This window comes from uncultured Microbulbifer sp. (assembly GCF_947498635.1).
Classification (GTDB): Bacteria; Pseudomonadota; Gammaproteobacteria; order Pseudomonadales; family Cellvibrionaceae; genus Microbulbifer; species Microbulbifer echini.
Genome location: NZ_CANMKV010000024.1, coordinates 1 through 57,275, shown reverse-complemented (window position 1 = coordinate 57,275; position 57,275 = coordinate 1). Strand labels below are relative to the sequence as shown.

Here is a 57,275-nt window from a genome sequence, read left to right as displayed (position 1 = left end):
TCTACCGAGTAGACTTGGATATTGGGTTCACGGTTACCCAGATTGTATTGGCCTGCGAGGTTTTCCCGTAGCTGCCTATAACCACTCTCGTCGTGTATGGCACTCACCACTATTTCATTTTCCTGATCGTTATCACTGATACAAAAAAGTTTCATATCCCGAATGACTTTGGGGGAGAGGAACTGCAAGATAAAGCTCTCATCCTTAAAATCGCGCATGGCAAATTGAAGTGTTTCGCGCCAGTTACTGCCGGCGATATCCGGAAACCAATGGCGGTCCTCTTCCGTTGGGTTCTCGCAGATACGCCTCAGGTCACTAAAAATGCTGAAGCCCAGAGTGTAGGGATTGATACCGTTGTAATAAGGGCTGTCGAAACTGGGTTGGTAGATCACGTTAGTGTGGCTTTGCAGAAACTCCATCATAAAGCCTTCAGTGACCCGGCGGCGTCGATAGAGCTCTGAGAGTAGGGTGTAGTGCCAGAAAGTGGCCCAGCCCTCGTTCATAACCTGTGTCTGACGCTGGGGATAAAAATACTGAGCAAGCTTGCGAACGATACGTACTAACTCTCTCTGCCAGCTCTCGAGTAAGGGGGCATTTTTCTCGATAAAGTAGAGAATATTTTCCTGAGGTTCCTCTGGGAAACGTTTTTCTATGGCCTCTTCGGTTCCCTCACCAAGCTTCGGAATGGTTCGCCAAAGGTCATTTAGTTGTCGTTGCCGGTATTCTTCACGTTCCTTTTGCTGGCGCTCCTCTTCGATAGCAGAGATGGGATAGGGGCGTTTGTAGCGGTCAACGCCGTAGTTCATCAGGGCGTGACAGGAGTCCAGTATGGCCTCGACCTCCCCAAGCCCATGGCGTTCTTCACAGCGAGAAATGTAATTCTTAGCGAAGATCAGGTAATCAATAATGCTGCCGGCATCCGTCCATGAACGAAACAGGTAATTTCCTTTGAAAAACGAATTATGTCCATAAGAGGCGTGGGCGATAACCAGTGCCTGCATCGTCATGGTATTTTCCTCCATGAGGTAGGCGATGCAGGGGTTAGAGTTGATCACTATTTCATAAGCAAGCCCCATCAGACCTCGCTGGTAATTGTTTTCAACGCTGATAAATTGCTTGCCGAAAGACCAGTGGTTATAGCCCACGGGCATGCCAACCGATGAATAGGCGTCCATCATTTGCTCGGAACTGATCACCTCAATCTGGTTGGGGTAGGTATCCAGACCAAACTCATCTGCTAGTTCACTAATGGCTCTGTCATACTCCTGGATCAGCTCAAAAGTCCACTCCGAAGTGGTGGATATGGGTTCTGCAGATTCAGGTTTTTGCGAATCGCTGCCGCTGGCAAAAGTGTCTAGCATCGAGCGGTCACCTTCTGGCTGAACAGTTGGCGGAAAACAGGATAAATGTCTTGAACGTCCACAATTTGCTCCATGGCAAAGTGACTCGGAAAAAGTGTACGCACGCTCTCGTACTCCTCCCACAGGGCTTGGTGATCTCTGGGAGTAATCTCTACGTAGGAGTAGTACTGCATATGGGGCATGATGTCGTCGATCAGGATTCTGTGACAGGTACTGGAGTCATCGTTCCAATTGTCACCATCGGAAGCCTGTGCACCGTATATGTTCCATTCACTGTCCGGGTAGCGCTCGCGCATAATCCGACGCATTAGCTTTAGAGCACTGGAAACAATCGTTCCGCCCGTTTCCCGGGAATAAAAAAACTCCTCTTCGTCCACTTCCTTGGCGCTGGTGTGATGACGAATAAAGACTACTTCTGTATATTCATAACTGCGTTGTAAGAATAGATAAAGCAGTAAAAAGAACCGTTTGGCTATATCCTTGGTGGCCTGATTCATAGAGCCGGATACGTCCATCAGGCAAAACATGACGGCGCGGGAGCGAGGTTTTGGTTGGCGGATCAATAGATTGTACTTAAGATCAAAATCATCTAGGAATGGCACTCGGCCAACACGTCTGCGCAGTTCGATAATCTCGCTTTTCAGCGCTTCTATTTTACGCTGATCACGCAGTGCCGTATCTTTTTGTTCCTCGATTTCAAGGACTTTTTCCAGTTCGCGAATTTGTTTTCTTTTGTTGCTAGTGAGGGCGATACGACGAGCATGGGCAGCTCTTAACGAACGAATGACGTTGAGGCGGCCTGGCGTACCTTCTTTACTGATACCCGCGCGAACTACCTGAAAAGACTCGTTGCCAGCGAGCCGCTGTTTGATCATATTGGGTAGTTGTAGCCCTTCAAACATGAAGTCGAGAAACTCTTCCTGAGAAATTTGGAAGACAAAGTCATCAACGCCCTCGCCACTGTCACTAGCGCCGCCGCCACTGCCATCTCCACCTTTGGGGTTTTGGCGTGGTATGCGATCACCGGCTGTGAACTCTTTATTGCCTGGCAGGATACGCTCAACATGCCCACCATCTCCATGAGAGAATAACGGTTCGCTGATATCTCGGGTGGGAATGCTGATTCGCTCGCCTTTATCCATATCCATTATGGAACGGCTGTTCATGGCGTCGCCAACGGCTTTCTTTATATGGGCCTTGTAGCGCCTTAAAAATCGCTGACGATTAACGGTACTCTTCTTTTTTCCATTCAGGCGGCGGTCGATGATGTAGCTCATAATTCTGCCTTTAGTCTGAATAAAACAATTGGGCAAAGGCCATTATGCAATCTATTCAGACGCTCTCTACAGGGCTGCTAGGGCCCCCAAGGGGAGCCCGTTAGCGATTGCGGTCTTGTGTCAGGCAAGCTGAGATGGTTCGCGAGCTTATCTGCATAAACTTCATTTACTGTGACTTTCGCACCCGCAGGTACCATTCTGACAACAGGCGAACCTGTTTCTCGGTATAGCCGCGTTCTACCATGCGGGCAACGAAGTCTGCATGCTTGCGTTTGTCGTCCGCAGAGGCCTTGGTGTTAAATGAGATTACCGGTAAGAGATCTTCCGTATTAGAGAACATTTTTTTCTCGATAACGGCACGCAGTTTTTCATAGGAGCGCCAGTCGGGGTTTTTACCCTGGTTGTTGGCGCGGGCACGTAGAACGAAATTGACAATTTCATTGCGAAAATCCTTCGGGTTGGATATTCCCGCAGGTTTTTCGGTCTTTTCCAGTTCTTCGTTCAGTGCACCACGATCAAGAATTTCCCCGGTTTCTGGGTCCCTATATTCCTGATCCTGAATCCAAAAATCGGCGTAGGTTACGTAGCGATCGAACAGATTTTGTCCGTATTCAGCATAAGATTCCAGATAGGCGGTTTGAATTTCCTTGCCGATAAATTCTACATACCTGGGCGCCAAGTACTCCTTGATAAAGCCGAGATAGTTCTCCTGTATTTCCGGTTGAAACTGCTCCTGCTCTATTTGTTGCTCTAAAACGTAGAGCAAATGAACCGGGTTGGCTGCTACTTCTGTTGCATCAAAATTGAAAACCTTGGAGAGTATTTTGAAGGAAAATCTTGTAGAGAGGCCATTCATGCCCTCATCAACACCGGCATTATCTCGATATTCCTGAATGGTTTTTGCTTTTGGATCGGTGTCCTTTAGGTTTTCTCCATCATAGATACGCATTTTTGAGTAGAGGCTGGAATTTTCCGGATTCTTAATGCGTGAAAGTACGGAAAACTGAGCCAGCATACGCAAGGTATCTGGAGCACAGGGGGATTTTGATAGGGAGCTGTTTTCCAAAAGTTTTTGATAGATTTTTATCTCTTCTAAAACCCGTACGCAATAGGGCACCTTGACGATATAGATTCGATCCAGAAACGCTTCATTATTCCGGTTGTTGCGGAACGACTGCCATTCCGACTCATTGGAGTGGGCTAGGATAGTGCCGTTAAATGGAATTGAACCCAGACCCTCGGTACTGTTGTAATTGCCTTCCTGGGTCGCTGTGAGTAGAGGGTGTAGCACCTTGATTGGCGCCTTGAACATTTCAACAAATTCCATAATTCCCTGGTTAGCGCGGCAGAGACTACCGGAAAAACTGTAAGCGTCAGGGTCGTTTTGAGGGTAATCCTCAAGTTTTCGGATATCAATTTTTCCAACCAGCGAAGAGATATCCTGGTTGTTTTCATCACCGGGTTCAGTTTTTGAGATCGCAACTTGGTCGAGAATGGATGGACGAATTTTTACCACCCTGAACTTGCTGATGTCGCCTTTAAATTCATGTAGGCGCTTAACTGCCCAGGGAGACATTATGGTGTTCACATAACGTCTGGCAATGCCGTAGTCCTCCTCAAGGATCCGTCCATCTTCATCCGGGGAGAAAAGGCTTAAAGGAGATTCAAAAACTGGAGAGCCTTTGATTGCGTATATTGGCACCTGCTCCATAAGTGCCTTGAGTCGTTCTGCAAGAGAGGATTTTCCGCCTCCTACTGGTCCTAGCAAATAGAGGATTTGTTTCTTCTCTTCTAGGCCCTGAGCAGCATGACGGAAGAAAGAGACGATTTGTTCTATGGCTTCTTCCATGCCATAGAATTCTCCGAAAGCCTTGTAACGCTTAATGACTTTATTACAGAAAATGCGTGATAAGCGGGGATCGCGGGAGGTATCTATCAGTTCCGCCTCGCCAATAGCCATGAGCATTCTCTCGGCGGGAGAGGCGTAGGCGCTGCGGTCTGTTTTGCACAGCTCCAGATACTCCTGGATGCTTAATTCTTCATCCTGGATTGACTCATATCTTTCCAGGTAGTGATTGAAAATTGTCATAATATTTACCTCCCTGTAGCCCTATGGACAGAGTCCAGCGTCCTGCTTATCGTTTGGATTCAGTGCACTGACTAGTTGTTTCAGAGACTGTACGCACTGCTCGTGCCACAGAGAGCTGTGATTGGCAGTAATACAGTCATTTCCATGTTTGAGCGTTGCCCGGCATAAAGCGCTATTGATTATCGCCGTTGCTAACCTTGTTCTACTCTGGGTGCGATCAATCGGTCCCAGCTTTTCCAGCATAGCTTTCCGTCTCACGGCGGTAAGGGAATGTCTCCCAGATAGGTTGAAAACAGCGGCAGTTTTAAGCTTTACTTGCTCCCTTTCAAATCTGTACAGAGTTATAAGGAGCCATTATGGCGATTCTAGTGACGGGTGGTGCCGGGTATATTGGTAGCCATACTTGTTTGGAGTTACTTTCGACGGGTTTTCAGCCCGTGGTGGTGGATAACCTTTCAAATAGTAGTGAAGAATCCCTGCGGCGCGTAGAGTCTATCTCTGGTGAAAAAATTCCTTTCTATAATCTCGATATATCCGATAGGCAGGGGCTTCGCCGGGTATTTACTGATCATAAGATTGAGGCTGTAATTCATTTTGCAGGTTTAAAAGCTGTTGGTGAGTCTGTCGCTCAGCCACTCCGTTATTATCAGAATAATGTCGCAGGCACCTTGATTCTTCTGGAAGTGATGAAGGAATGTGCTGTGTTTGAAATCATTTTCAGCTCATCGGCTACAGTCTATGGCGACCCTGAAACAGTGCCAATCAGGGAGGATTTCCCCACTGGTGCAACGAACCCCTATGGCGCAAGTAAGCTGATGGTTGAAGATATTCTACGGGATATCTGTGGGGCACCTGAGAACCCTTGGAAGGTGAGTTTACTGCGCTATTTCAATCCAATTGGTGCTCACGAGAGTGGCCGGATCGGAGAAGATCCTCGTGGAATACCTAATAATTTATTGCCGTATGTCGCTCAGGTTGCCGTGGGGCGCCGGCCTTTTTTACAGATTTTTGGTGATGACTATGCGACGGTGGATGGAACCGGTGTTCGGGATTACATCCATGTGGTGGATTTAGCAAGAGGCCATTTGGCTGCATTGGAGCTGTTGCGCAAGCCCTCAACGCCAGCAGGTTGCTATACCCATAATCTCGGCACAGGAACGGGAAGTTCTGTGTTAGAGGTCGTCAGTGCCTTTGAGGTAGCCAGTGGTAGGTCTGTGCCCTATAAAATTACCGCTCGTCGATCGGGAGATATCGCCGAATGCTATGCAGATCCAGCGTTGGCAGAACGAGAGCTTGGTTGGCGAGCTGAGTATAGCCTGAAGCGAATGGTTGAAGATACCTGGCGCTGGCAATCCAACAATCCGAATGGATATAGTGCTGATTAAATATTCAGGAATATAAGACTTTAGCCGATGGGGGGCTTCTCATTGGCTAATCAGTTTTTGTTGAAGGCAATTGGCTTCTCTATTTTTATAGTGGATTCACTCTTAGAGGCTACAGTCGGCACAAAAAAACTCCTCTTCACCAAGGCGCATGGCGGTTAGGTAGCCTCCCCATACACAACCCGTATCCAGGGCGAATACATTTGGGGTATCGGCTCGGCCCTCAAGAGCGGCCCAGTGCCCAAAAATGATTTTGTCTTCCTTAGTTTTTCTGTTGGGAAAGCTAAACCAGGGTTTGTACTCGCCATGAGATGCCTGGGGACCGCGTTTGGTGACAAGATCGAGTGTGCCATCTTCCTTACAAAAACGCATACGCGTGAAATAGTTGGTAATAGAGCGCAATCGTTCAATGCCAATTAAGTGATCGTTCCAGCAATGGGGTTCGTTACCATACATGCCGTAAAAGTAGGCTTTAGCCATCGCATCATCGGAAAGGGCGTGCTCGACTTCACGGGATAGTTTCTGGGCTTTAGTAATGCTCCAGATTGGGGGGATACCGGCGTGTACCATGGTATACCCCTTCTTATGAACGAGTAAGGGCAGGCTTTGAAGCCAATTTAGCAGGCGATCAGAATCTTTAGCTTTAAGAATTTTCGCCAGATCCTGCTCTTTTTCTGAGAGGTGTTTGGCACCATGTGCGAGGGCAAGGAGATGCAAATCATGGTTACCAAGGACGGCGGTAACTTGGTGTCTGTGCTCATAGAGAAAGCGCAGAGTGCCGAGGCTGTCATCACCGCGGTGTACCAAGTCTCCGGCTATCCACAGTTTGTCGCGGTCAAAGCGAAAATGGATTTTTTTCAGTAGGCGTTGCAATGGCTCTAAGCAGCCCTGTATATCGCCGATTGCATAAGTAGCCAAAACCTTATCCCCAGAAAATTCTACTTGTGGTACTTATTGTTGCCTAAGCCCTGCACAGTAATTTGTCAGCTCTACAAATTCCTGTACGCTCAGAGTTTCGGGTCGGCGGCTGGTGTCGACTGGTAGCTGCTCTAGATCAAGTGCTGGAAATAGAGGTTTTAACGCATTACGCAGTGTTTTACGGCGCTGTTGAAAGGCCACATTGACAACGCGCTCCAGTAACTTTTCATCTTCGGCGATGTAGGGAATTTGACTGTGGGGGACAAGGCGAACAATGGCAGACTCGACCTTGGGAGCGGGTCTAAACGATTGTGGGGGCACAGGGAATAGCCCTTGTACTCGGCAGTAGTACTGTACCATTACGCTTAGGCGTCCATAAGATTTAGTGCTGGGGCTGGCTCCAAGGCGGTCGACGACCTCTTTTTGCAGCATAAAGTGCATGTCCTGCACTTTGCCCTTAAAACTGAGTAAGTGGAATAAAAGAGGCGTGGAAATATTGTAGGGGAGGTTGCCAACAATGCGCAGGGCGCCGTCCGCGGCGAAGGTGCCAAAGTCAAATTTGAGTGCATCCCGCTCAATAATCTTGAACTCGGGGTAGTCCCTAAACTTAAATTCTAAAAGCGGAATCAGGTCCCGGTCGAGCTCCACTGCAGTAAGGGATGGGCAGCGTTGCAATAACAATTCTGTAATCGCCCCCTGACCAGGTCCGATCTCAACGAGCTGATCCGTCTCTTTTGGCGCAATAGAGCGCACTATTCGTTCAATAATATTTCCATCAACCAAAAAATTCTGGCCGAAACGCTTGCGAGCCTTGTGTTGGAAGAAGTTGTCCATTAAATAATCTGCAATTCTAATCGTGATTTGGGGCATACACTGAGTGCGGCTGCCTAATGGTTCTGGAGTTGCGCCAATTCAATTGCCTGGCATAGGGCTGCCTGAAGGCTACCGCAGCTGGCCTTGCCGCTGCCAGCCAGATCCAGGGCGGTGCCGTGATCTACGGAGGTGCGAATAAAAGGCAGGCCCAGGGTGATATTGACAGCATTGCCGAACCCTTTGAATTTTAACACCGGCAACCCCTGATCGTGATACATGGCTAGTACCGCATCGAAATGGGCTAACTGAGGGGGCGTAAAAAGGGTATCCGCTGGCAGAGGCCCGACCAAATGCAGTCCTCGGTCGCGCAGCCGGGCTAATGCGGGTTCAATCACTTCAATTTCTTCCCGGCCCAGGTGCCCAGTCTCTCCTGCATGGGGGTTTAGGCCACATACCCCGATGCGGGGGGAACCGATGCGGAATTGCTGACATAAGCTTCGGTGCAAAATCTCTGTGACACTCTCCAGGCGTTCGCCAGTGATTGCGGCACTAACATCTTTCAGTGGAAGGTGGGTGGTGACAAGTGCTACACGTAGATCTTCTGAGGCAAGCATCATGACAACCTGTGGCACGCCCGCTCTTTCAGCAAAAAACTCGGTATGCCCGCTAAAAGAGACGCCAGCTTCATTGATGATCCCCTTGTGTACCGGGCCGGTGACCAGGGCATCAAACTGACCATTGAGACATCCATCGGCGGCCATCTCCAATGTCTTGAGGACATAGGGGGCATTGGCGGTGCTGAGCGCTCCGGGTTGGGCACTCTGTGCCAGTGGGGACGCCCGGATATAGAGACTGCCCGGGGGCGTGGCGGATACCGGCGCGCCTTCTGAAAGCGGTAGGAGTTGCAGGGGAAGCTTTAACCTGTGTGCGGTCTGCTCCAGTAGGTTGGGGTCGGCAATAGCAATGAGTTGTGCGTGGCTACCGCGCTGGGCAATTTTCACGCTCAGCTCTGGACCAACACCGGCAGGTTCCCCGGGAGTGAGAGCAATTCTGGGTATCATAGCGGTGCCATTTTTGATGCGAATAAAAAACCGGGCACTTTGGCCCGGTTCCAGAGATCTTGAGAAGAGCTTTTATTGCGCTTCGTCTGCGCTGCCTTCTTTCTCTTCGGTCAGTTTAATTTCAACATAGGCCTGGTCGCGGATTTCCCGGCGCCAATTTTGCAGCTCTTCCTCATAGCGACGGTTACGCAAAAGGCTGGCAGCCTGGTTGCGGATATACTGATCCGTCATATCCTGTTTGCGGCGATCTTCTACCTTGAGAATATGCCAACCAAATTGACTGCGAAACGGCAGGCTGATTTCACCAATACTTGTGGTCTTCATGGCCTGGGTAAATTCCGGCACAAATTGGCCGGGCATGGACCAGCCCAGATCACCACCGGACAGCATTGAGCCGATATCTTCCGAGTTTTCCCGAGCCAGCTCAGAAAAATTATCACTGTCCATCGCCTCTTCACGCATCGCCACCAGCTTGTTGTACGCCTCGTCATCGGAGAGGATTGCTGAGGGTTTAAGGAGAATATGACGAACCTTAGTCTGTTCTACAAGCTGTTCACTAGCGCCTTTTTGTGCATGTATCTTTAGCAGGTGGAAACCGGCATCACTGCGGAAGGGTTCGCTTACATCGCCTACCTTGAGGCCGTTGAGTGCATCGGCAAATAAGGTGGGCAGTTCGACGGTTTTACGCCAGCCCAGGTCGCCGCCGGCGAGGGCATTCTGCCCGGCAGAGTTGGCGATCGCCAGGCGTCGGAAATCGGCGCCGCCGCGCACCTGTTGAGACAGGTCTTCGGCTTTCTCACGAGCTTGGGTAACTTCACTGGCTGGGGCGCTGGAGCTAATGGGGATTAGAATGTGGCCCAATTCATACTGGGGGGATTTCCAGAACTCCCCTTCTTTAGAGCGCAGGAAGTTATCGATGTCCTGATCGGTGATCTGGATACGGCGGTTGACACTGCCTTGTTCCACCCGGCGGATCATCAGCTCCTGGCGGATCTGTTGGCGGAAGCTCTTCACGGTCATGCCATCGGCGCGCAAGCGCTGACGAAACTCTTCCGGGCTGACGCTGGCGTTTTGTTGGACTCGGGCTATGGCCTGATCGAGTTCAGACTCAGAGATGGTAACGCCTGCGCGGGAAGCCATTTGCAACTGCAATCGTTCGATGATCAGTTGTTCGAGAACCTGGCGGCGCAATATATCAATCGGCGGAGCCTGAACTTGCTGGGCCTGAATTTGGCTGGCGATCGTGTTGATACGCTGGGCCAACTCACTGGCCATCACCACATCTTCATCGACCACTGCGACTACCCGGTCCAGGGTTTGTACCTGTGCTGTGACTGTACTGGCGATCAGAGCATAGGCGGCCAGAACGGATGACAGCCCCAATTTCGACATAAAATTCTGCATTATTTTCATCACGGTTTCAGCTTTTCTCTCTGATCAAAATTGGCGATTCCCTGGGTGAGCATTTGGGTGACGGTCGCACCAAACCCGGCTAGGCCTTTCAGTTGTACCTCGAGGAATATACCTTGGTCATACTCTAGGTCTTTAGCCGCTACCACCCCAGCCAAATCATTATCTAAGGTACGGCGCCATACCAGCCGCGCCCGATAGCAGCAATCGTCGTATTCGATACCTGCCAGGTATTCCAGTTCCCGATTCAAGGTGAAATCATAGGCTGCGCCAGCCATTATAGAGGTATGGATATTGAGGGGTAGTACGGCGGAGCTATTCAACTGTCGGACAGAGGAGTCATCGTCGTTGTTAATCTCATCGGGGAAAAGCGGATTGTCATTCCGCTCATAGTAATAGCTGAGGTTGAAGATACGGGCATCGTCATCAAAGTAGCGCAGGCTGAAGTTGCCGCGATTAACGCTGTGCTCCGTGTCATCGTAGACCAGCTCACTGCGGATGCGCAGGGATTGTATTGGGCGGCTCTCCAGTCGTGCGGCCAGCTCAGACCGAGGTGTTTCCTCGATTAGCTCTTCCAGCCCGATTTGAGTATCACTGGAATAAAAAACCTGCCCAATACTAGCGGAGAAAAGGTCGCGGCCACTAACGGGCTCGATAAAGCGGGTAGTCAACCCCAAAGCAATACGGTCTGCATCGTCTATCCGGTCATTACCGGTAAAGCGGCTGTTACGGAACAGCTGGTCGTAGCTGAAGGTAAACAGTGCGGTATCGTAAAGCAGGTTATTACTATCAGGGTCGATAAAGACTTCCTCTGTATCAGGGTAATTAATTTCTTCCCTACTGATATCGAAGAAATCTGCCTGTTTCGCATTACTACTCAGCAGACCGTAAAGCCGGGGCTCCAGGGTTTGGATGTATTCGTGGTTAAAGGCAAAGCTATCCCGCTCAAAGTAGAGGCCGGTATCCAGGGTGAGCTGGGCGGCGGCGGCGCTGGGTGTGTCGTTGGCACCTTCCGGCAGGAAGGTATCGCTAACCTGATAGCCCAGGTAGCGGCCAGCCAAGCCAGGCTTAAAATAGCCCCACAGCCATTCCTTGTCCCAAAAAAGTTCATAGTCCAGGCGCAGGCGATCTGCGGTTATAAAATCACTCGTCTTGGTGATGACGCTGTCCGGATCATTGGTATTTCGAATAAATTGTATCGTCTGGGTGTCCTGGTGCCGCCATACCGTGGCTTCATTTTGCAGGGCGAGTTGCCAGTCGCCCCAGCGGTAATTGCCGTCCACATCCAGGCGGGGCAGTTGGGCAAATTCATCGAAGAGGTCATTCTCTAACACTTGGTAGTCTTGGGCACGTAGAGTAACCCGCCAGTTTTCACTGGTCAGCCTACCTTGCGCCGTTTGGTTCACCTTGGTTTCCGCGTTGACCTGAAGGTTGGCCGTACTCAAATCCCGGAAATAATCCGGGTCACTGACCTTAGTGAAGTCGATATCCGTACGCCAGATACTGCCGCTGTAGCCGCCTTGCTGCTCGAGGTTAACCAGCCAGCGGTCCTCGCCCTTATAGGGCAGGACCAGATCCTGTGGGAAACCCCGATCAATGAGTTTCTGGGACAAGTCATCATTGCCCCCACGGTCATTGGGTAGATCGGCCACCCGCACTTCGGTATTGAATATGGGACTGAGATGCCGAAACTCTACTTCTAAGCCGGTGCCTCGATACTGGATATAGCGCGGCGTAATAGTTGCGTCCATCTGTGGCGCTATATTCCAGTAGTAAGGAACAGATAAGTCCCAGCCGTTTTTATCGCTATTACTCAGGGAGGGAAAGAGAAAGCCCGACATGCGCGCGTCGCCTACCGGAAAGCGAAAATAGGGGAAGTAGAGTACAGGCACATCGAGTATCTCCAGGCGCACATCGCGCGCGGTCCCCTGGCTTTCCACCTCGTCGATATTGATTTCGCCGCCGGTTAGACGCCAGAACTCCCGCCCCGGCTCACAGCGTGTATAGGTACCCTGGGTAAGCGTCAACTCACCACTGGTTTGGCGGGCGACTTGGGCTGCGTTGCCATGGATAAATGCATCGTGCACAACATAGGTGGCGTCTTCAACGGAGGCCGCTTCACTATCGGTTTGCACTTCGGCGGAGGCACCGCGGATCAACAAGTTGGGCTCGCGCAGTTCGATCGCGCCGCTCAGGTAAGCGGTATTGTTCTGGCGGTTGAGGTCCACCCGATCCGCAAACAACTGGCGATAGCCTTGGGTGATATGAACATTGCCGCTCAATTCCGCAGTGCCGTTTTCCAGTAAGCGGGACTGCTCAGCGGTGGCACGCAGCGGGGCGTCTTCAGGTGGAAGGTTTGCGTCCGGATAATTTCTGGGCGGCGCCACAAAGGCTCCAGAACAAATGGCAGGCATCCTGGCCCTTTCTTCTGGGGTTAATTCGGAGCGGGGTAACCAGTCCAAATACAAATAGGGGTTGTATTCCGGGTCGGCAACGCCCTGTTCGGCTAGAGCCCATAGGGGGTGTACGGCGATCAGGCCGAGCGCCAGAGAGTGGACTCGAGGGTTCTGAGCTATCGCCAGCGCGAGGCGACGCCACCGGGAGACTTCAAGCATCAATCGATAGGTTCCGGCTATTCTTGAGAGTTTCTTTATCGGCAGATGCGAGCGACAGCTATCCAGCCGGGGCGCGCAAAAAATTATCGCCCAATTCTACTTGAATGTAGAAGTGGTTAATAGCCGAACAGGTGGTACGGGTGTAAGTAGACGGATGTTAAAGTCGCTGTGCGTCGCCCAGGGCAGGGTTATAATGCGAACCGCTGAATGGGAAACTGTTTTAATAGAGAGCAAGCGACAGGCTGGCGAATGAATGAAGAATGTACTGTGAGTGAAGATCTCCGACAAGTGGCATTGGCCCGGTGGGTGGGGAGAGTACTTGATGACGAGTCCCCTGCAGCACTGGTCAACCTCGCCGGCGATGCGGGTTTTCGGCGGTATTTTCGTACCTCGGCTGAGCCTCGATTGATCGCTGTTGACTCCCCGCCTGAGCGCACCGATCCCGCCCGCTTTGTGGCTCTTGCTGACTACCTGCGACGCAATGGGGTTCACACGCCTATGGTAATTGCTGCCAATGCGACCGATGGCTATCTGTTGCTAGAGGATCTTGGGGATACTCAGTTGTTCAGTGTGCTGGGTAATGACAGCGTTGAAGGGCTCTATGCGGAGGTGATGAGCGAGCTTCTGAGTTTGCAGCAAATACCGAGGCAAGAGGACTTGTTGCCGACATACAGTCCCGAGCTGTTGCTTACCGAAATGCGTATTATGCCCGAATGGCTGGTGAGTAAATTGCTTGGCTATCGGCTTCAAGAGGCGGAAACCCGCATGCTGGAAGACACCTTCCAGCAGTTACTGGAGAGTGCTGCCAACCAGCCGCAGACTTTGGTACACAGGGATTATCACAGCCGAAACTTAATGATACGTGGCGGCGAACGCCCCGGAATTGTCGACTTTCAGGACGCTGTCTGGGGGCCGGTCACCTATGACCTGGTTTCACTGCTGCGGGATTGTTATATCCGCTGGCCGAGGGAGCGGGTGGAGCGCTGGGCGCTAGCTTATGCCGCCACTGCGGAAGCCGCCGGGGTGCTGGAACCTGTGGAGCCGGAGACGTTCTTAGCTTGGTTCGACTGGATGGGGCTGCAGCGCCATATTAAAGTTCTGGGTCTGTTTCCGCGCTTGGCATTGCGCGATGGTAAGCAGGGCTACCTGGGGGATTTGCCCTTGGTGATACGCTACATATTGGAAACGGCTGGGCGCTATGCAGAGCTGAAGCCATTTGCCCGCTGGTTCGAGAGCCAATTGCTCCCATTGATCGAACAGCAGCCTTGGTACAGCGACTACCGCTATGCCGGTGACCCGCCTAAAAATTGTATAGATTAATTGAATGACCGACCTCACCGAGACAGCCCCGACAACGGCCATGGTATTGGCCGCGGGCTTTGGGCGCCGAATGCGTCCACTGACCGACCAAGCTCCCAAACCTCTACTGGCCGTAGCGGGAAAACCGTTAATCGAACACGCTCTGGAGCGCCTGCAGGGCGTTGGGGTCAAGCGGGTGGTGATCAATCTGGGCTACCTGGGGCATATGATTCGGGACTACCTGGGTAGTGGCGATCGCTGGGGGCTCGATATCCATTACTCCGTTGAGCACGAAGACAGACCTCTCGAGACTGCCGGGGGAATTCTCAATGCGATGCCGCACCTAGGCGAGGCTCCTTTTCTGGTGGTCAATGGGGATGTCTGGTGCGATTTCGACCTCTCCCGCTGGGCGGCCCGCCCGTTGCCCGAGTATTGTCCTGGGCGCCTACTTATGGTGCCAAACCCTCCGCACAACCCGGAAGGGGACTTTGGTATTGAAAACGGGCTCTTGTCTGGAACCGCCAAGCCCCGCTTTACCTTTGCGGGTATCAGTTGGCTGCGCCCGCAAACCCTTGCTCATTACCCCAAGGTGCGTGAATGCTTCGGCCTTGGTGAAGTGTTCACCTTCCATGAAGACAAATTACAGGCAGAGTTATACCGGGGCGACTGGTGTGACGTGGGGACCCCCGAGCGCCTGGAAAGACTGCATCGCCGCCTAACCGCGGAAAATTGAGTTACTGAAGGAATCTAAGATGTCAGATTACAAGATTGCCCCCTCCATTCTCTCCGCCGACTTTGCGCGCCTTGGGGAAGAGGTGGACAATGTTTTGGCTGCCGGAGCCGATTGGGTGCACTTCGACGTGATGGACAACCACTATGTCCCCAACCTCACCATTGGCCCCATGGTGTGCCAGGCACTGCGCAAACACGGCGTTGAAGCGCCTATCGATGTGCACCTGATGGTGGAGCCGGTCGACGATATGATTCGTATGTTTGCCGATGCGGGCGCTACTTATATCACCTTTCACCCGGAGGCCTCGCGTCATCCAGACCGCTCCCTACAGCTGATCCGGAGCCTCGGTTGCAAGGCTGGCCTGGTCTTCAATCCGGCCACTGGACTGGATGCGGCGAAGTATGTGATGGATAAGCTGGATATGATTTTGCTGATGTCGGTCAATCCGGGCTTTGGTGGGCAGAAATTTATCCCAGGCACTTTGGAAAAGCTGCGCGAAACACGCCAGCTGATCGATGCTTCCGGTTACGATATTCGCCTGGAGATTGATGGCGGGGTGAACCGCGATAATATTGCGGAAATCGCCGCCGCAGGTGCGGATACCTTTGTGGCCGGCTCCGCTATTTTCAATGCTCCAGACTATTCTGAAGTGATTGGAGCAATGCGCCAGAGTCTCTCCCAATAAAAAACCTAGCGGGCAGCCCCTTGCCCGCTGTTTACGGGATTTGTAAACTTGTGCGCCTGCACTGAGGGAATTTCCGTGAACCACACTACCTCCACACTTAACAGCGGGCGATGGCGCCGCTGATTCACTGAGGCCAAATCGGTAGGCAATACCATTCGGCCACCTCTCCTGTGGGCGCCGCCTATACTCTGGCGCCAACTAGAAAAATACCCAATAGATCGGAGTCTCTATGACCCCAACCGAATACGCCCAACTTGTGTCTGCGGGCTATAACCGTATACCGCTGGTGCGCCGAGTACTGGCCGATATTGAAACACCTCTGTCCACTTACCTGAAGCTCGGCGAAGGCCGTTACAGCTATCTGCTCGAGTCTGTTCAGGGAGGGGAGAAATGGGGTCGCTACTCCATTATTGGACTGCCGGCGAGCACCCTGCTGCGGGTGCGTGGCAATGAGGTCACGGTGGAGCGGGCTGAAGAAATTATCGAGCGTCATACCGAACGGGACCCGTTGGCCTTTGTGGAAGCTTTCCAGCAGCGCTATCGAGTGCCGGAGCTTCCCGATTTACCGCGCTTCAATGGTGGCCTAGTCGGATATTTTGGTTATGACTGTGTGCGCTATATAGAACCGCGTCTGGCTGACAGCATGCCGCAGGACAATTTGGGGAATCCTGACATTCTCCTGATGGTCAGCGACGAGTTGGTGGTGTTTGATAACCTAGCGGGCGCGGTAATTTTTATTGTGCACGCGGACCCACAACAGCAGGATGCCTTCGCGCGGGCCCAGCGGCGCCTGGATCAGTTGGTCGAACGACTTGCGCAGCCACTGCCGGATACTGTTCCTCTGGACTTGGATGGTAACGGGATCGAGGAGAGTGCCTTTCACTCCCACTTCGGTGAAGATAATTTTAAAGCGGCGGTGGATCGGGTTAAGGACTATGTCCTCGCCGGAGATGTGATGCAGGTCGTGCCCTCCCAGCGCTTATCGGCGCCTTTTAATGCGCCCCCACTCAATTTCTATCGCGCCTTGCGTAGCCTGAACCCTTCGCCTTACATGTATTTTCTCGATCTGGGCGATCACCAGGTTGTGGGGTCAAGCCCGGAGATCCTGGTGCGCCTGGAAGAGGGTGAGATGACGGTGCGCCCACTGGCCGGCACCCGCCGCCGGGGTGCCTCTGAAGAGGAGGATAAGGCCCTGGAGGCGGAGCTTTTGGCGGACCCCAAGGAATGTGCCGAGCATCTGATGCTGATCGATTTGGGACGTAACGATGTGGGCCGCGTAGCCGCTACCGGCAGTGTGCGGGTCACCGAGCAGATGGTTGTGGAGCGCTATTCCCATGTCATGCATATCACCTCCAATGTGACCGGCCAGCTGCGGGAGGGATTCTCCGGTATGGATGCACTGCGTGCGGCGCTGCCGGCCGGCACTCTGTCTGGGGCACCAAAGATTCGCGCCATGGAGATTATCGATGAGCTGGAGCCTGAGAAGCGCGGTATCTATGGCGGTGCGGTGGGTTACCTGGCCTGGAATGGCAATATGGACACGGCTATCGCAATCCGCACCGCGGTGATCAAGGATGGTCAGCTGTTTATCCAGGCAGGCGCCGGCCTGGTGGCTGATTCCGACCCCCAGTCCGAGTGGGACGAAACCATGAATAAAGCCCGGGCACTGTTCCGCGCAGCGGGCATGGCCCTGGGCAGTCGTTGTAAAGAAGTAAAGACCGAACAAAATGAGCGAAGCTAGTATTTCTCAAAAAGTATCCCTCGCCACGCGCTGTCAGCAGATTGCCGAAACACCCCTGTTTAATCAGGTGATTATCGGCATGATTCTGCTGAATGCGCTGGCGGTGGGCCTGGAGACCTCAAACTGGGTGATGGAGCGCTTCGGCGCTCCATTGGGCGTTATAAATCAGCTGGTGCTGGCCTCTTTTATCCTTGAGGCGGCGGTAAAAATGGTCTCCCATGGCTCGCGGCCCTGGCGTTATTTTGCCAATGGCTGGAACTGCTTCGATTTCACCATTATTGCCCTGAGTTTGATACCCGCTACCGGGCCCCTGGCTACGCTCGCGCGTCTGGTGCGGGTGCTGCGGGTATTGCGCTTGGTTTCCGCCTTCCCCGAGTTGCGCACTCTGGTGGACACACTTTTGCGCAGTTTGCCCAGCATGATGCATATCGCCCTGTTGATGGGGATTATTTTTTATATCTATGGTGTGGCGGGTTACTTTCTCTTCCACGAAGTGGACCCAACCCACTGGCGCAGTTTGCCGATTGCCTTGTTGACCCTGTTCCGTATTGTGACCTTCGAAGATTGGACCGACATAATGTACACGGCCATGGACGCAATGCCCTGGGCTTGGCTGTATTTTATTAGCTTTGTGGTTATGGGCGCCTTTGTCATGATCAACCTGTTTATTGGGGTGGTGCTCAATAACCTGGAGGAGGCCAAGCTGCGCCGTATGGATGAGATGTGCCTACCGCCCAGCCAAACTGAAATCCTGCGCGAGCTGCGCTCTACTCAGACGGCCTTGGCGCGTCTGCAAAAACGTATGGAAAAAACCGGTAGTACCGATAAGGCTATGGGGGCCGAATAATGATTTTAATGATCGATAACTACGACTCCTTTACCTGGAATGTGGTGCAGTACCTGGAGGAGTTGGGTGCAGAGGTAGTAGTCAAGCGCAATGATGAGATTACCCTGGAGGAAATCGAACAGATGGCCCCAGCAAAAATTGTTATTTCGCCGGGGCCCTGTACGCCCAACGAGGCGGGGATTTCCCTGGAGGTGATCCGCCATTTTGCCGGGCGAACCCCAATCCTGGGTATCTGTCTTGGGCACCAGAGTATCGGACAGGTATTTGGCGGCCGCGTAGTGCGTGCCGGGCAGGTAATGCACGGCAAAACATCGCCTATAGTGCACAACAATCTCGGGGTGTTTCATGGTTTGTCCAACCCCTTTGAGGCGACTCGCTATCACTCCCTGGTGGTAGAAAAGGGCAGCCTGCCGGAGTGCCTGGAAGTTACCGCCTGGACGGAGACCGCCGAGGGCGAGATTGATGAAATTATGGGGCTGCGCCACCGTGAATTGGCAATAGAGGGGGTGCAGTTCCACCCTGAGTCCATTCTCACTATGCACGGTCACGATATGCTGAGGAATTTTCTCGAGTCCTGAATGTAAAGGGCAAAAAATGCGGAGGGTTTTTTTTCTTCCGTATCAATCAATAGAGCGCGGGGCAGAGGGGACACAATGAATATTCAACAGGCCATCGCCAAGCTGGTAGATGGGGAGCATCTAACCCGTGAGGAAATGCGTGAGACGGTGGGTCAAATCATGCGCGGCGAAACTCAGGAGGCGCAGATAGGGGCGCTACTGATCGCATTGCGTATTCGCGGTGAGACCGTCGAGGAGATTGTCGGTGCGGTGGAAACTATGCGCGCACTGGCCACCAAGGTGGAACTCAACCTGGACAATACCGTGGATATCGTTGGCACTGGTGGCGACGGTGCCAACCTGTTTAATGTGTCCAGCGCCAGTAGTTTTGTTGCGGCCGCAGCGGGGGCCAGGGTCGCCAAACACGGTAACCGATCGGTGTCCTCTAGCAGTGGCTCCGCCGACCTCCTTGAACGCGCCGGGGTTTATTTGGATCTGAGTCCCAAGCAAATGGCGCGCTGTGTGGAAACTATCGGCATCGGCTTTATGTTTGCTCCGAGTTTTCACAGTGCGGTTCGCCACGTGGGACCGGCGCGTAAAGCACTTGGGCTTCGCACTATTTTTAATCTGCTTGGTCCCATGACTAACCCCGCCGGGGTAAAACACAAAGTCATTGGCGTTTATGAGAAGCGCTACTGCCGCCTGTTGGCGGAGGTTTTGCAGCGTCTTGGCTCCGAACACGTGTTGGTTTTGCACAGTGATGATGGCCTCGATGAGGCTAGTATCGCCGCAGATACTTTCGCGGTGGAATTGAAAGATGGCGTTATCAGTGAATTTGTCCTGCGCCCCGAAGACTTTGGTCTGCAGAGGCGTGAGCTGGCTGGCCTGATTGTATCGGGAGCTGCAGAGTCTCTGTCACTCATCCGCGATGCGCTGGGTAAACGCGAGACCGAGGCCGGACAAAAAGCCGCCGATATCATTGCTTTGAACGCCGGCCTGGCAATTTATGTCAGCGGTACGGCAACCACGGCGGAGCAGGGTGTCGCGATGGCCCAGGACGCTATCGATAGCGGCTTGGCCGCGGAAAAAATTAATGACCTGGCAGCCTTTACCAGCGCCTTTCGCCCCGAGGAAGTGAAATCGTGAGCACACCGACCATTTTAAAAACTATTATCGAGCGCAAGTGGCAGGAAGTGGCGGAGCGCAAAGTCCAATGTAGCTTGGATGATATACGTCTGCGCGCACAGGACCAGCCCCCGGCTCGGGGGTTTGTTACAGCTCTGGAGCACAAAATTGCTGAGGGCGGGGCCGCGGTGATTGCCGAAATCAAAAAGGCCTCACCCAGTAAAGGGGTGATTCGCGAGGATTTCCTTCCCGCGGAAATTGCTACCAGCTATGAACGGGGTGGTGCGGCCTGTCTGTCAGTACTTACCGATATCGATTTTTTCCAAGGTGCCGACAATTATTTACAACAAGCGCGTAATGCGGTGCGCCTGCCGGTATTGCGCAAGGATTTTACCGTAGACCCCTACCAGATTTATGAAGCGCGGGCGATAGGCGCCGATTGCATTTTGCTGATTGCTGCTTGCTTGGAAGATCAGCAAATGCAGGAACTCAATACGCTGGCTTTGGAATTGGGGCTGGATGTTTTGGTGGAGGTGCACAATCGCGCGGAGCTAGAGCGAGCCCTAGTTTTACCCAACCGCCTGGTGGGTATTAATAATCGCAACCTGCACACCTTTGACGTCCAGCTAGAGAATACGTTTAAGCTGCTCGATTTGATACCTGACGATCGCATCGTTGTGACAGAAAGCGGCATCCACACGACCGATGATGTCGCGGCCATGCGCGGACACAGTGTTAATGCGTTCTTGGTTGGTGAGGCTTTTATGCGCGAAGAGGAGCCGGGACGTAAACTGATGGAAATGTTTAACTGAGTACAGGATGGCTTTGCCAAAAAAGCCGAGCAATAAAGTCTCAGCCACAAAAAAGGGCGATTTATTAATCGCCCTTTTTTGTGGCTTAAGGCGAGGCTTTTAGCGCGTGCCGTAGACCACCATGGTCTTGCCTTTGACGGATACCAGCCCCTGTTCTTCCAGTGTTTTCAGTACCCGTCCGACCATTTCGCGGGAGCAACCGACAATGCGGCCAATTTCCTGGCGTGTGATCTTGATTTGCATGCCTTCTGGGTGGGTCATTGCATCGGGCTCATTGCACAGGTCCAGCAGGGTGCGCGCCACGCGACCGGTAACGTCAAGGAAAGCTAGGTCGCCCACTTTACGGGTGGTGTTGCGCAGGCGTCCGGCCATTTGCGTAGCCAGAGCGAATAAGAACTCAGGGTGTTGGCGGGTGAGTTCCTGGAACTTGGTGTAAGAGATTTCCGCAACTTCACACTCGGTTTTGGTGCGCACCCAAGCACTGCGAGTATCCTGATCAAACAGGCCCATCTCACCGAAAAAGTCACCGTCGTTCAGGTAGGCGACGATCATCTCGCGGCCTTCGTCATCCTCAATCAGGACGGTGACCGAGCCGCGCATGATGAAATAGAGGGATTCACAGCGGTCGCCGGCATAGATAATGGTGCTCTTGGCCGGATAGCGACGCCGGTGGCAGTGGGCCAGAAAGTCTTCAATATTGCCGATAGTCATGGGGTCTTCGATAGCAACCGTCACGGATTTATTCCTCATTTTTTGTATCGTGCTCTATCCCGGCTTTGGCAGCTGAGCACTATTGAATTATCGCGCGAAAAATCAGTCCCCAACAGAGGTAGGTTGCGGCAAAGTTCCGCAGTGTGACCTGTGACACTCTGGCGCCGGTGCGATTGGACTGTAAATTCACCAATGAAGCATGGAAACTTCTGCGGTGGGTATTTCGCGCGGAGGTGCTGTGGTTACTATACCGGAAATATTCTGCGTATCGGGATAATCTTGTGCTGTGTGCTAAGCTTCGCGACTTGAGTTTTAGCGGGAGCATGGCAATGCAGGGCAAGGTAACCTGGGTCAATGATTTGACTTTCGTCGGCGAGGCCGGCAGTGGTAATTCGGTAGTAATGGAGGGGGGGCGCACTAACAATGGCATGCGTCCGATGGAGATGATTCTTCTCGGTGTAGGTGGCTGTGCGGCTTACGATGTGGTTTCCATTTTACAGAAGGCGCGTCAGGATATTATTTCCTGTCACTGCGAATTGAACGGGATTCGCCCAGATACCACACCTTCTCCATTCGAGCGTATCGAGATGGAATTTGTCGTGCGTGGTCGCGGTTTAAAAGAGTCCCATGTGGCACGTGCGGTAGAGCTTTCCGCGGAGAAATACTGCTCCGCTTCTATTATGTTGCGCAACGCGGGAGTGGAAATTGTGCACAGTTATCGTGTGGAAGAGGCCTGAGTCAGGACTTACAAGAATAATAAAAAGGCCCGTTAAAAAGCTTTCAATTTTTAACGGGCCAATAGTGTTTTCTGAGGTCGGTTATGTTTTGCCGGGCTTTCGCCGGGGCTCGATAGTTGGGTTTAAACTTTATAGCTGGCAGAGGTCATTACCTTGGCAACTAAGGACATGGCGCCCTTCACTGGGGCGGGGAAACGTTTTCCACCCGCCGCCAGCGCGGCATGCGCGTGTTCACTCTCATCGATTAACATCTGTTCTACCACTGCGCGGCTCTTTTTATCCTGCTGCGGTAGCTTTTGCAGGTGGCTCTCCAGATGTTCGCACACCCGTTCCTCCGTCGCGGCGACAAACCCCAGGCTGATACGATCGCTGACTTTGCCGGCGGCGGCGCCGAGGCCAAACGACAGGCCGTACCAGAGTGGGTTGAGCAGGCTCGGACGACTGTCTAATTCTTTGAGGCGTTGCTCACACCAGGCCAGGTGATCAATCTCCTCATCGGCGGCGCGCTCCATCTCCCCGCGCACCTCGGGCAGTTTTGCCGTGAGCGCCTGGCCCTGGTAAAGGGCTTGTGCGCATACCTCACCGCTGTGATTGACGCGCATTAAGCCGGCGGCGTGCTTGCGCTCAGCATCGCTGAGTTCGGCTTCCGTTTCACCTTTTGCCGGTGAGGTACGTCTATGGCAGGGTTCGCCCGGACTCAGGGTGCGCAGGGCCCGATCGGCCTGAATCAGTAGGCCGTCGAGTCCACTCAGATTGCGTTCACTCATTGCGTGTTGCTCCCTCTGGGTGGCGGTTGCCCGAAGCGACCGCCATGTTTGCCTGATACTACTTGACGCTGTCGGCTTGTTCTCTTTCGACTGCGCGATAGCCAATATCTTTCCGGTAAAAAACGCCGTCCCAGTAGATGGCGCGGGCGGCTTCGTAGGCGTTGGCCTGGGCCTCGGCAACGCTGTCGCCCAGAGCGGTGGCGCAGAGTACACGGCCGCCGTTGGTAACCACCCGCTCGCCGTCTTCGGCGGTACCGGCGTGAAAGACCTTGGCATTTTCACTGTCGGCCTTCTCGAGTCCACTGATCGCATCGCCCTTGCGGTAGCTGGCCGGGTAGCCGTGTGCCGCCAGTACGACACCGAGAGATGGGCGCGGGTCCCATTCTGCGTTTACGCTGTCGAGTTTCTTGTCGAGCGCGGCCAGACACAGGTCAACCAGATCTGATTTCAAGCGCATTAAAATAGGCTGGGTTTCCGGATCGCCAAAGCGGCAATTGTATTCGATTACCCGCGGAGCACCCTCCGGGTCGATCATCAGGCCGGCATAGAGGAACCCGGTATAAGGAGTACCTTCGGCGGCGAGACCTTTTACGGTGGGTTCGATAACTTCCTGCATAATGCGCTGGTATACGCTATCGGTAACCACTGGTGCGGGGGAATAGGCACCCATGCCGCCGGTATTGGGACCGGTGTCGCCGTCGCCGACACGCTTGTGATCCTGGCTGGTGGCCATCGGCAAGATATTCTCCCCATCCACCAAGACAATAAAGCTCGCTTCCTCACCCTGCAGGAACTCCTCAATCACGACGCGACAGCCGGCTTCGCCAAAAGCGTTGCCAGACAGCATATCGCGTACTGCTAGCTCAGCCTGCTCTTCAGTTTCGGCGACGATGACGCCCTTGCCGGCGGCGAGGCCGTCCGCTTTCACTACGATGGGAGCGCCGCGTTCGCGAATATATTCGATGGCCGGTTCAATTTCGGTGAAATTGCGATAGGCGGCGGTGGGAATTTTGTGGCGCTCGAGAAAATCTTTGGTAAAGGCCTTGGAGCCCTCGAGTTGAGCGGCACCTTTACTGGGACCAAAAATAGCGAGGCTGCGGCCGTTAAAGAAGTCCACAATACCATCAACCAGCGGGGCTTCTGGGCCGACGATAGTGAGTTCCACGCCATTTTCTTCAGCGAAGTCCGCCAATGCGGAGAAGTTATCCACGCCGATGGCCACATTCTCTACTTTGTCTTCCCGGGCACTACCGGCATTGCCCGGTGCCACAAAGACGGTGCCAACCGCCGGATTTTGCGCGGCTTTCCACGCCAGGGCATGTTCGCGGCCACCTGAGCCGATGATTAAAACATTCATTCTTAAATCCCCCTAAGTCGACCACTTGGGTCCATTGGACAGGTATCAGGTGCGCTAGTTTAGCGCGGAATCACTACAGGTGGCGTAGCCCGCCTGCAATGAGCGCCTCGTTGGGGTGGGCGCTTGATTGGAGCCAGTGTAAAGGCCGTTATCATTAGGCTACCGCGGATCGCAGCGTGCGATCCGCGGTGCTGGCCATTTTTAGTGGCGGAAGTGACGCATGCCGGTAAAGACCATGGCCATATTATGCTCGTCGGCTGCGGCAATAACTTCTTCGTCACGCATGGAGCCGCCTGGTTGAATCACCGCCTGGATACCCACTGCGGCCGCGTTGTCGATGCCGTCGCGGAAGGGGAAGAAGGCGTCGGAGGCCATCACGGAACCCTCCACAGCGAGGCCGGCGTGCTCGGCTTTGATTGCGGCGATACGTGCGGAGTTAACACGGCTCATCTGCCCGGCGCCCACACCGATGGTGCGACCGTCTTTGCCGTACACGATGGCATTGGATTTTACGAACTTGGCCACTTTCCAGGTGAACAGCAGATCGCGGATTTCCGCTGCGGTAGGCTGGCGCCTGGAGACCACTTTCAAGTCGGTGGCGGTGACGATACCGTCGTCGCGATCCTGCACCAGCAGGCCACCGTTGACACGCTTGTAATCCAGGGTTGGGGTGCGCTCGCTACCCCATTGGCCGCAGACCAGCAGGCGCACATTTTTCTTCTCGGCAACGACCTGCTTGGCGTCCTCGGAGACAGAGGGCGCGATGATTACTTCGACGAATTGGCGCTCGACAATGGCGCGGGCGGTGGCGCTGTCCAGTTCGCGGTTAAAGGCGATAATACCGCCGAACGCGGATTCGCTGTCGGTAGCGAAGGCCAGATCGTAGGCTTTGCCGATATCCTCGCCGGTGGCGACGCCACAGGGGTTGGCGTGTTTGACAATCACGCAGGTGGGCTCATCGAAGGCTTTGACACACTCCAGTGCCGCATCGGTATCGGCGATATTGTTATAGGACAACTCTTTGCCCTGCAGCTGGGTTGCTGTAGAGATGCTGGCTTCCGTCGGGTTGGCCTCCGTGTAGAACGCCGATTTCTGGTGGGGGTTCTCGCCGTAGCGCAGGTCCAGCTTCTTGATGAACTGACTGTTGTAAGTGCGCGGGAACAGCTGTTTCTCTTCGCCTTTGATGGTGCCCAGGTAGTTGGCGATAGCGCCGTCGTAGCTGGCGGTATGTTCGAAAGCTTTTACGGCAAGGTCGAAACGGCTGGTGTGGCTGAGCGCACCGGCATTGGCTTTCATTTCATCGATAACGCTGTCGTAATCGTTGGCATTGACCACGATGGCGACGTCTTTGTGGTTTTTGGCCGCGGCGCGCACCATGGTGGGACCACCGATATCGATATTCTCGATGGCGTCCTCGAGAGAGCAGTCCGGCTTGGCAACAGTTTGTGCGAAGGGGTAGAGGTTGACCACAACCATATCGATCGGAGTGATGCCGTGTTCGCCCATCACCGTATCGTCGGTGCCGCGGCGACCGAGAATACCGCCGTGTACTTTGGGGTGCAGAGTCTTGACGCGACCGTCCATCATTTCTGGGAAACCGGTGTAGTCGGAAACTTCCACGACGGGAATGCCTGCCTCTTTGAGCTGACGATGGGTGCCGCCTGTGGAAAGAATCTCAACACCCATGGCGGAGAGCTGTTGGGCGAACTCTACGATGCCACTCTTGTCAGAGACACTAATGAGAGCGCGGCGGATGGAAACCTTGTCTGTCATTGCACTTGATCCAACTGGTTTTCGAAAAGGATTTTTAAAGGTTGTAGCGGACTGTCCGCTGGGGCAACAAAAGTGCTGCCGGGAAAATAGCGAAGGGGGATGAGTCACCTCATCCCCCTTCAAAATTCTGCTCGGTGGGAAGCTTACAGAAGCCCGTAGCGCTTCAGCTTCTTGCGCAGAGTGCCGCGGTTGAGACCCAGCAATTGCGCGGCGCGTGTCTGGTTGTGACGGGTGTACTTCATCACTACTTCGAGCATGGGCGCTTCAATTTCTGACAGCACCATGTCGTAGACATCGGTAACCATCTGGCCATCCAGGTGGCGGAAATAGTTCTCCATTGCGTGCTCTACGGCATCGCGCAGGGACTGCTGCTGTGGCTGTGCCAGCTGCGTTTGCCCCTTGGAGGATACTTCTTCGCTGCCAGTATCCGGAATCAATACTTCGTTATTCATGCCGCTTGTGCCCCTCTCGTTATTCGGCGTTCAAACCACTCGTGAACGCTGGCATGTTGTACTTCTGCGCTCTCTATCTGGAAAAAGGTCTTGCGGAAGGACTCGCTGTTCGCGAGTGTCTTCAAGTACCAGCCCACATGTTTACGGGCGATACGGACCCCCATCACCTCACCGTAGAATTGGTGCAATTCATTCAGGTGGGTGATCAGTATTTTTCTCACTTCGTCCAATGTTGGTTCGGATAGCCGCTCGCCGGTGGCGAGATAGTGAGCTATTTCCCGAAAAATCCATGGTCTTCCCTGTGCGGCGCGGCCAATCATAACCGCCGCCGCGCCTGTGTAATCAAGCACCTGGCGGGCTCTCTCGGCACTGCCAATGTCGCCATTGGCAAAAACCGGGATGCTTACCCTGGATACAATTTCGGCAATGGTATCGAATTCAGCCTGTCCATGGTAGCCGCAGGCACGAGTGCGGCCGTGAACCGCCAGAGCGGCGATACCGGCATTCTCGGCCATTTGGGCTATAGTGACGCCATTGCGGGAATCCGCACACCAGCCGGTACGAATCTTCAGCGTCACCGGGACAGAGACAGACTGGACCACGGCCTGCAATATATCCGCAACCAGCTTTTCATCCCGCAGCAGGGCGGACCCCGCTGCTTTTTTACACACTTTTTTTGCCGGGCAGCCCATATTGATATCGATGATTTGAGCGCCGCGACGGACGTTTTCCCGAGCGGCCTGGGCCATCATCTCGGGATCGCCGCCGGCGATCTGCACCGATATCGGAGCGGCCTCACCACTGTGGTCCAGGCGCAGGCGTGACTTGCGGCTGTTCCACAGGCGGGTGTCCGAGGTTACCATCTCCGAAACCACCAGCCCGGCACCGAGTTGGCGACACAGCTGGCGGAAGGGGCGATCGGTGACTCCGGCCATAGGCGCCAAGATTACCGGGTTGTCGATAATGTAGGGGCCTATAGCAATAGACACGCTAGCTCCGTTTGGGCTTTGGAAGGGCGATCTGGGCCCTGGCAAAATGGCCGCCTATGATAACGATTGGCCCAGCGTTGGCAAAGCGAAAAAGCGGGCAAATTGATCGATCCCTGTGCGTTTAGCTTGCGGAGTGGTCAGTTTCAGTGGCTTTTCATGCCAATGGGTAAAAGGCTATGGCGCGCATGACTCTTCTATGGAGTGATCTTCATCTCGTAATTCACCGCTTCAGTGCCCGGATCAACCACCTCGATAGCAATATGGATGGGGCTACCCTTGGGCATCAACTTGCGCCCGGCCAGCTCGCCCTGTAAGTACTCCCTGGGGGTGAAGCGGCGGCTGGCCACCGCTTTATTTTTCAGGTCGCTGAAATTCAGTAACAGGTTGGGGAAGGGTTGCGGGTAGGGAGCTGTATTCAATAACACCGCGTCCACCACCAGGGCGCCATCCAATTGTGGGTGGCTGCGTACCATCAGGTTAGAGGCCTGGATGGCGCTGGGGTCTTTGAGCTGGGGCAGGGTGCAGCTGAAAATCGGGCAGGCTACTGCGTAGAGGCTGCGCCATGGCTGCTGCTTGCTGAGTCGATCAAACTGGAAGTAGGCCACTTGTGCGAACAGCGCGAGGCTTAGCAGGGGCAGTAATAGCCACCACAGCCAGGGGCTAAAGGATCTTTTCGGCGTTGTCCTACCCCAGGATACCTCTAAAGGTGCCGGCTGGATGGCGGAGATAAGCTGTTCTCGCACTGGCTTGGGCTCGCGCTCAGGCTTCGCCTGGGGTTGGCGATCGGCGTCGCCTGGAGAGTCAAAAAAAGGTTCTTGGCGCCCATTACTGGGGACGGTTAAAGGTTCAGGGCTGTCTAGTGGGGAGGGGCTGGAAGCCGCTGCGGTAGCGTCAGGCTCTGACTCTGGTACGCTTTCTGTAGCCTGCGCCCCGAGGGGCTGTTCCCAGGGATCTTTGTCATCCGGGTGACTGTCTGCGGGAGCCGTCAGTTTGGCGTCACTCGTCTCTATTGCGCCGCTGTCGAAATCGGGGGCATCGTTCCAATCTGGCTTGAGGACCGAGGCAAGATCTTCTTCGGATTCCTCCGCACTATCGGTTTCTTCCTGCAGCTCCTGCCACTCACTATCGCCAAATGCATCACCGATAAAACTTTCTGGGCTGGCTTCCGCTGTTGTGTACGTGCTGGATTGCGCCGCTTCTCCAGAGATTTGGGCGTCGGAAAGCAGTTGTTGCGCAGGGAAGGGGGGCTGAGCTTTCCCCTCTGCGGGCTCGTCATCCTCCAGTTCGATATCGTCGTGGATCAGGAAATCGTCGTCCTCCAGCAGCGCCTCCAGGTCACTGCGAGTGCCGGGGTCGCTGTCATTGAAGACGATATTCTCATCCGCGCGAAAAACCTGCAGGCAGGAGCCACAGCGCACCGCACCGCGGGCGGCGCGCAGCTGTTGGTCATTGACATGAAATGAGGTGCTGCAATGAGGGCAGCGGGTTACCAGTTGAGACATTCGACTATGGCGCAGTTTATTTTGCGCTCAAGTTTATCAGTCCACCCGGTCCCCGCGTAGTGGTGGGTAGCGTATTTAGCAAATACGGGTGCCGCTTAAACGCACCCAGCCCTCGTGTTCTCCATTTTCATCGAAGTCGATATTCTCCGCATAGGCACTTTTTACCTGTTCTGCTTGGGAGGTGAGGATACCGGATAGACAGATCCGCCCACCGATTTTGGTGAGGGCAATCAGTTGTGAAGAGAGCTCCACTAGGGGGCCGGCAAGGATGTTGGCCAACATCACATCCGCGTGCTCTTGCGGCATTTGCTCGGGTAGATAGACGGGAAAGCGTTGCGGATCTATGCCGTTGCGCACTGCGTTGTCGCGACTGGCAAGCAGGGCCTGAGGATCAATATCTGTGCCTATGGCATGTTCCGCACCGAGCAGTAGGGCGCCGATACCGAGAATGCCGGAGCCACAGCCAAAGTCGATGGCGCTTTTCCCTCGCAGAGCTTCTCGCGCCAACCAGCGCAGACAAAGGAAGGTGGTGGGGTGGGTACCAGTGCCGAAAGCGAGGCCGGGGTCGAGCAACAGGTTGACGGCTTCGGGATGCGGCGGCTCACACCAGCTGGGGCAGATCCACAGATTGTCACCGCACTGGATGGGTTTGTAGTGGTCCATCCACTCGCGCTCCCAGTCTTTGTCTTCAAGCTGCTCCCAGCGGGTATTGGGGAGTAGTTCGCACAGAAATGAGGCGGCTTTGGCCTCGGTTACTGAAGTATCGACCTCGGCATCGAATAGGCCGGTTACTCGTGTCTGGTCCCACAGGGGGGTCTCGCCGAGGCCGGGCTCAAGAATGGGTTGGTCTGCGTTATCCTGCAGGGTAACGGATACGGCACCGGCAAAAAGCAGTGCGTCTTCGATTTTTTCCGCTTGTGCACGATCTGTGTCGATGCGAAGTTGTAACCAGGGCATAGGAATTCCACGGTGAGTAACAGCTGTGGGGCTGAACGCCCCTTCCTGTGATGATTGTCGCCATCCCTGGCGCTCGGATTCATCGTAACCGTGCAATTCTCTCCAACTTTGCCCCGGCTGGCGAGGGACTAAATCCTCAGCTTCTTCTCTAAGTAGTGAATATTGACCCCACCTTTGGCAAAGGCTTCGTCCCGAACGAGTTCTTCTTGCAGGGGAATATTGGTTTTGATGCCATCCACAACCAGCTCTGAAAGGGCTACGCGCATGCGCGCAAGAGCAGTTTCGCGGTCCTCGGCATGCGTGATGACCTTGGCAATCATCGAGTCGTAGTTGGGGGGGACCGTATAGCCCGAGTAGAGATGTGAATCGACACGCACACCCAGGCCGCCGGGCATGTGGAAGTTGTTCACTTTGCCGGGGCAGGGGAAGAAGGTCTGTGGGTCTTCCGCATTGATACGGCACTCAAAGGCGTGCCCTCTAATCACGATATCTTCCTGTGTGAGGGAGAGCTTCTCGCCCGCACAGACTCGAATCTGCTCTTTAATCAGATCCACGCCCGTGACCATCTCGGTGACGGGGTGCTCCACCTGGATACGGGTATTCATCTCGATAAAATAGAAGCGTTCATCTTCGTAGAGGAACTCAAAAGTGCCGGCGCCGCGGTAGCCAATATCAATACAGGCCTGCACGCAGGACTCCAGTACCTGTTTGCGCACTTCGGCGGGGATACCGGGGGCAGGCGCTTCCTCGAGCACTTTTTGATGGCGGCGCTGCAGGGAGCAGTCGCGGTCCCCCAGGTGAATGGCGTTGCCCTGGCCGTCGGACATCACCTGGATCTCCACATGGCGGGGGTTCTGCAGGAATTTTTCCATATACACAGTGCCGTCACCGAAGGCGGCCTGAGCCTCGGATTTGGTCACGGCGATGGCGTTAATCAGGTCTTCAGCGCGCTCAACTACACGCATACCGCGACCGCCGCCGCCAGCGGCGGCCTTGATAATCACTGGGTAGCCGACCTTTTCGCCAACCTCCAGGCATCGCTCGCTATTGTCCGGCAGGGGGCCGTCAGAGCCCGGCACTGTGGGGACGCCGGCCTTTTTCATTGCGGCGATGGCGGATACCTTGTCACCCATCAGGCGGATGACATCCGGGTCAGGGCCGATAAATGTGAAGCCACTTTTCTGGACTTGCTCGGCGAAGTCGGCATTTTCCGCGAGGAAACCGTAGCCGGGGTGCACAGCTACCGCATCGGTAATCTCCATAGCAGAGATCAGGGCGGGTATATTCAGGTAACTTTGCGAAGAGGGATTGGGCCCGATACAGACCGATTCATCGGCCAGGCGTACATGCTTCAGGTTGCGGTCTACGAGAGAGTGCACCGCGACGGTGGCGATACCCATCTCTTTACAGGCGCGCAAAATCCGCAAGGCGATTTCGCCGCGGTTGGCGATCAGGATTTTGTCGAACATAGTGACTTACCCCACTCAGACAATGGTCACAAGCGGCTGATCGAACTCTACCGGTTGGCCGTCTTCGAGCAGGATGGACTCAATGGTGCCGCTTTTGTCGGCTTCAATTTGGTTCATCATTTTCATGGCCTCAACGATACACACCACATCGCCCACTTTGACTTGTTGGCCCACCTTAACAAAGGGCTCAGCGCCAGGGCTGGCAGCGGCGTAGTAGGTGCCGACCATGGGAGATTTTACCGCGTGGCCACTGATAGCCGGCTTGGCTTCTTTCTCGACTGCTGTCGGGGCTGCAGTCTGGATCGGGGGTGTCGGGACGGGTGCCGGGGCTACAGGAGCGCCGTAAAACGGGGCAATTGGTTGGGGGGCGCTGCTAACACCACGGCTGATGCGCACGGATTCCTCGCCCTCTTTGATTTCCAGCTCGCCGATATCCGATTCCTCGAGCAGCTCAATTAATTTTTTAATTTTGCGGATATCCATAGTTCTTTCACTCGCAGGTTTGATTCATTGGTTGTGAGGCGCCAGATCCAGTTGGTGTATGGCTGCCTGTAGGGCCAGGGTGTAGCTGTGTGGGCCGAAGCCACATACCACGCCGCGGGCTAAGTCGGATAAATAGGAGTGGTGCCTGAATGTCTCCCTTGCGTGGGGATTGGACAGGTGCAGTTCGATAAACGGTATGGAAACGGCGGCCAGGGCATCCCGCAGGGCTACGCTGGTATGGGTAAATGCCGCAGGGTTGATCACAATAAAATCCACCCCGCCGGTAGCGGCCAGGTGGATTTTCTCGATCAGGGCTGACTCGCTGTTACTCTGCATAGTCTCCAACTCGTGCCCGGCATTGTCGCACTGGTGCCCTGCGGCCTCGTTAATTTCCGCAAGCGTAGCGGCACCATAAATATGCGGCTCGCGACTACCGAGTAGATTGAGGTTGGGGCCGTGCAGGAGAAGAATTTTAGCCATAATTTGCCCTGAGAAAATTGCCGAAAAACCATAAAATACGGTCTAAAGTTGGCTATCTTGCGGGCAAACTCGAATTTTGGCTTTTTTGCCCGAGTGCTTTAGGCGAGTGTGCCGCAAAAGTGACTCCCTGTCCATGCCTGCTGCTCAGTTTATCGAAGTTAGAGGCAGTTCGGCGATAATTGCCTAAAAATTAGTGCAATATATCCATATTGTGGCTTTTTTACCCGAGCAATTGGCTACAAAGGCGGGAGTTTCCTTTAGGGAACAGAGGAGGTGCTGAGCCCACTCCCGGCGGCACTCTCAAGTTCCATCAGTAACGCCTCGCGGGAGAGTATCTGCGGCAGAATTTTGGCTTCGCCACCATTGGCGGGGTAGAGCAGGTACAGAGGAACGCTGGTACGGCCGTACTTCGCCAACAGTTTGCTGATGTGTGGGTCCTGATTGGTCCAGTCCCCTTTGAGCGCCACTACGCCAAGCTGCTCGATGGCATCGCTCACCGCATCGCTCGATAGCACCACCTTCTCGTTGGCCAGACAGGTTATACACCAGGCCGCAGTCATATTAGCGAGTACTGGGCGCCCCTCGCTGCGGGCAGTTTCTAGGCGTTCGGCAGAGTAGGGTTGCCAGTAGTCGCTGGCCTGTTGCGGCGCCTGGTGGATGGTGTCGAGACGCGGCAAGAGCATAACCGCAAAGGCCAGGGCTGCAACGGCCACTGAGCCTCGCAACCACTGCCATTGAGGGCTGGGCCATAGCCACAGGGCGAAGGCGATAGCCACCGCACCGCTGAGCACCAGGGTGACGCCGTCGCCACCAGCTTGGCGTCCCAATACCCACAGCAGCCAGACTGCGGTCAGGTACATCGGGAAGGCGAGTAACTGTTTGAGCCTGTCCATCCAGGGCCCCGGGCGCGGCAACTTATCGACCAGTGCGGGGATATAGGTGAGCAAAAGGAAGGGGGCGGCCATACCTGCGCCGAGAGCGGCGAATACGCTGAGAGCTACAGGCGCAGACTGTGTTACCGCGAAGCCCAGGGCTGAGCCCATCAGGGGCGCGGTGCAGGGGCTGGCTACCAGGGTGGCGAGGGCGCCGGAAGTGAGTGAGCCGCGCAGCCCCCGGCTATTGCTCAGGTTGCCGCCAATTCCCATCAGGCTGCTGCCGAACTCGGTGACCCCGGACAGACTCAGGCCCATGATGAAGAACAGGTAGGCCAGGGCGGCTACCAGCCATGGCGACTGCAGCTGGAAGCCCCAGCCAATTGCCTCACCGCCTGCGCGCAGAGCCAGCATCACAGCGGCGATGGTGACAAAGCTCAATACTACACCGGCAGTGTAGGCCCAGCCGTGGTGGTGGCGCTGGCTGGCACTATGTGCCGACTGGCTCACTGCCAACAGTTTGATGGAGAGCACTGGGAACACGCAGGGCATCAAGTTGAGTAGCAGGCCGCCAACAAAGGCGAAGAGCAGGGCGAAAGGCAGGCTGATACTGCTGCCATTGGCCTGAGGAGTATTTGGGGAGGTGTTGCCAGTGTCCGGTGTTGAGCTGGATAAGCCGCCCGCGATGGCCTCAATACTGCTTGAGTTCATGTTGACGCGATAGTGGCGGACCTCTGGCGGATAGCAGAGCCCTGCATCGGCACAGCCTTGGTAGTGCAGTTCCAACTGTAGGTTACTGGGGCTGCCGGCGACGGGGATTGTGAACTCCAGCTGACCTCGATAAACCTCGGTCTCTTTTTCAAAGTAATCGTCCCAGATGACTTCACCGCTAGGCAAACTCAGGGGAACAGCGGTCTTTTGCCCATTTTCAATTCGGTAGAGCGCGAGTTTGTCACGATAGAGGTAGTATTTTGGGGCTATTTCAAACAGGGCGCTGAGTTGCTTGCCGCTCAGCAGCAGGTCCTGTCGGTAGGCCTCTTCCACCGGGAGGAAAGAGTTTTCCTGGGGGGCGTCGAGAGTCGTAAAAGGGTTGCTATTCACCTGTGCGAATGCATTGATACCGGAAAGGCATAGCAAGATTGCCAGCAGGGCGAGGAAATTATTTCTGAAACTTTTGGTCATCACAGCCATAGATGAAAAAATTCATTATAGTCGGGCGCATGATTTGACTGCTGCACCGGACGGGGGTTCAGTTGCGCAAGCAGTATAGCGATGCCAGTGGTACAAAAAAACAACAACGAGGGATTGCTTTGCCGTCACTTGAACGCCTTCACAGCTTTGGAATCTGTCTTTTGATGGCGGTTTTCCTCGGCGCCTGCGGCTCGAACAAGCCTGCCCCCGCCCCCCCTCCGCCCAGCCCGGTCGTGCAAAAGCCCAAACCATCCGCCGAGCAGGTGCGGCGCAATAATGTGGCGTATTTTCTGAAACGCGCTGAACGGGCTCTGGGTAAGGGGCATCTCACTCGACCCGCCGGTGCCAGTGCTTATGACTACTACCTGCGGGTACAGCAACTGGATCCAGGAAATCGTCATGCACAGACCGGAATCCAGACGATTGTGGTCACCTATGTGGAGCGGGCGCGGGAGGCTTTGCGCCGGCGTGCTTTTGCTGAGGTGGGGCGCCTGCTGCAGCGTGCAGAAATGTTGGCACAGGGTAATCCCCTGGTGGCCGAGGTGCATGCACAGTTGGCTCGAGAGCGTGGCCGCGCGCACTTGGATTTGCCCAGGGGGGAGACTATTGGCCTGCCTGCTGAGGGTCTGAAAACCAGATCGCAAAGCTTGGTTGAGCAGCTGCACCAAGTGGCGTATAGGGTTCGCAGTGAGCAGCTACGCGTCATAATTGTCGCCGGGAACGATACTGCGGGCCGCTGGATTTACCAGCAGTTACGCGAGGCCGTTCCCGGTTATCGGGTTCGGGGAGATATAAAGATCGGCAGCCCCGCCCGCTTAATTCTTATCCAGCCCAGTGGAGGGGCCAGTGAATAAAAAGACGATCCGCACAGGGATATTTGCGGGTGTGCTGTTGCTCACCCTGAACGCTTTCGCACTTACTCAGCCTTTGTCGGTGACGGGATATGCCCGAGAAACGCCGCCGGGGGCTCCGATGAGCGCGGCCTATCTATCTTTACACAACACCGGTGAGCAGCTGCTGCAGCTGACAGCGGTAGAGCTTCCCGGTATAGACGGGGGCTCCGTCAATTTACATACCACCGGGCTGGAAGATGGCATCAGTCGTATGCGCCCTCTGGATAAGCTCGTTATTGCTCCGGGGGAGCAGCTGCAGATGACACCGGGTGGGGTGCACCTGATGATTCACGGCGTGCGGTTGCATGCAGGGGTGTCGCTGCCACTGCGTCTCCTCTTCTCCGATGGGACCAGCTTGCAGGTTCAGGTACCGGTAATGGGGCTGAAAGCGGTTGAAAAAGATCGGCACCGCCATCATCGCAGTGCTGGGTGAATAGTTTTTATTGAAGTAAAGAAGGAAGAAGAAAATGAAAAAATTGTTGTTGGTGGTGGGGGCTCTGATACTGGCGGGCTGTGCTCACAGTCCACTGCAAATTCAACTGTATCCTCAGGTCGAGGTTGCGCCGGAATCTATTGGGGCGGGGCACAGCCTCAATGTCCGTGGTATGAATGACTTACCCGGTGGCGGGCTTGGCTCTCTGGGCGGTGTCTATGCGGATACCTCACAGGTGAGTATCGCCAATGATGCAGGGGACGCCATTGCCGCGGGGTTGAGTGAGGGCTTTGCCCGCTGGTCTTTCCGTATCACCGACTCGGCTCCCGAGGTACAGGTTACGGCGAAATTGGTGAAGCTGACCTACAACAGCCCCAGCAAGGTCTACACCACCCAGATTGACACTTCGGCCGAGATTCATTTGGAAGTGAAGGCGGGCCGGGCCACTTATTTCGGTACGTATAGCACCTCGGGTAAAGATCGCAATCTGGTTAAACCCAGTCGCGAAGAAGTGGAAAGCCGGGTAAATAGCCTATTGAGCGCAACTATGCAGAGAGTGTTCGAGGATGAGAAATTAAAAAACTTCTTGCGCGCAAATCTTTGAGTAGGCAACTTAAGATCCTGGAGAGGGGTTTTGGCGGGAGGCCGAAGAGTTGAATAAAAACGGCGGTTTTGGGTGTTCAAGATGTTGATTTTGCCCATATTCTGCATCGATGCGCCTGAACGGGTCGTGCCGGTAGCTGCTTTCCGGGCGGCTTCCGGTTTCCGCAGGGAGTGCGGTTGTGCCCTTTTTTGATCCTCAAACTGCCCAATATTTAGGACAGCTGGCCGAGCTGGAGGCACAGCTCTCCCCCTGTGAGCGGATCAGTCTGCAGGCGGCGGAGGCGGCTCTGGGGGAAATTGCCGACGGAGTCATTGTCACGGATTCTCACGGTATTATTCAGTATGCCAATCCGCTGGTCAGTGAGATGAGCGGGGATCTGGTGGGGCTTCTGCCCGGCCAGTTGGTCAATGAGGGGCTGCGGTTGTGTGACAGCCAAGGGGCGCTTTTACCGCCGTTAATCTCTGATACCCCCCCCCATGAAGTCCCCAGCGTGCGAGAGATCCGCGCGAGTATCAGGCGGCCGGATGAAAGCCTTCCCCCGCTGGAGGTTTCGGTGCAGGTCATGGCCCTGTGGGATGCTGGAACACTGAGAAATTATGTGCTGGTGTTGCGGGATACTTCCGCCGCCCGGCGTGTATCCACCCGTCTCAGCTGGCAGACCAGCCACGACGCTCTTACCCGTTTACCCAATCGCCAGTACTTTGAGGGTGAGCTGCAAAACCTGCTGTCACAGTGTGTCGATAAGCGCCAGCACCATGTGCTGCTATATCTGGACGTCTATCAATTCAAAGTGATCAACGACACCCTCGGTTTTGTCGCCGGTGATCAATTGCTCGTGCAATTGGTGTCCCTATTAAAGCGCGGATTGTCGAGAGCCGATTTATTTGCGCGGGTGGGCAGTGACGAGTTTGCCATTCTGCTGCGGGATTGCACTCTGGAAGAGGGGGGACGTGTGGTGGCGCGTCTAAGGGAATCTGTACAGAACTTCGGTTTTCACTGGCAGGGAAGCGACAGCCGTGTGGCGCTATCGATTGGAGTGGTCGGAGTAGACCGCTTTACCCCCAATGCCAGTCAGCTGTTGGCGACGGCAAACGATGCCTGCTGTTCCGCGAGGGATCAGGGACGCAATCGGGTGAAGCTGTTCGGAGATTCGCGCCAAGTACTGGAAAAGCGCCGTGAGTCGACCTGGGTTGCGGAAATCCACGCAGCCCTGCGCGAGGATCGGTTGCTCCTCTATCGGCAACCGGTGATCTCCCTGAAGGGAGAGCGCCAGATTCATCACTACGAGATTCTGGTGCGCATGCGTGGGCGCGATGGTGGTGTTATATCACCGGGCCTGTTCCTACCGGCGGCGGAGCGCTATGGTCTGATCGAAGAGGTGGACCGCTGGGTTATTCGCCGGGTGTTCTGTTATATGGCTCAGGAGCAACTGATCGGCATTCCTGCAACAAGCTATGCGATCAATATTTCAGGCATCAGCCTCGGCGATGACACCTTTGCAGACTTTGTGCTGGGCGAGATGACTGAGGCTGGGGTGACGCCCTCTCGGGTACAGTTTGAGATCACCGAAACCAGTGCCATTAATAATCTGGAGCGGGCGCTGATCTTTATTCACAAGCTGCGCGCTGCCGGTTGTAGTTTTGCTCTGGACGACTTCGGCCGGGGCGTTTCCTCTCTGGCCTATCTGCGCCAGCTGCCGGTGGACTTCCTCAAAATTGATGGAAGTTTTGTGCGCAATATGCTGGAAGACGAAATCGACAGCGCGATGGTCAGCACCATTGACCACTTGGCCAAGCGTATGGGGATCAGCACTATCGCCGAATATGTCGAGAGCCCGGAGTTGATGGAAAAACTCTGCCAAATGGGAGTGGATTATGCCCAGGGCTTTGGCATTGCTGCAGCCTCGGGGCTGCCGGACATCGGAGAGGCTCAGGGATTCTAGGATGAGCGACCATAGGCCGCTCCCCGGTTTGTTGCTGGGGCCCTAAATAACCGCAGCTAATAGTTCAGAGTGCTGCTCCGCCTGCAGGCGCGGCCCGTACTGACTGACCACCTGGGCGGCGGCACGACAGGCCAGTTCCCCCGCCTCGACAAAGCCCATATCCCGGTTGATCGCGTATAGGAAAGCGCCAGCGAACATGTCCCCAGCACCGTTGGTGTCGATCGCGTGTACCTGTGGGCTGGCCACCTGATAATGCTGGGCGCCATCCCACAAAAGAGCGCCCTCGGCACCCAGAGTGATGGCGAAACTGCGGCAGTAGTCGCGCAGGGCCTCGGCGGCGGCATCCAGCGAATCGGTGCCGGTAAAGCCCAGGGCCTCATCGCGGTTGCAAAACAGCATATCTACGCCGCCGCCTATCATTTCCCGCAAGCCCTCGCCGAAGAACTGCACCATTGCCGGGTCCGATAAACTAAGCGCAGTCTTTACACCCGCCTGCTGCGCCTGTTCACGCAGAGTAATCGCCGCCTTCCGCCCGGTCTCGGAAGAGACCAGATAACCTTCGATGTAGGCCCAGCGGGAAGTAGTAAGGGCTTCGTTGTCCAGCTCGGTTACCGACAGCTGTTCGCTGATGCCCAGGTAAGTATTCATACTGCGCTCCGCATCGGGAGTAATCAGCACTAGACATTTGCCGGTAGTACCGCCATCGGCCCGCTGAAGTGTGGCTGGGTAGTCAACACCTGCAGCGGTGAGATTGTTGCGATAAAAGTCACCATTATCATCGCCAGCGACCTTACAGGAGTAAAAAGTACGCAGACCAAAGTAGCTGGCGGCGATAACGGTATTAGCGCCGGAGCCGCCACAAGCGCGCTTGGCGGTGATCAGGTTATCCTGCAGATCGTCTACCAGTTGCTTTTGCCGGGCGTCGTCCACTAGGGTCATAATTCCCTTTTCAACACCGAGGGCCGACAGGTCCCCGTCGGATACCTCGATTTCAGTGTCCAGCAGGGCGGCGCCAATGCCGTAGAGGTCATATTGCTGCATATCCATCCTTTTCGGGCGATTTGTTCAGATTTCCGCCGCATTATGGCTGTGATTACAGCAAGTGCAAGGCGCCGGGTTTGACTTCAACCGGGCAGCCTTTATAAAGGCGTCGTATGCCTCAATATGAACTTATAGTAGGCAGCCGCGGTCAATCCACGGACAGGTATCTGTTGTGCCTGTGACATGATTCCTGGGTTTTTGGCCCGGATTATGGCCGTGCATGGATGTTCCCCAAGGTGCCGATTCAGGCGCCTGCGGCAAGATACCAGCGGAGCTGTCACCTGCTGGTGTCCTGCCTGAGATGGCGAGACGCTGTGTGCTCCCGCTGTCGAGAGATGTACTGAGTTGGCAGCTGGAAATTACTTAAATATGGCCTCGACGAAACGCCGGCGCAGCAAAGCGTCAAAACCGAAAAGACGCTATCGCTGGCTAAAATTCCTATTTCTGCTGGCCCTGGTAGCTGCGCTCGCCCTCGCTGGCTACATGGCCTACCTGGATGTACAGCTGCGCGATCGCCTCGACAGTCGTCAGTACCAGTTGCCTGCGCGGGTTTTTGCGCGCCCCCTGATTTTGCGCGAGGGCATGGCGATGCATCCGGATGAGCTGGCGAGCGAGTTTGCCGCCCTCAATTACCGCAAGCAAAAGACCCTCACGGAACCCGGCTCCTGGACCCAGGAGGGGATGAGTTACCGGGTTTGGCGCCGGGACTTTATTCACGCGGATGGCCGCGAACCCGCGGCGATGGCCACTTTCCGTCTGCGCAATGATGAAATAGACAACCTGCGCGATGGTGATGGCCAGCGAATCACAGAGTTCCGCCTGGATGCGGCCAATATTGGCTCACTACTCGGCGGTGGCGATGACCGCAATCCGGTCCGCTTCAACGATATTCCGCCACTGGTGGCGAACACCCTGATTGCGGTCGAGGATCAGGATTTTCTCAATCACCACGGAATTTCCCTGCGGGGCATAGCCCGCGCTATGGTCGCCAACGTCAAAGCCGGAAGATTCGTTCAGGGGGGATCAACAATCACCCAACAGTTGGTCAAGAATATCTTTTTTGACCACAAACCGAGCCTCCAGCGCAAGATCAATGAAGCGCTGATGGCGGTGCTGATGGAACTCCATTACGACAAGGGCTACATCCTGCAGGAGTACATCAACGAGGTGTGGTTGGGGCAGCAGGGGGCCCGGGGGATCTACGGTTTTGGTCTGGCCTCGGAGTTTTACTTCCAGCAGCCCCTAGATACCCTAGAGCCCCATCAGGTGGCTCTGTTGGTGGGGCTCGCCAAAGGCGCTTCTTATTACAATCCCTGGCGTAACCCTCAGCGGGCCCTGAAGCGGCGCAATACGGTACTTGAGCTGATGCGTGAGCAGGGGCTAATTACCCAGGCTCAATTTGAGTTCTACGCTGCCAAGCCACTAGGTGTGGTGAAAGGTGGCGTGACCGCGCAGAATCCCTATCCGGCCTTTACTGAACGTCTGTTGTTCGAGTTGCGCCCCTATTATTCCTATGAAGAGCTCCGCACTACGGGGCTGCGTGTCTACACGACCCTGGCACCTTCGGTACAGAAACTCGCCGAAGAGGCTGTCAGCAACGGTCTACAGAAACTGGAGACAGATCGAAAGATCCAGGCGAATACCTTGCAGGCCGCGACGGTGTTATTGGATAACGGAACGGGTGAGGTACTCGCCATGGTGGGTGACCGCGACCCGGACTTCCCCGGCTTTAACCGGGCCCTGGAAGCGCGCCGCCAAGTGGGCTCCCTGATCAAACCGGCGGTCTTTCTCACCGCGCTGGAGCGCCCCGAAGAGTACAATCTGGCCACTCTGATTGACGATGCTCCGGTACGTATTGAGGAGGCTGATGGCGATGTGTGGATGCCACAGAACTTCGACAAGCTGGCCCACGGCCAAGTGCCTCTTTATGTGGCGTTGGCCAAGTCCTATAACTTGGCCACCGCCCACTTGGGCCTCGATCTGGGATTGCAGAATGTGCGCCAAACGATCCGTCGCCTGGGTGTGGATACCAATTTGCCGCGAGTACCAGCCATGCTGCTGGGTGCCGTGGAGATGACGCCATTTGAGGTGGCGGGCATGTACCAGACCATTGCCAATGGAGGTGAAACGGTACAGGCGCGCACTCTGTTAGCGGTATCTGACGCCAATGGTGAGCGGGTTCAGCGCTTTCGCCGTCGCACCAATCGCGGTGTTGATCCGGTGCCGGCCTATCTCTTGCGCTGGGGACTGGAGCAGGCCATGCGCGAGGGGACCGGACGCAGATCGGCCAAACGCCTGCCCAGTAGTGTGCCCTTTGCCGGCAAAACGGGTACTACGAACAACAACCGCGACAGTTGGTTTGCTGGTTTCTCCCCGGAAGTTACCGCGGTGGTGTGGCTCGGGCGGGACGACAACGTGCGCACCCGCCTGACCGGTTCCACGGGTGCGCTGCCAATTTGGACAGAGATTATGCGCAAGTTGCCCCATCAGCACGGCCCGGTTGAGGCACCGAGTGGTGTTGAGTTCAAAGCGGTGAATGCGCGCGGACAGTACATGGACCCGGATTATTGCCGCGGTGGCTACGAGATCCCCTTCTCCTATGAAACCCGTCTGCAGCCGGCGCCGGAGTGTCAGGGACAGAATCGCTGGCGCTGGTTCCGTAATCTCTTTGGCAACGAGCGCTCCGAGGCGGCACCGCGGGAGCAGATGACTCCTGGCTGGGGTAGTGATCCAAGGGAAGCGCAGCAGCGCAGTGAGCGTCGCCGCCAGTTGCGCGAACAGCTGCGCGGTGACGATGCGGAGGAGTTTGGAAGAGGCTCTGCACTAGAGCCCATCGAGCTCCCCCGCGATGAATCCAGTGAGGTGCAGTACCGCCGTGTTCCTGTGGAAGAGGCGCAGCCCATAGGCCCGGCCCTGGAAGATCAGTGGCCCTGAGTTAGCAGCGCGGCAAAAGCCGCGCTCTGTTTCAGGTCTCTCAGCTCTGCAGCAGTTGCGCGGCTTCCTCGGCAAAGTAGGTGAGGATGCCGTCGGCACCGGCGCGCTTGAAGGCCAATAGGGACTCCATAATCACGGCTTCTCGCTGTAGCCAACCGTTTTCAAAAGCGGCACAGTGCATGGCGTACTCGCCGCTCACTTGGTAGGCGAAAGTGGGTACACGCAGCTCTTCCTTCACCCGTCGCACTATATCTAGGTAGGGCATACCGGGTTTCACCATTACCATATCCGCACCCTCCTGCAGATCCAGGGCACATTCGTGCAGTGCTTCATTGGTATTGGCGGGGTCCATCTGATAGCTGGCCTTATTGCCGCCTTTCAAGTTGCCGGCCGAGCCGACCGCATCGCGGAAGGGGCCGTAGTAGGCAGAGGCGTACTTGGCGGCGTAAGACATAATCAGGGTATTGCTGTGGCCCGCGCCTTCTAGAGCCTCGCGAATCGCACCGATACGACCATCCATCATATCCGAGGGCGCCACTATATCCGCGCCGGCGGCGGCGTGGGACAGGGCCTGTTGTACCAGCACCTCCACCGTTTCATCGTTGACGATGTATCCGCTGTGATCCATCAATCCATCCTGACCGTGGCTGGTGAATGGATCTAAGGCCACATCAGTAATGACACCGAGTTCCGGCGCAGCATTTTTTAACTCGCGAACCGCTCGCTGGGCCAGACCATTGGCGTCGTGGGCGGCACTGGCGCAGTCAGATTTTGCCGATGGATCAACCACGGGGAAAAGCGCCACGGCGGGAATGCCCAGTTGTTGTAAAGACTTCGCTTTTTTCGCCAGGAGATCCACGCTGAGGCGCTCGACACCCGGCATCGAAGCCACTTTTTGGGTCTCACTACGCCCCTCGATTACAAACAAGGGCAGGATCAAATCGTTACAGCTGAGTTGGGTTTCCCGCACCAAGCGGCGGGAAAAATCCTGTGCGCGCAGGCGACGCAGGCGGGTGTTGGGGTAGGCACCGCGGCCGAAACTTTGGCTCATAGGGAATTTACTCCGGCTATCCATAGGGCCGCGGAAACGCCGCGGCCGCAACTGGCAGCCATCATAACAAATTGCCGTTACAGGTGATTTTGGGTCTATCGGTGACGGGCTCAAGGTTGGGGTTGGCGCAGGTGATTCACCAGTAATTGGCCGGCGGCTTCGATATGCTGTGCCAGCAGTGCAGCGGCCTGCTCCCCATGCCCCTGATGCAGGGCTTCGAGAATCGCAAAGTGCTCTTCCTGGCTGGTGCTTTGGTAGTGCAAACTGCGGGACTGGTAACCGATATAGCGCTCACACTGGCGGTGCAGTTGCTCTATGGTGGCGAAGAGCGTGGGCCGCGCGGCGGCCCGGTAAATGCAGGCATGAAACTGCCAGTTCAGATTGCCGATCTGTTCGGCGGAGAGCCCGGATCTAGCTTCCATAGACAGCAATATATCTCTGGCACGGCCGAGAATTTCCCCGCTGAGTTTCTCCAGCGCCAGGGACTGCAGCAGTGGCTCCAGGCGCGCACGCATCAGATAGAGATCTTCTACCTCCAGTGGATCGAATTGGGGCACCGCGACCCCGCGCTTGCCATGTCGGATTAGCCAGCCTTCATTCTTCAATTTTTGCAAAACATCGCGCACCGGTATTCGGCTAACCCGGTAGAAATCGGCAAGCTCTACTTGCTTTAAAGGCTGACCGGCCGCAAAGCGTCCTTGCTGTATATCCGCTTTGATTTTTTCGTAAAGGCTCATCGAAGCTTATCAATTCCTGCGTTTGAAAAACCAGTAGCATAGGAGTCCGCCAAGTAAACCCCAGAAAGCGGCGCCAATGCCGAAGAGACTGATACCTGAAGCGCTGATTAGGAAGGTGATCATTCCCGCCTCTCGGCTGTCGGTTTCGGCCGTTGCCCCGGCCAAACTGCTGCCAATAACCCCGATCAATGCCAGGCCGGCGAGTGTGGCAATGAGCGCCTGCGGGAAGGCGTTGAATAATGCCACCACACTGGCACCGCACAAACCCACGATGAGGTAAAAGACACCGGCGGCAATGCCTGCGGTATAACGTTTGTCTGGATTGGGGTGGGCCTCGGGTCCGGTGCAGATGGCGGCGGTAATGGCTGCCAGATTGAACGCAAAGCCGCCAAATGGCGTTAGCAATAGGGAGGTCAGGCCGGTGCCACTGATGACTGGTGATAGGGGGACTCGTCCGTAACCGCTGGCGGCGAGGGTCGCTGCGCCGGGTAGATTCTGGGAGGTCATGGTGACGATAAACAGAGGAAGGCCTATACCGACGAGGGTTGAGAGGCGGAACTCTGGGGTAACCCATACCGGGTGAGCTGTCTGCCAGCGCACCTGCTCAAGTACGATCATTTCCAGTTTCCAGCAGGCCGCCACCCCCACCGCCAATACCAAAATAATGGCGTAACGGGGAGCCCAGCGTCGTCCGGCCAAATAAGTCAACAACATAGTTCCCACCAGGAGCGGCTGTGCCTGCAGGGAGGTAAATACAGAGAGGCCGAACTGAAGCAGTATGCCTGCGAGCATGGCGTTGGCGATAGGCGTCGGCACCATTCGTGTTACCCGCTCAAAGGCCCCGGACAAGCCAACCAATAGCGTTAGCAGCGCACTGAATAGGAAGGCGCCAATGGCCTCACCAAGGGGAATGCCGCTCAGACTGGTGGCCAATAGTGCGGCTCCTGGGGTTGACCATGCGGTAATCACGGGCGCTCGGTAATACCAGGAGAAGGCGATACAGGTGAGACCCATACCCAGTCCCAGTGCCCCAATCCAGGAGGCAATCATCGCCTCATTGGCCCCAGCGGCCCGCGCCGCCTCAAACACAATTGCGGCGGAGCTGGCTACCCCGACCAGTACCGCGACAAAACCCGCACTGATAGTGGAAAAGCTGGCATCTGTAAGTGGTGAGCTTTTCAAAATGTATACCTTTAATTTTATGTATACATTTTTAATTGTTAATTATTGAAGTGCAATGCTTTTACGGCAAAGTGAAATGCGGCGTCACCAAGCTGGAAGTACGATTTAGGTGGAGATTCTTATTGGATAGCAGCACCCGCCGGAGGCGGGTGCTGGATAGGGGAAAGGCAAATTTAGTCGAGGCGGGAGAAGACACGCTCGGCGGCTGCGATTGTTGCCTCAATATCCTCATCGCTGTGCGCGGAGGACATAAATCCTGCTTCATAAGAGGCGGGAGCTAGGTAGATGCCCTCCTCCAGCATGCCGTGGAAGAATTGATTAAAGCGCTGGTTATTGCACGCTATAACCTGTTGATAGTTCGTTACCTGGGGTTCCTCTGTGAAGAAGAAACCGAACATGGTACCGGCTTTATTGGCGGTAATGGGGATACCTGCGGCTTTGCCGGCAGCCAAAATACCTTCTACCAGGTGGTTGGTTCTGGCTACAAGTGGCTCGTAGAAGCTGGGTTCTTCCACTAGGCGCAGGGTCTCCAGGCCTGCAACCATAGCCACGGGATTTCCGGATAAGGTACCGGCCTGGTAAACAGGGCCCAGTGGTGCAATGTGCTCCATAATTTCGCGTTTACCACCAAAGGCGCCCACTGGCATACCGCCACCGATCACCTTGCCAAGGGTAGTGATATCCGCTTCGATTCCATAGAAACCCTGGGCACCGGTAAGGCTCACGCGGAAGCCGGTCATTACCTCGTCGAGAATTAGCAGCGCGCCGTGCTGGTTGCAAACCTCGCGCAGAGTTTCCAGAAAACCCGACACTGGCGGTATGCAGTTCATGTTGCCGGCGACAGGCTCGACGATAATACAGGCAATTTGATCACCCAAAGCCTCGAAGCAGCTGCGTACGCCTTCGGCATCGTTGTAGCTTAGGGTGATAGTGTGATCTGCTAGCGCAGCGGGAACGCCAGGCGAGGAGGGTACGCCCATCGTCAGGGCCCCAGAGCCGGCCTTGACCAGCAGGGAGTCCGAATGGCCGTGGTAGCAGCCCTCGAACTTCACAATTTTATCGCGTCCGGTAAAACCACGCGCCAGACGAATTGCACTCATGGTGGCCTCGGTCCCGGAGTTCACGAAGCGCACCAGGTCCATATTCGGCCACAGGCGGCACAGTTCCTCGGCCAGCTCAGTTTCCAACTCGGTGGGGGCCCCAAAACTCAGGCCGGACTGGGCCTGCTCCACAACGGCTTCAATAACCTCGGGATGGGCGTGACCGAGCACCATGGGTCCCCAGGATTGCACATAGTCGATATAGCGCTTTTCATCGGCATCGAAGAGGTAGGCGCCTTCGGCGCGACGGATAAACAGCGGTGTGCCGCCCACAGCGCGGAAGGCGCGTACTGGTGAGTTGACGCCGCCGGGGATAACCCGCTGGGCTTCTGCGAAGAGTTGCTCGGATTTACTCATAAAATTCATTCAGAAATTGCGAAAAAGGCCAAGAGTCAGCGACCATTATCGCGGTGCTGGGCCTCGAGGACAATGTGGCGCTAGGTAGGGCACAGAAGAGTGGGGTGGCCGGTAAGTCGATCCGCTCACCAAGCCGATCGACTTGCTCGTTCGCTGAAGCTCATGGGAACGTGTGCTGGGACCTGTCAGCGCTCACACCAGAATAAGCGGTTGGGGATCGGCCGGCCCATTCCCAGGCGACGGCTGTCGCGGATGGCGCTCCAGGCGTATTGCTGGCTGCGGCTGACCGCCTCGGTAATCGTTAGGCCGTGAGCGATATGACAGGCGATAGCGGTGGCCAGGGTGCCACAGACACCGTAGGCGGCGGGTTGCAGGCGCTCCCAGTGGAATTCCCGGATCAGACCGCGTTCGTCGTAGAGGCGATTTTGCAGCTGCTGTTGGTGGGGCACCCCGGTGAGCAATACATAGCGACAGCCACTTTCCAGTAACTCCTGCGCCATAGCATCTAAAACATCGGCCTCGACGGCCATGGCACGGGCCTCGCGCCGATTGGGACAGACCATGGTGGCGTAGGGCAGTAGCAGGGAAGTCATAGCCTCCCACAGGGGAGGAGCCAGCACGCTTTCTTTGTCGGCCAGGGTGGCATCTGGATCGATGATAACGGGAATGTCTGGGTAGTCCCGCAATACGCTGTGCAGTGCGCGCACATTCTCCACCGAGCCCAGGTAGCCCACCTTGATAGCCGCTACCGGCATATCCTCAAGGACCGTGCGGGTTTGCTCAACGAGGAGGCTGTCATCCACTGGCGCTACACCGAGGAGTTCCCCAGTATTGCAGACGCTGATGGCGGAAACGGCGGAGGCTGCGTGGCAGCCCAGGCTAACGGCCGTCTCCGTATCGGCGCCTATTCCGGCGCTGCCACTGGGATCGTGGTGGGTGACGGTCAAAATTACAGGCTGCGGTGTATCCATAGAAAATCTACATGACTGCCAATTGCTGTGCGCCTAATTTTAGTTGCTGGGTGCCCCATACAAAGAATGATCACGCGCCAAATTAAAAAGGCTTCACCACTACCAGGATCACGATAGCGAATAGGGCCACTGTGGGAGCCTCATTGAAGAGACGGAAATAACGTCCACTGCGGGTATTCTTGCCCTGGGCAAACTTACGTACGTAGGCGCCACACATATGATGATAGGCCAGCAGTAGTACGACGAAGGTGAGTTTCGCGTGCATCCATCCCGCGGAAGTGTAGTAAGCGGGGTTCAAGCTATAAAGCCAGATACCCAGGCCAACGGTGGCGATCATGGAGGGAATCGCGATACCTCGGTACAGGCGCCGTTCCATGATGCAGAATCGGTCGCGGCTAACGGCATCGGTAGCATCTACGTGGTAGACAAAAAGGCGTGGTAAATAAAATAGCGCGGCAAACCAGCACACCATGGCAATAATGTGAAAAGCCTTGATCCACTCCATCGAATATCCCCTCAAAAATTAAAAAATTAAAAAATTAAAAGCTGGAAATTGTTTATTTCCGGTAAAAGTTATCGATCTGTAGCGGCAGAATAATGCCCGCAATGCGATTGTCCAGTGGGCCGCTTTGATGGCGACTGATATACAGGGCGTCGGCCCCGGTATTTTTGAGTTCTTGCTGAGCTTCCAGCATGGTTGCCCGCCAATTGAGCTCGGCCATCTGTTTGCGCTCGCCGGGGATTTTCAGCAGGTCGATCTGTGTTGTTGTTCCCTCTCTCTCTTGCTCCTGCTCGAGAAGTTGATCTTCGCTCTCTCCTTTTTCACAGCTCTGTAAAAATGTGGCCAGGTCGACGGCACGCAAGAGTTCAGGAGCCTTTCCGTCTGGCAAATCGATCAGTATCCACTGGGGGTGTTGCGCGATAAAAATTTTCGCCTGTTCCAGGTTGACCTCCTGTTGAGCGACCACAAAGCGTCGGTCCATCTGGCTGGCCACACCCACTCCACTCAGCATCCGCTGGCGCCAGGTGGGGGTGCCGGCCTTGTTCAGAGCGCGAAGCGTCTCCAGGTAAATCCCCTGGGTGGAGAATAGTTGGCGGCTGATTAGTGTTGCTACTACGATCATCATCATGCCGGGGAACAACACATTGGGGTTGTAAGTGAGCTCGAGAATGGCGAGTAGGGCTGCGAGGGGGGCATTGAGCATCGCCGCCATCATTGCGGCCATACCAACCATGGCGTAAAAACCAGGGCTCGCGGTGTTTTCACCCAACCAAGTGTTGGCAAGGCCCCCGGCAATACCTCCGAGGCAGGCGCCGAGAATCAGGCTCGGTCCAATGACTCCCCCGGGAATACCCAGCCCGGACCCCAGGGCGGTAGCCACCAGTTTGGCCGCAACAATGACCGCCAGAGTCGTTACGCCCAGCTCCCCCAGCATCGCCATTTGCAGTGTGTCGTACCCCCCGCCGAGAATCTCCGGCACCCAAATACCAAGGGTGCCTGTTACCAGTCCAACGACTAGAAAGCGCAGCAGCGGAGAGCGGGTATTCTGTCGTGTGAGGGTTCGGTGGGCCAGTATAAAGAGCGCCGCAAGCACTCCAATGGCCAGTGCGCAAAAGAACAAAATGGGGAGTTCTGCCAGTGAGTTCAACTGAATTGCGGGGACATTGAAGTCTGGTTCACGGCCAAAAGTAACCTGGGTAATCGCACTGCCGGTTACGGCCGCCAGCATGACGGGTAAAAAGCCGGCTACGGAATACTCCAGCATGACCACCTCCATGGCGAATACCATACCGGCCAGCGGGGTATTGAAGGATGCGGCGATGGCGGCGGCTACGCCGCAGCCCAGCAGGCTGCGCGCAGAATTATTGGGCAGGCGCAGAGTGCGCGCCAGCCAGCTGCCACTGGCCGCACCCAAATGCACAGCTGGGCCCTCTCGACCTACCGAGTGCCCGCTAATTAGGGCGATGGCGCCCGCGAAAAACTGCAGCAGGGCATTTTGCACCGGCATATTGCCTTGGTGGTTGTACAGGCGGTCGAGCACGTGGACCACACCCACGTCATAGCGTTTGGGGCTGAGCAGCAGGTAAATAATACCGATTAACAGCGAGCCGATTACCGGCAGGGCAAACCGCCATAGTGGTGTCAGGGATTCATAATTCTGCGGTACCGAGAGGAAAAAGGTGGTCGGCCACTCCATTGCGAAACGGAACAGCACGGTTACACCGCCGGCAAGTGCTCCGGTAATCAAGGCCATCCCAACTAGAGGGGCCAGGGCGTCCCGGGCGGAGAGTTGCAGGCGAATGCGCTCCAGGCCGTTCGTCTTGGGTAAGTAACGGGTCAGGGTACTTTTAAGTGAATTCCTGGGGCGCTGTGACACCGCACATCCTTTAAGGTCTGAGGCTTGTGGTAGAGTACTTGGCTAATTTTATGATTATCGTCTCAGTTGGCAGATTGATCGGGAGAGTCTAGCAAGGTGATTAAGGTAGCAATTGTCGGGGGCACCGGCTACACGGGAGTGGAGCTGTTGCGGATTTTGGCGACACACCCACAGGTAGACGTGACCGCTATCACCTCGCGCTCCCTCAATGGCACACGCGTATCCGAGCAGTTTCCCAGCCTGCGCGGCCATTACGACCTGGCTTTTTGTGAGCCAAATATCGAACAGCTGTGTGCTTGTGACCTTGTTTTCTTTGCCACACCACACGGAGTTGCGCAGGCCCAGGTGCCGGCACTGATCGAGCGGGGGGTGCGCGTCATTGATCTCTCCGCGGATTTCCGCCTCAAGGATATTCCCGCTTGGGAGGCGTGGTATGGGCAGGAACATGCGGCTCCAGCATTGGCCCAAGAGGCGATCTACGGTTTGCCTGAAGTCAATCGTGCAGATATCGCTGATGCTCAGCTGGTGGCCTGTCCCGGCTGTTACCCCACGGCAATTCAACTGGGTTGGATTCCTTTACTGGAGGCGGGAGTGGTGGAGCCGGCACAGTTGATCGCCAGTGCGGCCAGCGGCGCTAGTGGTGCTGGGCGCCAGGCTAAAACCGAACTCATTCTGGCGGAAAATAGTGATAATTTCCGTGCGTATTCCGCTGCAGGTCACCGCCACCTACCAGAGATCGAACAGGGCTTGCGCGGGGTTCAGCCCTCTGGTGCAAGCCCGGCGCAAGTGACATTCGTGCCACATTTACTGCCGATGATTCGGGGCATTCACGCCACGCTCTTCGCCAAATCCAGCGCCGGCTTGTCGCCTACGGAACTGCAAACCCTATTCGAACAACGCTACAAAGATGAGCCCTTTGTGGATGTACTTCCCCCCGGCAGTCACCCACAGACGCGCAGTGTGCGCGGTACAAATATGTGCAGGATTTCTGTGATGCAGCCACAGGATCGGGATACCCTGGTGGTTATGTCGGTGATCGACAACCTGGCCAAGGGGGCCTCGGCTCAGGCGGTTCAGAATATGAACATTATGTTTGGTTTAACTGAGACGTTGGGCTTGGAGAGCCCTGCGTTGCTGCCTTAAAATCAAAAAAATACGACAACCGGTTTTTTCCGGTTAAGCCCCAGCGAATTTTATGGAGCTCAAAGTGAAAGGCAGCAAGCAGTACCGTATGAAAGTGGTGCCCCACCGTCCCTTCTCCGGCGTGATTGCCGTAGGTGGCGTCGCCCTGGTGGTATTGGCTACCTCTGCTGGCTCCTATTTTGCCGGCCAGTATCATCTGCGCAAGAACCTCGATGAGAAGACCTCGGAGTACACCAGGGTGCTAGAGCGACTCGAGGCGCTCAAGAATGAAAACGAAACCCTGCGTATGCGTGCCGCCACTGCCGAGCAGTCCCTGGTGATTGGCGAGCAGGCGAGCGAATCCGTACGTAGTGAGCTGGTGCAAAAAGAGAGTCAGATAGCCGAATTGAAACAAGAGATTTCCTTCTACCGCGGGGTTATGGCTCCGGCGGAAGGGGAGGACGGAGTTTCCATTGGCCGCTTCATACTCTCGCAAACGGCGGATACGCGCAGTTATCAGTACAAGTTGCAGGTACAACAGTCTGCTGTGCGCCGCAATGTCATTAAAGGGATGGCTACCTTCACCGTAGTGGGCCGTCAGGACGGAGAGCCAAAGCGCTACTCTCTAAAGGATTTGTCCAAGCAGGTGGATGCAGAGTCTATTCCACTGCGTTTTAAGTATTTTCAGAACATTGAGGGTGAGCTACATCTGCCGGAGGGGTTTGTTCCCGAGGGTGTGGAGCTTTCGCTCAAGTCCAGCGGACGCAAAGGTTTTAATATTGAGCAGCGTTACGGCTGGTTAGTACAGAAAAGCTAGCATTGATGCCAGAGGCATGAGGTTTAGGGATTATGTTAAGAAAAAAAGAGAAACAAGTAACTATGGCCAGCACCAGTAGTAACCATACCACTTTGATAGCGCGCCAGACGGAAGTGACCGGCGATATCCACTTTCGTGGAAACCTGGTTATTGAGGGCAAGGTAAAAGGTAATGTATCGGCCCATAGCGACAGCGATGCACGCCTGCAGATCGTAGACGGCGGAGTCATCGAAGGAGAGATCCGTGTACCTCAGGTGGTCATTAACGGCAATGTAAATGGTGATGTATTCGCAGCTCGCCATCTGGAGTTGGCCTCCAAGGCTATGGTTGAAGGCAACGTACACTACAAACTGATCGAAATGATGAAAGGTGCTCAGGTCAATGGCGCACTGTTGTCCAATGCGGATCTCAGCTCTGCCGGTGAGACCCCGATGATTGGTTACACCGAAGACGAAACAGTGATTGAGGCCTCCTGAGGCTGGCTATCACTAACGGACTACGTTTTTCGCTAATGCCGGAGTCTGTTGCGCCAAATACTTGACTGATTTCCTGGGTTTAAGCAAGATGACGCCCCCGAGGCTGCACTTTGTATAGCTTTTATGCGAGTTGCGAATGTCCCGATGAGTTGAGAGAGACTTATGTCAGAAGCTGTATCCTTTTCTCCTGCGCCACTGGTGGTCACCGATAAAGCGGTGGCCAAGGTCAAGAGCCTGTTGGAAGAGGAGGGCAACCCGGATCTGAAGCTCAGGGTATTTGTCACCGGCGGAGGCTGCTCGGGTTTCTCGTACGGTTTTACCTTTGATGAATTGGTTGCCGATGACGACGCTATTATCGAGAAAGATGGTATTCAGGTATTGGTAGACGCGATGAGCTACCCCTATCTGGTGGGTGCCAATGTGGACTATGAAGAGGGGCTGGCCGGCTCGCGCTTCTTGGTACAAAACCCGAATGCTTCCTCGACCTGTGGTTGCGGCTCCTCTTTCTCAATCTGAGCCGCCCACCTGCTGGCTGTTTTAGGGGGGGTAGATAGCTCCCAGAATGGCTTCTTTTTTGGCTCCGGTCACCCCGGGACAATTGCCGGGCAGGCCGAGTAGTGTCTGCCGCGCCAGCCATGCAAAGCCCACCGCCTCCAGCCAGTCTGCATCAATGCCATAGGTTCCTGTATCGGCGATCGACCATGTGGGCAAGCGTCTTCGCAGTCGGGATAACAGGTCTTTATTCCTGGCTCCGCCACCGCACACCAGTAATTCTCCACCATCTGCGAATAAATGCACCGCTTCGGCGATACTCGCTGCGGTGACTTCCGACAGAGTAGCCTGCACGTCCGCTGGAGCCAGTTCTAATCCGGTCAGGGATTGCTCCAGCCAGCTAGCGTTAAATGTTTCGCGACCGGTGCTTTTTGGGGGCTCCGCAGTGAAGTAAGGGTTAGACATTAAGCGGTTCAGCAGCTCGGGATTGGCTCGGCCACTGGTGGCCCAGGCACCGTCTCGGTCGAAGGGTTGTTTTCTGTGCAGGCCAACCCAGTAATCCAGCAAGGCATTGCCGGGCCCGGTGTCGTATCCGTACACGCTGCCATCGGCGTTTAGCTCGGTAATATTGGCCATGCCACCAATATTGACTACTGCCCGATTGCCCCCGGTTTTGAAGGCGGCGCGGTGAAAGGCGGGCATCAGCGGCGCACCCTGGCCACCCAGCGCCATATCGCGTCGCCGGAAGTCGGCCACCGTGCGGATACCTGTGAGCGCGGCAATGGTATTGGGGTCACCCAGCTGCAAAGTGAAGGGTGAATTCACGGTGCCAGGCGGGCGGTGGCGCACAGTCTGACCGTGACTGCCAACTGCGGTGACATCATCCGGCTCAATGCCGGCACGGGCCAGTAGAGTGTTGGTCGCCTCGGCAAACACCTGGCCCAGTTGTCGATCCAGTTGCCCGGCGCGATCCAGTTCCGATGGTCCGGGGGAACACAGGGCCAGGATGGCATCGCGCATAGAGGGATGGATTGGATGGTTCAGGGCGGCGAGAATATGCGGCTTAATTTTGTCTTCGCCGCCAAAGTCGACCAATACAGCGTCGATGGCATCGACGCTGGTACCGGACATCAGACCGATAAAAAGATCGGGCATAGAGTAGGGTGCTTATTAATTGTCGTCGTCGAGTTTTGCCAGTGCCGGGCCCTGGTAATTTTCCAGCTTAGCCAGCAGAGGTTGCGTTTGGTTCTTAAAGCGTGTCATTTCAGATGAGGGAACTGACTTCGCTTTGGGCAGTTTGCGTACAATTGTGGCCGGATTGCGGTGCCTGCCATCCAACAGAAACTCATAGTGCAGGTGTGGCCCGGTAGCGTAACCGGTGGAGCCAACGGTACCGATAATTTGGCGCTGCTTTACTCTCTGACCTTTTTTCACTTTGCGCTTGGTCAAATGCAGGTAGCGAGTGACATAGCGTTCGCCATGGCGGATAAAAACATAGTTGCCATTCGCTTTGCTGTAACCGGAAGCGATCACACGGCCATCGCCAGTGGAGTAAACCGGCGTGCCTCGCGGGGCCGCATAGTCGGTGCCATTATGTGGGCGGCGGGATTTAAATACTGGGTGCAGGCGTCGAGGGTTAAAGTGCGAGCTGATACGCACGATATCCAAGGGCGTGCGAATGAACGCCTTCCGCATGCTCTTGCCATCCGGGGTGTAGTAATTGGCGTCGCCATTGTCGTCGACATAACGCACCGCATTATAAGTCTGCCCCTGGTTGGTAAAACTGACCGCCAGAATTGGGCCGTTGCCTATCTTTTCTCCGTCGAGAAATTTTTCTTCGAACATCACGCTGAAGTTGTCGCCCTTGCGGATATCCAGGGCAAAGTCGATATCGGAGCTGAAGACATCCGCCATTTCCATAATCAGGCTGTCGCTTAAACCGGCATCGCTGCCAGCAACAAACAAAGAGCTGTCGATTAGTGCTTGGCGATAAGCAGGATGACTGTCGGGCTCCCGCTGAACCAGGTCATGCTGAAACTGGCTCTGTGCATCACGAGTAAACCTGACTTGGCTGAGACGATCTTTTTGCAGTGCCAGGCGCTGCAGCTTCCCATCCGTATCGACAGTGAAGGTCAATTCCTCACCGGGGTTTAGGCGTGCCAGTTTCTTCGCTTCACTGCCGCTGCCGAGCAGCTGGTACATCTCGCCAGCACTGATCTTGGCGCGTTTAAAAAGGTCGGACAGGGTATCGCCATTACGCACTGTCAGGCTAAGGGACTGGATTGCCTCCGTCGCCGCGGCAGCCAGTGGAATAGGCTTGCGGGGAGTTAACGGCACCACCTTTTCGGGTTGTTCCACCACCTCCTCGGCAGAGGTCAGGTTGACGGGGAGGGGCATACGCCTAGCCTCAACATCTGGAGTTGGGATAAAGATCGCCAACACCAGCACACATGCAGCGGCACTCGCCGTGAATGCATGTACACGGGGGAAATGTTTGGGCAAGGCGCCTATACGGACACGTGAAGTCGGTTTGCGATGATTCTGCATGGTATTAGCGGGCGCCGCCGGCTGTCGTTGTTATCTGCGCTTGGAATAATGGGTGTTTAAAAAACAGGCATTGAGGGGGCTTTATAGCAAAAAAGCCGCCTAGGTTCACTGGGTAATTGACCCATATGGCCATGAGTTAGTTCCTCAGTTTGTATTTCTTGTCCACACGGGGGAAATATCACCCGCTTGTATTTGCCACAAAGTTCGGTAATGTTGCAGCGCATTTTGCCGCCGGCCGGTGGCGCTTTTTCAAGCTTAAATATGAGGGGTAAGCATGGCTGGGGTCGACATGACACTGCTAGAAGACTTGGACCGTCGCGGATTAATTAATCAGGCGACTGGTGACGGCGAACTGACACAGCATTTGTCGGAGAGTCGGACCCTATATTGCGGTTTTGACCCCACCGCAGATTCCCTTCATATAGGCAGTCTAGTACCGCTGCTGACTTTGAAGAGGTTTCAGGCGGCAGGACACAAACCGATTGCATTGGTCGGTGGTGCCACGGGCTTGATCGGTGATCCTTCTTTTAAGGCTCAAGAGCGCAGCCTGAATACCCCTGATGTGGTTTCTGGCTGGGTGGAAAAACTGAAAAACCAGGTCTCCCAGTTTATCGACTTCGATTGCGGGGAAAGTAGCGCCATTGTGGCGAATAATCTGGACTGGACGCGCGAGCTCAATGTGCTCGATTTTCTACGCGATGTAGGCAAGCATTTCTCTGTTAACAACATGGTTAATAAAGAGTCGGTAAAGCAACGTATTGAGCGTGAGGGTGAGGGTATCTCCTTTACGGAGTTTTCCTATATGTTGTTGCAGTCCATGGATTTCTCCGAGCTGTATAAGCGCAACAGCTGCACCCTGCAGATCGGCGGCTCTGATCAGTGGGGTAATATTACTGGTGGTGTTGACCTCACTAGGCGCCAGCACCGCGGCAAAGTCTTCGGGTTAACTTTGCCGTTGGTGACCAAATCGGACGGCACAAAGTTTGGTAAAACGGAAAGCGGCACCATCTGGCTCGACCCCAAGCGCACAAGCCCTTACGCGTTTTACCAGTTCTGGCTCAATACCGCGGATGCGGATGTCTACAAATTCTTGCGCTACTTCACTTTCCTGAGTGTTGATGACATTGACGTTATTGAGGTTGCTGACCGGGAGCGTGCAGGCAAACCAGAGGCTCAAGGGATTTTGGCACGCGAAGTAACCCGCTTGGTTCACGGTGACGATGGGCTGGCCGCAGCTGAGCGCATTTCTGCTGCGCTCTTTACGGGAAATATTACCGATCTGTCGGCTGGTGATCTCGAGCAATTGCGTCTCGATGGTTTGCCCTCGTCTATCCTCCCTAAGGATTTTGGTGAGCAGAGTCTGATTAACTTGCTGGTTGATGCAGGAATGGCGCCCTCCGGTAAGCCGGTGAAAGATGCGCTGGGACGCAATGCGGTATTGGTAAATGGTGAGGGTGTCGGTATGGATGCCAATGCACAACCGGCTTCTGTATTCGCTGGCGATAAGGCGCTGAATGAACACTACTTTATCGTGCGTCTCGGCAAGAAAAAGTACCACCTGTTTACCCTTGAAGGTTGATGCTTTTTTCAGAAATTTCGAGGCTGAAAACTTTTTTACACTTTTGTCATAAAAGTGCTTGCCGCCCCCCCCTGAAGTCCGTATAGTTCGCCTCCTCGCTGCTCAGGCAGCAGCGGGAAGGCAGCTCCAAGTGATTGATTTTCTTAAGAAAATT

The 57,275-nt window shown here is 55.1% G+C and carries 51 protein-coding genes (1 of these 51 running past the window's edge); 21 read left to right on the top strand and 30 right to left on the bottom strand.

All coding sequences use genetic code 11. The features are described 5' to 3' along the window. The 3 genes from Q1A69_RS13370 to Q1A69_RS13360 all read right to left on the bottom strand — a co-directional run. A protein-coding gene (locus Q1A69_RS13370; RefSeq protein WP_299586170.1) for a SpoVR family protein crosses the window boundary here: on the bottom strand, positions 1 to 1,361 show its 5' portion. The gene continues 229 nt to the left of window position 1, outside the view; the window shows 1,361 of its 1,590 coding nt (coding positions 1–1,361); it begins with the start codon at positions 1,359 to 1,361; its stop codon lies beyond the left edge, outside the window. After that, positions 1,355 to 2,638, bottom strand: coding sequence for a YeaH/YhbH family protein (locus Q1A69_RS13365; protein WP_299586167.1), 1,284 nt, complete (start codon positions 2,636 to 2,638; stop codon positions 1,355 to 1,357). Before Q1A69_RS13365 ends, Q1A69_RS13370 begins: the two co-directional genes overlap by 7 nt. Positions 2,639 to 2,804: 166 nt before the next feature. After that, positions 2,805 to 4,727, bottom strand: a complete 1,923-nt coding sequence (locus tag Q1A69_RS13360; protein ID WP_299586165.1) for a PrkA family serine protein kinase — start codon at positions 4,725 to 4,727, stop codon at positions 2,805 to 2,807. A 356-nt stretch (positions 4,728 to 5,083) separates the two neighbouring features. Between Q1A69_RS13360 and galE the strand changes: the two genes are divergently transcribed. Continuing rightward, on the top strand, positions 5,084 to 6,112 hold the full coding sequence (galE, locus tag Q1A69_RS13355; RefSeq protein WP_299586163.1) for a UDP-glucose 4-epimerase GalE: 1,029 nt from the start codon (positions 5,084 to 5,086) through the stop codon (positions 6,110 to 6,112). Positions 6,113 to 6,214: 102 nt separating this feature from the next. Here galE and Q1A69_RS13350 read toward each other — a convergent pair whose 3' ends face one another. The 5 genes from Q1A69_RS13350 to Q1A69_RS13330 form a co-directional block, all read right to left on the bottom strand. Then, a complete protein-coding gene (locus Q1A69_RS13350) occupies positions 6,215 to 7,027 on the bottom strand; it encodes a symmetrical bis(5'-nucleosyl)-tetraphosphatase (RefSeq protein ID WP_299586161.1) in 813 nt (270 codons plus the stop codon). A gap of 33 nt (positions 7,028 to 7,060) precedes the next feature. Continuing rightward, positions 7,061 to 7,861, bottom strand: a complete 801-nt coding sequence (gene rsmA, locus Q1A69_RS13345) for a 16S rRNA (adenine(1518)-N(6)/adenine(1519)-N(6))-dimethyltransferase RsmA (RefSeq protein WP_299586158.1) — start codon at positions 7,859 to 7,861, stop codon at positions 7,061 to 7,063. Between the two features lie 53 nt (positions 7,862 to 7,914). Further along, positions 7,915 to 8,901: a 4-hydroxythreonine-4-phosphate dehydrogenase PdxA gene (pdxA, locus tag Q1A69_RS13340; RefSeq protein WP_299586156.1), complete on the bottom strand. Its 987-nt coding sequence runs from the start codon at positions 8,899 to 8,901 to the stop codon at positions 7,915 to 7,917. Between the two features lie 72 nt (positions 8,902 to 8,973). Beyond that, on the bottom strand, positions 8,974 to 10,305 hold the full coding sequence (locus Q1A69_RS13335; RefSeq protein WP_299586198.1) for a peptidylprolyl isomerase: 1,332 nt from the start codon (positions 10,303 to 10,305) through the stop codon (positions 8,974 to 8,976). A gap of 8 nt (positions 10,306 to 10,313) precedes the next feature. Further along, positions 10,314 to 12,926 carry an LPS-assembly protein LptD gene (locus Q1A69_RS13330; RefSeq protein ID WP_299586153.1) on the bottom strand — a complete coding sequence of 871 codons (2,613 nt, stop codon included), beginning with the start codon at positions 12,924 to 12,926 and terminating at the stop codon, positions 10,314 to 10,316. A gap of 267 nt (positions 12,927 to 13,193) precedes the next feature. On the opposite strand from Q1A69_RS13330, the gene Q1A69_RS13325 reads away from it, so the two are divergent. From Q1A69_RS13325 to trpC, 8 genes are all read left to right on the top strand, one after another. Next, positions 13,194 to 14,246, top strand: a complete 1,053-nt coding sequence (locus Q1A69_RS13325; protein WP_299586151.1) for a phosphotransferase — start codon at positions 13,194 to 13,196, stop codon at positions 14,244 to 14,246. A gap of 4 nt (positions 14,247 to 14,250) precedes the next feature. Continuing rightward, positions 14,251 to 14,958, top strand: coding sequence for a nucleotidyltransferase family protein (locus Q1A69_RS13320; RefSeq protein WP_299586148.1), 708 nt, complete (start codon positions 14,251 to 14,253; stop codon positions 14,956 to 14,958). Positions 14,959 to 14,977: 19 nt separating this feature from the next. Continuing rightward, complete coding sequence (gene rpe, locus Q1A69_RS13315; RefSeq protein WP_299586145.1) at positions 14,978 to 15,643, top strand: ribulose-phosphate 3-epimerase; 666 nt, start codon at positions 14,978 to 14,980, stop codon at positions 15,641 to 15,643. 229 nt (positions 15,644 to 15,872) lie between these two features. Next, positions 15,873 to 17,384 carry an anthranilate synthase component I gene (gene trpE / locus Q1A69_RS13310; RefSeq protein WP_299586143.1) on the top strand — a complete coding sequence of 504 codons (1,512 nt, stop codon included), beginning with the start codon at positions 15,873 to 15,875 and terminating at the stop codon, positions 17,382 to 17,384. Beyond that, entirely contained in the window at positions 17,371 to 18,231 is an 861-nt protein-coding gene (locus Q1A69_RS13305; RefSeq protein ID WP_299586140.1) for an ion transporter, read from the top strand. The genes trpE and Q1A69_RS13305 overlap by 14 nt, the downstream gene beginning before the upstream one ends. Then, positions 18,231 to 18,809 carry an aminodeoxychorismate/anthranilate synthase component II gene (locus Q1A69_RS13300; RefSeq protein ID WP_299586136.1) on the top strand — a complete coding sequence of 193 codons (579 nt, stop codon included), beginning with the start codon at positions 18,231 to 18,233 and terminating at the stop codon, positions 18,807 to 18,809. Before Q1A69_RS13305 ends, Q1A69_RS13300 begins: the two co-directional genes overlap by 1 nt. A 75-nt stretch (positions 18,810 to 18,884) precedes the next feature. Next, complete coding sequence (gene trpD / locus Q1A69_RS13295) at positions 18,885 to 19,934, top strand: anthranilate phosphoribosyltransferase (RefSeq protein ID WP_299586133.1); 1,050 nt, start codon at positions 18,885 to 18,887, stop codon at positions 19,932 to 19,934. Next, positions 19,928 to 20,725, top strand: a complete 798-nt coding sequence (gene trpC / locus Q1A69_RS13290; RefSeq protein ID WP_299586195.1) for an indole-3-glycerol phosphate synthase TrpC — start codon at positions 19,928 to 19,930, stop codon at positions 20,723 to 20,725. Before trpD ends, trpC begins: the two co-directional genes overlap by 7 nt. A 99-nt stretch (positions 20,726 to 20,824) precedes the next feature. Here the strand turns inward: trpC and crp are convergent, their stop codons facing one another. Next, a complete protein-coding gene (crp, locus tag Q1A69_RS13285; RefSeq protein WP_051089460.1) occupies positions 20,825 to 21,475 on the bottom strand; it encodes a cAMP-activated global transcriptional regulator CRP in 651 nt (216 codons plus the stop codon). A gap of 290 nt (positions 21,476 to 21,765) precedes the next feature. Between crp and Q1A69_RS13280 the strand changes: the two genes are divergently transcribed. Next, complete coding sequence (locus Q1A69_RS13280; RefSeq protein ID WP_299586131.1) at positions 21,766 to 22,173, top strand: OsmC family protein; 408 nt, start codon at positions 21,766 to 21,768, stop codon at positions 22,171 to 22,173. Between the two features lie 122 nt (positions 22,174 to 22,295). On the opposite strand, the gene coq7 is transcribed toward Q1A69_RS13280, so the two are convergent. The 11 genes from coq7 to Q1A69_RS13225 all read right to left on the bottom strand — a co-directional run bounded on the left by coq7 (position 22,296) and on the right by Q1A69_RS13225 (position 34,456). After that, positions 22,296 to 22,940: a 2-polyprenyl-3-methyl-6-methoxy-1,4-benzoquinone monooxygenase gene (coq7, locus tag Q1A69_RS13275; RefSeq protein ID WP_299586128.1), complete on the bottom strand. Its 645-nt coding sequence runs from the start codon at positions 22,938 to 22,940 to the stop codon at positions 22,296 to 22,298. A 58-nt stretch (positions 22,941 to 22,998) separates the two neighbouring features. Beyond that, complete coding sequence (gene purD, locus Q1A69_RS13270) at positions 22,999 to 24,297, bottom strand: phosphoribosylamine--glycine ligase (protein ID WP_299586125.1); 1,299 nt, start codon at positions 24,295 to 24,297, stop codon at positions 22,999 to 23,001. Positions 24,298 to 24,498: 201 nt separating this feature from the next. Continuing rightward, positions 24,499 to 26,070 (bottom strand): bifunctional phosphoribosylaminoimidazolecarboxamide formyltransferase/IMP cyclohydrolase, encoded by a 1,572-nt coding sequence (gene purH / locus Q1A69_RS13265; protein ID WP_299586122.1) that lies wholly within the window; start codon positions 26,068 to 26,070, stop codon positions 24,499 to 24,501. A 143-nt stretch (positions 26,071 to 26,213) separates the two neighbouring features. Continuing rightward, the gene (gene fis / locus Q1A69_RS13260) at positions 26,214 to 26,522 is read right to left on the bottom strand and encodes a DNA-binding transcriptional regulator Fis (protein ID WP_299586119.1); all 309 of its coding nucleotides are present in this window, start codon (positions 26,520 to 26,522) and stop codon (positions 26,214 to 26,216) included. Further along, complete coding sequence (gene dusB, locus Q1A69_RS13255; protein ID WP_299586193.1) at positions 26,519 to 27,457, bottom strand: tRNA dihydrouridine synthase DusB; 939 nt, start codon at positions 27,455 to 27,457, stop codon at positions 26,519 to 26,521. Before dusB ends, fis begins: the two co-directional genes overlap by 4 nt. Before the next feature lie 248 nt (positions 27,458 to 27,705). After that, a complete protein-coding gene (locus Q1A69_RS13250) occupies positions 27,706 to 29,013 on the bottom strand; it encodes a DUF3426 domain-containing protein (RefSeq protein WP_299586116.1) in 1,308 nt (435 codons plus the stop codon). Between the two features lie 75 nt (positions 29,014 to 29,088). Further along, positions 29,089 to 29,970, bottom strand: a complete 882-nt coding sequence (gene prmA / locus Q1A69_RS13245; RefSeq protein ID WP_299586113.1) for a 50S ribosomal protein L11 methyltransferase — start codon at positions 29,968 to 29,970, stop codon at positions 29,089 to 29,091. 128 nt (positions 29,971 to 30,098) lie between these two features. Continuing rightward, the gene (gene accC, locus Q1A69_RS13240; RefSeq protein ID WP_299586110.1) at positions 30,099 to 31,439 is read right to left on the bottom strand and encodes an acetyl-CoA carboxylase biotin carboxylase subunit; all 1,341 of its coding nucleotides are present in this window, start codon (positions 31,437 to 31,439) and stop codon (positions 30,099 to 30,101) included. Positions 31,440 to 31,454: 15 nt separating this feature from the next. After that, positions 31,455 to 31,922 (bottom strand): acetyl-CoA carboxylase biotin carboxyl carrier protein, encoded by a 468-nt coding sequence (gene accB, locus Q1A69_RS13235; RefSeq protein ID WP_299586107.1) that lies wholly within the window; start codon positions 31,920 to 31,922, stop codon positions 31,455 to 31,457. Positions 31,923 to 31,946: 24 nt separating this feature from the next. Further along, positions 31,947 to 32,402, bottom strand: coding sequence for a type II 3-dehydroquinate dehydratase (gene aroQ / locus Q1A69_RS13230; RefSeq protein ID WP_299586104.1), 456 nt, complete (start codon positions 32,400 to 32,402; stop codon positions 31,947 to 31,949). Between the two features lie 257 nt (positions 32,403 to 32,659). After that, positions 32,660 to 34,456: a protein-disulfide reductase DsbD gene (locus Q1A69_RS13225; protein WP_299586102.1), complete on the bottom strand. Its 1,797-nt coding sequence runs from the start codon at positions 34,454 to 34,456 to the stop codon at positions 32,660 to 32,662. Between the two features lie 71 nt (positions 34,457 to 34,527). Between Q1A69_RS13225 and Q1A69_RS13220 the strand changes: the two genes are divergently transcribed. The 4 genes from Q1A69_RS13220 (at position 34,528) to Q1A69_RS13205 (ending at position 38,337) form a co-directional block, all read left to right on the top strand. Beyond that, positions 34,528 to 35,319, top strand: coding sequence for an N-acetylglucosaminyltransferase (locus Q1A69_RS13220; RefSeq protein ID WP_299586100.1), 792 nt, complete (start codon positions 34,528 to 34,530; stop codon positions 35,317 to 35,319). Next, a complete protein-coding gene (locus tag Q1A69_RS13215) occupies positions 35,312 to 35,791 on the top strand; it encodes a copper chaperone PCu(A)C (RefSeq protein ID WP_299586098.1) in 480 nt (159 codons plus the stop codon). The genes Q1A69_RS13220 and Q1A69_RS13215 overlap by 8 nt, the downstream gene beginning before the upstream one ends. Before the next feature lie 34 nt (positions 35,792 to 35,825). Beyond that, entirely contained in the window at positions 35,826 to 36,395 is a 570-nt protein-coding gene (locus Q1A69_RS13210) for a YajG family lipoprotein (RefSeq protein WP_299586095.1), read from the top strand. Positions 36,396 to 36,573: 178 nt separating this feature from the next. Beyond that, positions 36,574 to 38,337 carry an EAL domain-containing protein gene (locus tag Q1A69_RS13205; RefSeq protein ID WP_299586091.1) on the top strand — a complete coding sequence of 588 codons (1,764 nt, stop codon included), beginning with the start codon at positions 36,574 to 36,576 and terminating at the stop codon, positions 38,335 to 38,337. Between the two features lie 42 nt (positions 38,338 to 38,379). On the opposite strand, the gene Q1A69_RS13200 is transcribed toward Q1A69_RS13205, so the two are convergent. Further along, positions 38,380 to 39,378: an adenosine kinase gene (locus tag Q1A69_RS13200; RefSeq protein ID WP_299586088.1), complete on the bottom strand. Its 999-nt coding sequence runs from the start codon at positions 39,376 to 39,378 to the stop codon at positions 38,380 to 38,382. 220 nt (positions 39,379 to 39,598) lie between these two features. Here Q1A69_RS13200 and Q1A69_RS13195 point away from each other — a divergent pair, with 220 nt between their 5' ends. Together Q1A69_RS13195 and mrcB are read left to right on the top strand one after the other, a co-directional pair. Further along, complete coding sequence (locus Q1A69_RS13195; protein ID WP_299586085.1) at positions 39,599 to 39,745, top strand: hypothetical protein; 147 nt, start codon at positions 39,599 to 39,601, stop codon at positions 39,743 to 39,745. Positions 39,746 to 39,747: 2 nt separating this feature from the next. Next, on the top strand, positions 39,748 to 42,312 hold the full coding sequence (gene mrcB / locus Q1A69_RS13190) for a penicillin-binding protein 1B (protein ID WP_299586082.1): 2,565 nt from the start codon (positions 39,748 to 39,750) through the stop codon (positions 42,310 to 42,312). Between the two features lie 40 nt (positions 42,313 to 42,352). Here the strand turns inward: mrcB and hemB are convergent, their stop codons facing one another. From hemB to Q1A69_RS13155, 7 genes are all read right to left on the bottom strand, one after another. Further along, positions 42,353 to 43,363 (bottom strand): porphobilinogen synthase, encoded by a 1,011-nt coding sequence (gene hemB, locus Q1A69_RS13185; protein WP_299586080.1) that lies wholly within the window; start codon positions 43,361 to 43,363, stop codon positions 42,353 to 42,355. A gap of 110 nt (positions 43,364 to 43,473) precedes the next feature. Continuing rightward, positions 43,474 to 44,100, bottom strand: coding sequence for a GntR family transcriptional regulator (locus Q1A69_RS13180; RefSeq protein WP_299586077.1), 627 nt, complete (start codon positions 44,098 to 44,100; stop codon positions 43,474 to 43,476). A gap of 9 nt (positions 44,101 to 44,109) precedes the next feature. Continuing rightward, complete coding sequence (locus tag Q1A69_RS13175; protein ID WP_299586074.1) at positions 44,110 to 45,282, bottom strand: benzoate/H(+) symporter BenE family transporter; 1,173 nt, start codon at positions 45,280 to 45,282, stop codon at positions 44,110 to 44,112. Between the two features lie 173 nt (positions 45,283 to 45,455). Then, the gene (gene hemL / locus Q1A69_RS13170) at positions 45,456 to 46,739 is read right to left on the bottom strand and encodes a glutamate-1-semialdehyde 2,1-aminomutase (protein ID WP_299586072.1); all 1,284 of its coding nucleotides are present in this window, start codon (positions 46,737 to 46,739) and stop codon (positions 45,456 to 45,458) included. Between the two features lie 185 nt (positions 46,740 to 46,924). After that, positions 46,925 to 47,710: a hydroxymethylpyrimidine/phosphomethylpyrimidine kinase gene (locus tag Q1A69_RS13165; RefSeq protein ID WP_299586069.1), complete on the bottom strand. Its 786-nt coding sequence runs from the start codon at positions 47,708 to 47,710 to the stop codon at positions 46,925 to 46,927. Positions 47,711 to 47,792: 82 nt separating this feature from the next. After that, on the bottom strand, positions 47,793 to 48,215 hold the full coding sequence (hemJ, locus tag Q1A69_RS13160; RefSeq protein WP_299586066.1) for a protoporphyrinogen oxidase HemJ: 423 nt from the start codon (positions 48,213 to 48,215) through the stop codon (positions 47,793 to 47,795). Positions 48,216 to 48,267: 52 nt separating this feature from the next. Beyond that, positions 48,268 to 50,088 (bottom strand): chloride channel protein, encoded by a 1,821-nt coding sequence (locus Q1A69_RS13155; RefSeq protein ID WP_299586063.1) that lies wholly within the window; start codon positions 50,086 to 50,088, stop codon positions 48,268 to 48,270. 96 nt (positions 50,089 to 50,184) lie between these two features. Between Q1A69_RS13155 and argC the strand changes: the two genes are divergently transcribed. The 4 genes from argC to erpA all read left to right on the top strand — a co-directional run bounded on the left by argC (position 50,185) and on the right by erpA (position 53,019). Continuing rightward, positions 50,185 to 51,231 (top strand): N-acetyl-gamma-glutamyl-phosphate reductase, encoded by a 1,047-nt coding sequence (gene argC, locus Q1A69_RS13150; protein WP_299586061.1) that lies wholly within the window; start codon positions 50,185 to 50,187, stop codon positions 51,229 to 51,231. A gap of 64 nt (positions 51,232 to 51,295) precedes the next feature. Next, positions 51,296 to 52,027 (top strand): DUF6776 family protein, encoded by a 732-nt coding sequence (locus tag Q1A69_RS13145; protein ID WP_299586059.1) that lies wholly within the window; start codon positions 51,296 to 51,298, stop codon positions 52,025 to 52,027. Between the two features lie 32 nt (positions 52,028 to 52,059). Then, positions 52,060 to 52,503, top strand: a complete 444-nt coding sequence (locus tag Q1A69_RS13140) for a polymer-forming cytoskeletal protein (RefSeq protein WP_299586056.1) — start codon at positions 52,060 to 52,062, stop codon at positions 52,501 to 52,503. Between the two features lie 162 nt (positions 52,504 to 52,665). Then, a complete protein-coding gene (gene erpA / locus Q1A69_RS13135; RefSeq protein ID WP_299586053.1) occupies positions 52,666 to 53,019 on the top strand; it encodes an iron-sulfur cluster insertion protein ErpA in 354 nt (117 codons plus the stop codon). Positions 53,020 to 53,040: 21 nt separating this feature from the next. On the opposite strand, the gene Q1A69_RS13130 is transcribed toward erpA, so the two are convergent. Together Q1A69_RS13130 and Q1A69_RS13125 are read right to left on the bottom strand one after the other, a co-directional pair. Next, entirely contained in the window at positions 53,041 to 54,150 is a 1,110-nt protein-coding gene (locus Q1A69_RS13130) for an anhydro-N-acetylmuramic acid kinase (RefSeq protein WP_299586051.1), read from the bottom strand. Positions 54,151 to 54,165: 15 nt separating this feature from the next. Beyond that, a complete protein-coding gene (locus tag Q1A69_RS13125; protein ID WP_299586049.1) occupies positions 54,166 to 55,542 on the bottom strand; it encodes a peptidoglycan DD-metalloendopeptidase family protein in 1,377 nt (458 codons plus the stop codon). 274 nt (positions 55,543 to 55,816) lie between these two features. Here Q1A69_RS13125 and tyrS point away from each other — a divergent pair, with 274 nt between their 5' ends. Continuing rightward, positions 55,817 to 57,121 carry a tyrosine--tRNA ligase gene (gene tyrS, locus Q1A69_RS13120; protein WP_299586047.1) on the top strand — a complete coding sequence of 435 codons (1,305 nt, stop codon included), beginning with the start codon at positions 55,817 to 55,819 and terminating at the stop codon, positions 57,119 to 57,121. Positions 57,122 to 57,275 lie beyond the last annotated feature (154 nt).

Excerpts from the sequence above, each read along its gene's own strand:
- Q1A69_RS13335 (WP_299586198.1), bottom strand. The coding sequence starts at position 10,305 with ATGCAGAATTTTATGTCGAAATTGGGGCTGTCATCCGTTCTGGCCGCC.
- Q1A69_RS13280 (WP_299586131.1), top strand. The coding sequence starts at position 21,766 with ATGCAGGGCAAGGTAACCTGGGTCAATGATTTGACTTTCGTCGGCGAG.
- tyrS (WP_299586047.1), top strand. The coding sequence starts at position 55,817 with ATGGCTGGGGTCGACATGACACTGCTAGAAGACTTGGACCGTCGCGGA.
- Q1A69_RS13250 (WP_299586116.1), bottom strand. The coding sequence starts at position 29,013 with ATGTCTCAACTGGTAACCCGCTGCCCTCATTGCAGCACCTCATTTCAT.
- trpD (WP_299586133.1), top strand. The coding sequence starts at position 18,885 with ATGAATATTCAACAGGCCATCGCCAAGCTGGTAGATGGGGAGCATCTA.
- accB (WP_299586107.1), bottom strand. The coding sequence starts at position 31,922 with ATGGATATCCGCAAAATTAAAAAATTAATTGAGCTGCTCGAGGAATCG.
- Q1A69_RS13365 (WP_299586167.1), bottom strand. The coding sequence starts at position 2,638 with ATGAGCTACATCATCGACCGCCGCCTGAATGGAAAAAAGAAGAGTACC.
- rsmA (WP_299586158.1), bottom strand. The coding sequence starts at position 7,861 with ATGGACAACTTCTTCCAACACAAGGCTCGCAAGCGTTTCGGCCAGAAT.
- Q1A69_RS13165 (WP_299586069.1), bottom strand. The coding sequence starts at position 47,710 with ATGGATACACCGCAGCCTGTAATTTTGACCGTCACCCACCACGATCCC.
- accC (WP_299586110.1), bottom strand. The coding sequence starts at position 31,439 with ATGTTCGACAAAATCCTGATCGCCAACCGCGGCGAAATCGCCTTGCGG.
- Q1A69_RS13330 (WP_299586153.1), bottom strand. The coding sequence starts at position 12,926 with ATGCTTGAAGTCTCCCGGTGGCGTCGCCTCGCGCTGGCGATAGCTCAG.
- Q1A69_RS13210 (WP_299586095.1), top strand. The coding sequence starts at position 35,826 with ATGAAAAAATTGTTGTTGGTGGTGGGGGCTCTGATACTGGCGGGCTGT.
- Q1A69_RS13305 (WP_299586140.1), top strand. The coding sequence starts at position 17,371 with ATGAGCGAAGCTAGTATTTCTCAAAAAGTATCCCTCGCCACGCGCTGT.
- Q1A69_RS13180 (WP_299586077.1), bottom strand. The coding sequence starts at position 44,100 with ATGAGCCTTTACGAAAAAATCAAAGCGGATATACAGCAAGGACGCTTT.
- Q1A69_RS13300 (WP_299586136.1), top strand. The coding sequence starts at position 18,231 with ATGATTTTAATGATCGATAACTACGACTCCTTTACCTGGAATGTGGTG.
- dusB (WP_299586193.1), bottom strand. The coding sequence starts at position 27,457 with ATGGCCGGAGTCACCGATCGCCCCTTCCGCCAGCTGTGTCGCCAACTC.
- Q1A69_RS13195 (WP_299586085.1), top strand. The coding sequence starts at position 39,599 with ATGGATGTTCCCCAAGGTGCCGATTCAGGCGCCTGCGGCAAGATACCA.
- Q1A69_RS13140 (WP_299586056.1), top strand. The coding sequence starts at position 52,060 with ATGTTAAGAAAAAAAGAGAAACAAGTAACTATGGCCAGCACCAGTAGT.
- trpE (WP_299586143.1), top strand. The coding sequence starts at position 15,873 with ATGACCCCAACCGAATACGCCCAACTTGTGTCTGCGGGCTATAACCGT.
- aroQ (WP_299586104.1), bottom strand. The coding sequence starts at position 32,402 with ATGGCTAAAATTCTTCTCCTGCACGGCCCCAACCTCAATCTACTCGGT.
- galE (WP_299586163.1), top strand. The coding sequence starts at position 5,084 with ATGGCGATTCTAGTGACGGGTGGTGCCGGGTATATTGGTAGCCATACT.
- hemJ (WP_299586066.1), bottom strand. The coding sequence starts at position 48,215 with ATGGAGTGGATCAAGGCTTTTCACATTATTGCCATGGTGTGCTGGTTT.
- Q1A69_RS13225 (WP_299586102.1), bottom strand. The coding sequence starts at position 34,456 with ATGACCAAAAGTTTCAGAAATAATTTCCTCGCCCTGCTGGCAATCTTG.
- hemB (WP_299586080.1), bottom strand. The coding sequence starts at position 43,363 with ATGAGCCAAAGTTTCGGCCGCGGTGCCTACCCCAACACCCGCCTGCGT.
- crp (WP_051089460.1), bottom strand. The coding sequence starts at position 21,475 with ATGAGGAATAAATCCGTGACGGTTGCTATCGAAGACCCCATGACTATC.
- hemL (WP_299586072.1), bottom strand. The coding sequence starts at position 46,739 with ATGAGTAAATCCGAGCAACTCTTCGCAGAAGCCCAGCGGGTTATCCCC.
- purD (WP_299586125.1), bottom strand. The coding sequence starts at position 24,297 with ATGAATGTTTTAATCATCGGCTCAGGTGGCCGCGAACATGCCCTGGCG.
- coq7 (WP_299586128.1), bottom strand. The coding sequence starts at position 22,940 with ATGAGTGAACGCAATCTGAGTGGACTCGACGGCCTACTGATTCAGGCC.
- erpA (WP_299586053.1), top strand. The coding sequence starts at position 52,666 with ATGTCAGAAGCTGTATCCTTTTCTCCTGCGCCACTGGTGGTCACCGAT.
- pdxA (WP_299586156.1), bottom strand. The coding sequence starts at position 8,901 with ATGATACCCAGAATTGCTCTCACTCCCGGGGAACCTGCCGGTGTTGGT.
- mrcB (WP_299586082.1), top strand. The coding sequence starts at position 39,748 with ATGGCCTCGACGAAACGCCGGCGCAGCAAAGCGTCAAAACCGAAAAGA.
- purH (WP_299586122.1), bottom strand. The coding sequence starts at position 26,070 with ATGACAGACAAGGTTTCCATCCGCCGCGCTCTCATTAGTGTCTCTGAC.
- Q1A69_RS13200 (WP_299586088.1), bottom strand. The coding sequence starts at position 39,378 with ATGCAGCAATATGACCTCTACGGCATTGGCGCCGCCCTGCTGGACACT.
- Q1A69_RS13130 (WP_299586051.1), bottom strand. The coding sequence starts at position 54,150 with ATGCCCGATCTTTTTATCGGTCTGATGTCCGGTACCAGCGTCGATGCC.
- prmA (WP_299586113.1), bottom strand. The coding sequence starts at position 29,970 with ATGCCCTGGTTACAACTTCGCATCGACACAGATCGTGCACAAGCGGAA.
- Q1A69_RS13125 (WP_299586049.1), bottom strand. The coding sequence starts at position 55,542 with ATGCAGAATCATCGCAAACCGACTTCACGTGTCCGTATAGGCGCCTTG.
- Q1A69_RS13320 (WP_299586148.1), top strand. The coding sequence starts at position 14,251 with ATGACCGACCTCACCGAGACAGCCCCGACAACGGCCATGGTATTGGCC.
- rpe (WP_299586145.1), top strand. The coding sequence starts at position 14,978 with ATGTCAGATTACAAGATTGCCCCCTCCATTCTCTCCGCCGACTTTGCG.
- Q1A69_RS13360 (WP_299586165.1), bottom strand. The coding sequence starts at position 4,727 with ATGACAATTTTCAATCACTACCTGGAAAGATATGAGTCAATCCAGGAT.
- fis (WP_299586119.1), bottom strand. The coding sequence starts at position 26,522 with ATGAATAACGAAGTATTGATTCCGGATACTGGCAGCGAAGAAGTATCC.